The organism is Streptomyces sp. NPDC088554 (assembly GCF_044752945.1).
GTDB lineage: Bacteria > Actinomycetota > Actinomycetes > Streptomycetales > Streptomycetaceae > Streptomyces.
Genome location: NZ_JBIVMF010000005.1, coordinates 167,408 through 219,087, shown reverse-complemented (window position 1 = coordinate 219,087; position 51,680 = coordinate 167,408). Strand labels below are relative to the sequence as shown.

The following is a 51,680-nucleotide window of genomic DNA, read 5'->3' as shown; positions in this document are numbered from 1 at the left end:
GGCGTCCGAGAGCTGGGCGGATCCGCCGTGAGCGTCGATCCGCAATACGGGATGAGTCCGCTGGAGTTCGACGGGCTGATCAGACGAGAAGAGTCACGCATCAGCGAGTGGGTGCACAGCCAGCCGGCCCGCTTCGGCCTGGACTCCGGCGCCCGGTGGCCCCTCGAAGGGCAGTGGCGCGCGGCCTCCGACAGGTTCCTCGCCGATTATCGCCGCTCCCGCACCGCCGGGTCGGGCCACTACGTACCCGCCGCGCTGCCCTCGCTGCCCTTCCCGGATCGGGAATTCACCCTGGTGCTGTCGGGCTTTCTGCTCTTTTCCTACGCCGAACGGTTCGACTTCGCCTTCCACCTGGAAGGCGTCCGGGAACTCCTCCGCGTATGCCGGGGCCAGGTCCGCATCCACCCGCTCAACGAATCCTCCGGCCGCCCTTATCCGTACCTGGAAAAACTTCTCGGCATCCTCGCCGATGAAGGTGTCGGCAGCCAGGTCGTCAACGTTTCTTCATCGATCGACGCAGGGGACAAGGAAACCCTGATACTGACCCCGTAAAGGGACTGGAGTTATTCACTTGGAAGCACGGCGGCGCCGGGGCGATAAGCCGTTCACGGTTTACTAGAACGCAAGCCGGGCAAGGGCCGCCCCGAGAGCGCGCCAAGCACTCGGGAGCACCGGCATCATGCCGCCGAACATCAAGTCACGCGAGGCAACCTCTAAGCCTTGATCGGTGCGGCCGCCCTGGCGGCCTGTTCGACCGTCGCGCAGTAAGCCGCACAGGCTTCCTCGTCGATCTGCTTCTCGTGTTCGGCGCGCACCCCGGTCCGGCCGTCGAGGCCCTCGCGCAGGATATCGGCGTGCCCGGCATGCCGGATGGACTCGCCGAGGACATGGACCATGACGGCGAACAGGTTCGTGTTGAGATAAGGCTCCGGCCACCACGGCACGTGGCCGGGGGCGTCGAGGGGAAGCTCGTTGATCGTCGCGTCCGAGTGTTCCCACGTGCGCCGGTAGAACCCGATGACCTGATCGCGGGTCTCGTCCTCGGTCGCCCACAGATCGCCGCCGTCGGAGTCCTGCCACCGGGGCAGCGGTTCCGGGGAAGGGCGGTCGAAGACCTCGCCGAAGTACCGGGCTTCGACGGTGGCCACGTGTTTGACCAGGCCGAGGAGGTTGGTCCCGGTCGCTGTCAAAGGGCGGCGGGCGTCGTATTCGGACAAACCGTCGAGTTTCCAGAGCAGCGCCTCGCGGTCCCGCCGCAGTCTCCCGTGCAGGGTGCCTTTCGCCAATTCATCGATCATGCGGCACGAGCCTGCCATGAGCTGCTCGTGGCCTCAAGATCCCGTACGTGGTCCGCAACGACTGGCAGAGCCGAGGTCTGGCCATGGCCGCCGCCCCGACCTGCCCCAAGAAGCTCGCGAAACCTGCCACGCGAGACAACCTCCGTCACCGCGTACTGCAACGGCATGCAGAAGTGCCCAAACTGGGTGAATGAGTGATGTGGTGAACGACGACGAGCCGAGATCGAAGACCTTCAGGTGGAAGTAGCCGACCTCCTCCTGCGGATAAGGGTCCCTGGCGGGCAGTAGATTGCCATCACGTTCACGGCAACGACACTCCGTGGTGCCCTCGTTTAGCCCCTCCCCCTCGTCCACCCGTCTGCCCCAGCGCTACGTGCGGAGGGCGTCGAGGAACGTACGCCAGGGGGCCGGGGCGAAGACAACGGCGGCGCGGGACCGGTCCTTCGTGTCGCGGACGGCTTGGCAGCCGGTGGGCGACTGGGTGTGCTCCACGCAGTTGTTGTTGCTACCGCTGTGAGTGCTCTTGCGCCAGAGCGCACCATCGAGGGCCTCAAAGGTCACGATCCACTGTCCTTGATGAGATCTCGGATGTATTTCTCGGACTCGGACGGTGACAGGGCTGCGGCGGTGAACTCTGCCCACACGCGCATATACACCTGAACGTCCGCCCGCTGCTCCATCAACGTACCACCCGTGGTGTGCTCCAACCATGTGATGTCAATGGACCGTTCACCCCGCAATGAGTGGATGGTGAACGGCGTGTACTGCTCAGCGAGGACCGCCGCGTCGATGGGCAGGATCTGAATGTTGGTGTTGGGGCGGTCCCCCCATCTCCAGTTCCGCTGTCAGACCCAGCAGGTAAGTTAGAACTTGATCACGGCTTACCCGGGCCACGGGGGTCTGCTGGGAAGCCGGGTCGGGAGGAGACCACCGTGACCACACGGTCCACTGCTGCGGAAATGGGATGCTCGTACCAGCTCACGGGACATAATCCTGAGGCTGCCGTAAAGAGGTTGAAAAAGTTGACTAGCCGGGAGCTACAGGTACTCCTGTTGCTCGAAACGGGGCTGGGCAACCGTGAACTAGCCCAGGAATTGGGCATCACCGGACGCACCGTGAAGGCGCACATCGCGAATATCGTGGCCAAGGCTGACCTACAGACACGGACACAGGCTGCGATCGTCGCTGCTCTCGCCCACGGAGTGTTGTGTTCAGATGAGACATGCATACGCCACCCGCGAAACCGTGTATAGAGGCAGGACAGCGTCGGCCACCTGACGGCCCGGCGCATCCGTTCCGTCTCAAGAGCTGATGGCCTGCCGAACAGGGCCGGCAGGCCATCAACCTTGTGCCCGACGCGTAGCCCTTGCGACCGTCTCGGGCCGACGCCCTCAAGGGGTTTTCTTCGGCGCTGTCTACTTAAACTTTCCGGAGTCCCCTGTCAGGTCGGCCAGCTTGCAAGCGGCCTGGCCTATCAGGCAATACTCGCTCTCGTACTTTCGGGTGTAGACGTTGGTGACCTTGCCGCCGTTGTAGAAGTAGATGTGGTGGTTCGGCATGAGGCGATGGTTGCCGGAACGTATCTCCCAGTTCCCGGACGAGGTGATGTGCATCTGGAGGGCGCCGTCAATCGCACCCTTGATAGAGCCAAGGCCCTTGCAGAAGGGGTTGGAAGCGTGCACGACCATACGGACATCGATGTAGTTCCCCCCTGACCCGAGCTTCTTGGCGCTCATGCCCTTGTCACTCGCCTTCTTGGTGTCGATGAGTTTGTGGTCCGACTTGCGGTACACGTGGCTGGCCTGGACACTCTTGCCCTCCTTCAAGGACTTGTTCTTCCAGGTGATGACCGCGTTCAGCGAAGTGCGGTAGCGGGAGTCCTTCCAGTCGAACTTCGAGTGGTTGTCCCCTCCGAACTGGTACTTCGACCCGTAGTCACAGCCAGCAGACGGTGCATTGATGTACTTCTGCGGGATAAAGCTCGTCCAGGTCAGGGTGGTGGTGGACGCCCGCGCTGCGGCGTCGGCCCTTGACACTGCGCTCTTGCGCATCGCAAAGAGCTCTGACTCACCCCTGGTGGACGCTGCCGGGACAGTGACCTGCATGCCCCAAGTGCGGGCTCCCTCATGGTTCTTCTTGAGCTGAGGAATGATCCGGTAGCTGTAGGTGATTCCGCGCATCACGCCGGTATCGTGAAAGCTGGTGACGCCCGGAGGCAGGTCCGCGATGGGCTTGTCGTTGCGGACGACCGCATACTGGGCGTCCGCAGCGTAGGGCTTCCACGAGATGTCGACGAAGCCAGGGGTGGCCGCGCTGATAATGCCCTTGTCTGCCATCGAACTATCCACGACTGCGGTCTGTCCAGTGGACGCCGTGCGGACACTGAACCCCTGGGCCTTCAGGCTCCTGCCCGCCGCACTGCCGGCATCGAGCCCGGTGACGTCCCGGTACGTGTCCGTGGCGAGACCAAACGACGCTTTCGGCTCGGCACTGCCCCCCGTAGGCGCGCTGAAAGCACTGGTGGTGGTCGCAGCGATCAACGCGGCAGGAAGTGCCACGATAGCCGCCGCACGCGATATGGGCCGGTAGATGTGCAAATTTGCCCCCGTTTAACCGATTGACCCTTTCCCCGCGATTGGCGCGGGCAGCACGGACTTTAACCTGACTTGACGGGTGCGCGACATTGTCCAAATGGTCAACATGCCCGGACTGCGACCACTCCCGCCCCCGCCAGGCAATCCCCCCCGAGAGGCGACAACGTCACCGCCTGACGCCGGAACCCGCACGCGAATCCATTGGGCGCATATGGTAAAAAATAGACATTTACCAATGCTGTGCTCCCTAAGGCAACCGACAGGCACCCGCTCCCGAACCGCGCAACCCAGTCCTCGTAGTATGGATTCAGGCAAAAGATCCTTCACCTCTCCCCTGGAGCGTGCATGTCCCCGGCGAAGCGCCTGCATCTCCCGCTGCTTCTCTCTGTCGCCATACCTCCGTGGCTGCTCGCCGCCCTGCTCACCTTGGGAGTGGACCTACTGGCCAGCGGCGCGGACACCGCGAAGCGAAACTTCGAATCGCTCTTTCTGACCCCTCAAGCGCTCGTACCTGCCCTTGTGCTGATCGGCTCTTTCGGCGTGATCGCGGCGTTCAGGCGCCGGGAGCGGCTGCGAGCCGACCAATGGGCAGGCGCCGGCCTGGCGTTCGCATTGCTGGCGCTCTTCCTCAACATGGCCGTCAGCGCCGCCTGGGGCGGAACCGGTGCCGCGCTGCTGTGGATCTGGTCGATCTTCTCCGGATACACCCTGTTCGTGTTCCTCTTCGGTGGATACGCATGGCGGAAGACCTTCAGCCAGGACCGACCAGCTGAGACCTCATGCACAGCGCCAACGACACTCGGCACATAACGCCACCAACCGAGTACGGGACAGAGTCGAAACGACACGCCCTCTGCGGAACCACCGACTTGACCTGAACGTCAAAGCCATGACTGAGAGAATTGGGCGAGCCATCGTCGCTGCTGCGCTGGCTACCGGGGTACTCACGAGCTGCGCCACAGTTGGTGGAGACGAAAGGGCTGTCCGGGCGGCACCAACCGGCCGGACGATTCCCTTCGACCTCTATACGCATTGCGGAATCGATGAGGCCCGTGTCGGCTCGACCTACTTCGAGGCGACAACCCCGCTCTCCGATGGTTCAGGAAACCCGCCCGAGGGATGGGACAACCCCACCCAGCGCGGCACGATGACCCTGAAGTCCGAGAGCGAAGCCGTCTTCACCGACGACGCCGGACATGAGGTCTCCTTCCGTGCCCGGCCGGGTGCGAACGCCCTCAAGCGTCTCTGCTCGTAGTGCTCCCACCGGATAGCGGCACGCCGACGCGCCTCCTCACGCCGTCCTGGCAAGGAGACCGAGTCCGTTTCACCCTCGTGATACGCACCACCCGACGGCAAGTAGGGCCGGGCCCCGGCCCTACTGTGCTTGCTCGTCCTGTCCAGACCCACGCCCACCACGGCGACGCATAACACTGTGTTCACCATGCCGGGTGAACTCACCAGGCGCGCGCGGCAGTTCCCCTAATCCGCGCGGAGGGCGTCGAGGAACGTACGCCAGGGGGCCGGGGCGAAGACAACGGCGGCGCGGGACCGGTCCTTCGTGTCGCGGACGGCTTGGCAGCCGGTGGGCGACTGGGTGTGCTCCACGCAGCCGTTGTCGCTACCGCTGTATGTGCTCTTGCGCCAGAGCGCGCCGTCGAACTCATCAGAGTTCATTCACCCACCTGCTCAGTTCGCGAGGAGGACGCCCGAGCGGACAGCGTCCACGAATGTCTGCCAGGACGCCGGCTCGAAGACTGCGGCGCCACGCTCGCGGTCCTTCGTGTCACGGACCGCCTGGCGGCCGGTACGCAACCGGCCGCGCTCGACGCAGGCGTTATCGCTGCCGCTGTAGGTGCTCTTGTGCCAGAGCGCGCCGTTGAGGGCGTCAAAGGTCACGATTCACTGTCCTTGAGACGGTCACGGATGTAATGCTGGGACTCCGTTGGCGAAAGAGCCACGGCGGTGAACTCGTGCCACACCTGTCGATACCGCTGAACATCAGCCCACTGTTCCAACAACGTACCACCGACCGTGTGCTCCAACCATGTGACCTCCAAGGCCGGTTCACCTCCCAGCGAGTGGATGATGAACGGCGTGTACTGCTCGGCCGGGATAGACGCGTTGATCGGCAGAACCTGGATGCTGACGTTGGACCGATCACCCATCTCCAGCAGGTGCTCAAGCTGCTCCCGGATCAGCGCCGGCGGGCCGCCGATGCGGTGAAGGACTGACGCTTCGACGATCACACGCAGCCTGAAGTCCAGCTGAGATTCCAGGAGTTCCTTCCGCTTCATCCGCATGTCAATCATCCGAGTGACCTTCTCCACTGGGTGGCGCGCCTCGAAGATCCGCCGCATGTACGCCTCGGTCTGAAGCAGCCCGGAAATCACAGCCGGGGTGTACTCCTGAATCAGCTGCGAGTCCGCCTCCAGCGTCAGGTAGTCCCGGAGCGTGTCGTGCAGCAACGGGCCCTGGCTGCTCCACCAGTCGACCTTGTGGATCTCCCGGGCCAACCGCCTGATGTTCGCGATGTACGCCTCGTCATCGATCCCGTAGAACTCCATCAGAACCGTCAAGTCCAGCGGCCTTATGCCCCGCTTGCCGTTCTCGATCTGCGAGATCTTCGGCTGACCACACTGCAACTTGTCGGCGATGTCCTGCACTTTGTACCCCCTCTCGACACGGAGTCGCTTCAGCTCGTTGCCGAGCCGCCTGCTGCGCATCGTGGGCATATCCCTCTGAGCCATGCCCACATGGTGGCGCGCCCGGCGCTGGGCGCAACCCCCAGTAGACATGATTCACCCCCAAGAGCTAAGGCCATTAGGAATACTTGCCTAAGCGATTCCCTTTCCTGCACCATCACTCCGTAACACGGCGCACCGACCCGGTGACTCGCCGTCGTCTACCGCGCTGCCCACTCGGCAGCAGCCCAGGAGGAGCCATGGCGAGCGTGGCCGGGATCGAACGGGAACTGAGACTCAACCTCACCGTGCAGCCTGCGGAGTTGAGCCGGGTCCGGCGTGACCTGGTGGAACGGCTGGACAGTTGGGGGTACGAGGCGGTGCGGGACGATGCCGTGCTCGTCGTCACAGAGCTGCTGAGCAACGTCCACCGGCACGCCGGCGGGCGGTGTGGGCTTCGGGTCACGCCTGCCGGGTCGCGGTTGCTCATCACCGTCAGTGACCTCGTGACGGCCGTGCCCGCGCGGCGGGAGGTGTCCGGTACGGCCGAGGAGGGGCGGGGGCTGCTGCTGGTCGACGCGTTGACCGAGCACTGGGAGACCGTGCTCACCGCGACCGGCAAGGACATCCGGTGCTCGATCCGTCTACCAGCACCAGCGTCGACGCCCGTACCCGTGCCAACGCCCGCACCCGCGCCCGTACCCGCACCACCCCCGAGGAGTTGACCCGTGGCCGTCGACGCGCGCGCCATCTTCAAGGAGCTGAACGGTTATCTCGTCGCGCACCCCGACGAGACCGCCGCGCTCATGCCGCTCTTCGACTCGATGCTCGACCACGCGCAGACAGGACTCTGTGCCCACGACGGCCGCTGTCCGGTGATCCGGGCCGGTGCCGTCCTCGTCAACGAGCGGGGGCTGGCGCTCGCCCTGCGGCGGGACGGCCACGGAGCGGCGGGCGGCGGCTGGGGGTTCGCCGAGGGGGATCCCGAGGCCGCCGACCTCTCCCTCCGGGACACCGCCGCCCGCGTACTCCAGGAGTCGTCCGGGGTCCACGATCTGTGGCCCGCCGCCGGTACGGAGAGCCCGGTGCTGGTCGACATCTCGTCCGCCGCGGCCGGGGGCGTATCGCGGCCGCGGTACGGGTTCCGGTATCTCTTCCGCGTACGTACGGGGGTGCTGCTGCGCACCCTGACCGAGCTGGGGCACGCACGCTGGATATCACTGGACGGCATCGGATCGCCGCTGCTCAGCGCGCGGTTGAAGGACCGGCTGGGGGGATCGGTGTGAGCCCGAACGTCCAGCAGTTGGGGTACGTCATCGCCGTGCTGGCCATCGGGGGCGCGCTCGCCCTCGCCGCCTGGCGCGGGTGAAACACTCCGGATACCGACTGCTACTCCACGAACAGGCCCCGTTCGCCCGCCCGCGTGTCGAACTCCTCCAGCCTCGCCTGCGCGTCCGGCAGCGCGTCGCACATCGCCTCCAGCAGCACCCGGCCCAGCAGCATCGGGCCGCAGGCCGTGTCGAAGGCGAGGCCCGTGCCGACCGCGGCCGGGATCAGGAGGTCGCTGTGCCCGGCGACCGGGGCGAACGCCGAGTCCGCGACCGTCACCACCGTCAGCCCGGCGGAGCGCGCGTAGGCCAGCGTGTCCACGACCTCCTTCGGGTGGCGGGGCAGCGCGAAGCAGAGGAGGGCGGTCGCGCCGGACCGTACCGCCGTGTCGATGCGGTCGGTGAGCATCGTGCCGCCCTCGTCGAGGAGGCGTACGTCCGGGTGGACCTTGGCCGCGAAGTACGCGAAGCCGCGCGCCTGGGAGGAGGCGGCGCGCAGGCCGAGGACGGGCAGCGGGCGGGAGGCGGCGAGGATACGGCCCGCGCGTTCGACAGGTTCCGGGTCGGCGAGCAGTTCGACGAGCTGGCGCAGGTTCTCCATCTCGCCCTGGACGGCCTGCTGGTACTCGTTGTACGCGGAGATCCTGCTCGGCTCCCCGACCGGCGCGACCTCGCGCAGATGGCGGCGGAGCGCCGGGTAGCCGTCGTAGCCGAGCGCGACCGCGAAGCGGGTGACGGAGGGCTGGCTGACCCCGGCCAGCTCGGCCAGTTCGACGCTGGACAGGAACGGCGCGTCGGAGGCGCGGCGGACCATGCTGTGCGCGATACGGCGTTGGGTGGGGGTCAGCCGGTGCCCCTCGAAGAGCTGCTGGAGCCGGGTAGCAGGGCTGTCACTCACGCGTTCCCCCGTGGCGGTGTGTCGTCGGACGTATCAGTATCGGTATCGGTATCGGTCGGTGCCGGTATCGGTATGGGTATCGGTCGGTGCCGGTATCGGCATCGGTGCTGGTGCCGGTGCCGGTATCAGTGTCGGTGGGCCGACGGATCGGTCTCGTCCGGGTCCATGATCAGTTCCGCGGCGGCCAGTTCGGTGAAACGGTCGAGCAGCGTCGCCGCCGCTGTCACATCATCGGTCAGTGGCCGGTCCGCGATCTCCTCTTCCAGTACGGACTCCGCCAGTTCGAAGGCCAGGCCCACCGGAAGGTCCGGTTCCGGACGGAGCCCGCGCTGACGCAACGCCCGTACGGCGGCGACGAGTTCGCAGCCGACGACCAGCCGGTACGCGCCGCCCACCCGCAGGGTCTGGCGGGCGGCCAGCGAGGCGAAGCTCGCCTGTTCCTCGACGCCCCGGGAGAGGACGGCATGGCCGAGGGAGGCCGGGGCGGCGTAGGCGCGCAGATCGCCGAGGGCCGCGGCGGACGCGTACTCCAGGATCATCACGCCGGAGCTGGCGGGCTCGCCGTCGGCGAGGAAGGGGCGGAGCCGGGTGAAGCCGGGTTCGTTCAGGGCGGAGAGGCGGGAGGTGGAGAGGCGGGCGGTCTGGACGAGGGAGAGCCTGAAGTGGTCGAGCGCCAGCGCGACCTGGGCGAGGTAGAAACCGCCGTGGTGGTAGGCGGCGGGGATCGGGTCCGCTTCCGTACCGGGGAAGATCAGCGGGTTCTCGGCGGCGGCGTTGATCTCGACGGTGAGCGCGTTCTCCAGCGCGTCGGCGGCGTCGCGCGCCGGGCCGTGTATCTGCGGGACGCAGCGGAAGCCGTACGGGTCCTGGATCCGGCCGAGCGGCGGGGCGGGCCGCTCCGCCGCGCCGAGGATGTGGCGCATGCGGGCGGCGACGGCGTACGAGCCGGGGTGCGGGCGGGCGGCGTGGACGGGCTGGGCGTACGCCTCGAACGAGCCGTCGACGGCCAGCAGGGAGAGCGCGGCGACGAGTTCGGTGGCGGCGAGGAGCCCGCGCAGTTCGTGGAGGGCGAGGGAGGACTGTCCGAGGGTGAGGGCGTTGCTGCTGATCAGGGCGAGCGCGTCGTTGTTGTCGAGGCGCTGCGGTTCGGGGGCGGGGCCGCCCTGCCAGGGGTGTTCGCCGACGAGGGCGAGGCCCATCTGGGCGAGGGCCGCGATGTCGCCCGTACCGACCGAGCCGAATTCGTGCACGACGGGGTGGGCGCCGGTCTCCAGGGCTTCGCAGAGCGCGGTGACGACGGAGGGGCGCAGGCCGGCGCCGCCCGCGAGGAGCTGGTTGGCCCGGACGGCGAGCATGGCGCGGACCTCGCGGGCGGGCAGCGGCCGGCCGATGGCGCCGGCGTGGCTGCGCAGCAGGCGCAGGCCGTGGTCGGCGGCGGCCTCGGTGGGGACGGCTTCGCCGCGGTTGGCGCCGACGCCGGTGGAGCGTCCGTAGACGCGGCCGGAGGCGGCCAGCTCGCGGGCGACGTACCAGGTCTGTTCGACACGCTTCATCGCGTCGGTTCCGGGTACGGGACGAGCCGCGCCGTCCGCGAGGCGTACGACGTCGGAGACGGGGAGGCTCTGGCCGTCGAGGACGACGAGAGAGGTGGTCGCGGGCGGGTTGATCCCGTACGACGAGTCCGCCATGTGGGACGACATCATGCGCAAACGCCTCCTTAACGGACAATGTCCGAATGCCGCACCATGCCCCGCGGCCATGCACGGGCTGTCGTAACCATCCGCGACCGGCGATCCACAACCAGCGATGTAACGAGTGATTTACGCCGGGGCATTGACAATCTATTCAGTCAAAGAGAACTCTGCATGACTATATGCAGCCAGGCAAGGGACGCGGGCAAGGGACTCTGATGATCAAATTCGACGCGGTGAACAAACGCTTCCCCAATGGCACGACCGCTGTTCACGACCTCACGCTGGAGATGCCGGAGGGCGGGATCACCGTCCTCGTCGGCTCCTCCGGCTGCGGGAAGACCACCACCCTCCGCATGATCAACCGGATGGTCGACCCGTCCTCGGGCACCATCCACGTCGGCGGGAAGGACGTCCTCGAACAGGACGCCGCCGAGCTGCGGCGGAGCATCGGTTACGTCATCCAGCAGTCCGGCCTCTTCCCCCACCGTACGGTCCTCGACAACATCGCGACCGTGCCGCTGCTGCTGGGCTGGGGCCGCAAGAAGTCCCGGGCGCGCGCCGCCGAGCTGCTGGAGACCGTGGGGCTGACGGCGGAGGCGGGCAAGCGGTATCCGCACCAGCTCTCCGGCGGTCAGCAACAGCGCGTCGGGGTGGCCAGGGCACTGGCCGCGGACCCGCCGGTGCTGCTGATGGACGAGCCGTTCGGCGCGGTCGACCCGGTGGTCCGTACCCAGCTCCAGGACGAGCTGATCCGGCTCCAGCGGGAGCTGGCCAAGACGATCGTCTTCGTCACGCACGACATCGACGAGGCGGTACGGCTCGGCGACCGCATCGCGGTCTTCCGGACCGGCGGCCACCTCGTGCAGTGCGCCCCGCCCGCCGAGCTGCTGGCCGCCCCGGCGGACGACTTCGTCGCCGACTTCCTGGGCGCGGAGCGCGAGCTGAAGCTGCTGTCGCTGACGAAGCTCGCGGAGGTCCCGCTCCAGCGCGCGACGACGGTACGGGAGGACGAGCAGCCGCCGAAGGGCACCGGGTCGGCGCCGCTGCTCGTGGTCTCCGCGAAGAACGAGCCGCTGGGCTGGCGCGCGCCGGACGCGGCCCCCGGCACCCCGCTCCTGCCCGTACGGCCGCTGCGCGACTCGGACACGCTGCTGGCGGCGCTGAACGAGTCGATCGCCTCCCCGTGGGGGCAGATAGCCCGGGTCGACGCGGACGGGGCCGTCACCGGGGTCGTCCCGCGCGAGGTGATCCATGAGTGGGCGAGCCGCAGCCACCAGGACGCGGCGACCGCCACCCGCGGGACGACGGGTGGGACCGTATGACCATCGACTGGTCGTGGATCTCCGACCACGCGGGCGAGCTGGCCAGCCTCACCGTCTCGCACCTCCAGGCCGCGCTCAGCGCCGTACTGTTCGGCCTGATCGTCTCCCTCCCGCTCGCCGTCCTCGCGCACCGGGTCCGCCCGCTGCGCGGGTTCCTGCTCGGGATCTCCAACATCCTGTTCACGATCCCGTCGATCGCGATCTTCGTCCTGCTGCTGCCCGTCTCCGGGCTGACCAGGACGACCACCGTGATCGGCCTGACGATCTACACCCTGGTCGTGCTGTTGCGGAACACCGTCGAGGGGCTCGACTCCGTCCCCGCGAAGGCGCGCGAGGCGGCCGTCGCGATGGGCACGCGCCCGCTGCGCACGCTCCTCACGGTCGAGCTGCCGCTCGCCCTGCCGGTGATCATGGCGGGCGTACGGATCGCGACGGTCATGTCGATCTCGCTGGTCAGCGTGGCCACGTACATCGGGGACGGCGGCCTCGGCCAGCTCTTCACCGATGGCTTCCAGCGCAACTTCCCCACCCCGGTGGTGGTCGGTGTCGTCCTGACCCTGCTGCTGGCGCTGGTGGCGGACGCGCTGCTGGTGACGGTGCAGTACGTACTGACGCCCTGGACCAGACGGCAGCGGACCACCGGCGGAAAGGCGTAGTCAGTCATGTTCGAACTCTTCAGGAACCTCGGCTCCTGGCTGGTCGCGAGCGAGCAGTGGAGCGGCTCCGACGGCATCGGCCACCGGCTCGCCGAACACCTCCAGTACTCCCTGCTCGCGACCCTGATCGCCGCCGCCATCGCGCTGCCGGTCGGGCTGCTCATCGGGCACACCGGGCGGGGCGCGTTCCTCGCCATCAACCTGGCGTCGTTCGGCCGGGCGCTGCCCACGGTCGGGCTGGTCGTGCTGGTCTTCCTGGCCAGCGGGCTGTCGATGACCCCGGTGTACGTGGCGCTGGTCGCGCTGGCCGTACCGTCCATCGTGACCAATACGTACGCCGGGATGACCGCCGTCGACCCGGAGGTGAAGGACGCGGCACGCGGCCAGGGCATGCGCGCGCACCAGGTCCTCCTCCAGGTCGAGATCCCGCTCGCGCTCCCCCTGATCATGACCGGGCTACGGCTGGCGCTGATCCAGGTGGTGGCGACGGCGACGATCGCCGCGTACGTCAGCTTCGGCGGCCTGGGCCGGTACGTGTTCGACGGCCTGGCCCAGCGCGACCTGGTCCAGGTGCTGGGCGGGGCGGTGCTGGTCGCCGCCGTCGCGATCGTCCTGGACCTGGCCCTGTCGGGACTCCAACGCGTCCTCTTCCGCCACCGCGCGGCCTGACCTCCACCCCCCTCACGGCCCAATTCCTCAGGGAGACCTCATGACCACATCCATGCCCCGCCGGCGGGCCGTGCTCGGCGGGCTGTTCGCCGCCGCTTCCGTCCCCGTACTCTCCGCGTGCAGCAGCGGCATCACCTCCCTGGACAGCCAGAGCAGCGGCGGCGGGGGCGGCGGCTCCAGCAAGGACGGCGTGACCATCGGCACCGCCAACTTCACCGAGAACCAGATCCTCGGCTACCTGTACGCGGCCGTGCTCGGGGCCGCGGGCGTCAAGACGAAGGTCCGCCCCAACCTGGGCACCCGCGAGATCCTCATCCCCGCGCTCAAGGGCGGCGACATCGACCTGCTCCCCGAGTACCAGGGCGCGCTGCTGCACTACCTCGACCCGAAGGCGACCGCCACGGAGGAGGGCGACATGCAGAACGCCCTCGCCATCGCGCTCCCGGCGGGCCTTGAGGTGCTCCCGTACGGCAGGGCGGAGGACTCCGACGCGTTCGTCGTCACGCGCGCGACCGCCGAGAAGTACGGGCTGCGCACGCTCGCCGACCTGAAGAAGCAGAACGGCAAGCTGATCCTCGGGGCGGCACCCGAGGTGAAGAAGCGCATGGTGGGGGTCGTGGGGCTGAAGGAGGTCTACGGGGTCGACTTCAAGGAGTTCAAATCCCTGGACTCGTCGGGCCCGCTGGTAAAGAACGCGCTGAAGAAGGGCGACGTCGACGTCGCCAACCTCTTCACCACGGACACCGACATCATCGCCGAGGGCTGGGTCGTCCTCGCCGACCCCGAGAACCTCATCCCCGGCCAGCACATCGTCCCCCTCATCGCCGACCGCAAGGCCGACTCCCCCGTACGCAAGGCCCTGGCCCGTCTGGGCAACGCGCTCACCACGGCGGATCTGACCGAGCTGAACCGCCAGGTCGACAAGGACAAGAAGGACCCGGAGGACGTCGCGAACGCCTGGGCGGCCTCCCACGGCCTGGCGAAGGCGAAGCGCTAGACGAATCGATCCGAAGGAGCGCCGTCCGCCCGAGGGGCGGCCCGGCAGCGCCCGTACGCGATCACGAAGTGCCCCCGTAGCAGAGCTACGGGGGCACTTCGGCACCACCGCGGGGGGCTTCCGGGGCCCCCGGACAGAGTCCGGAGGAGGTCGGCGGGGTATGCGTGCTGGACGCCGCCGGGCTGGGGGCGCCTCCCGGTCGGGGGCGGCAATTGATTCCTCCGGCATTGAATCGCCTGGTCAGAGCTGTTTGATTCGAGTGGCGATTCGGGTGGCGATTCAACTCCTGCCCCTGTGAGTGTGGTCCTCAGGCCGGTTCACCGCAGTGGTGTCGGCAACGAACACAGCAGGGACGTCATGCGAAACTCAATCCGCTCACGGCGCACGGTCGCTCTCGCGCTCGCGACCGCGGCTCTCGGTACCGCCCTCACCTTCGGCAGCACGGGCGCGGCCATGGCCGCAGGCATCCCGGGGTCGGGCCCCAACCAGCAGAGCAGCTCGGTGACCGGTAGCAGCGCCCACCCTGACGCCCTCCCAGGCGACATGGATGAGGGGCTGGACTTCTGGCAGACCCTGGGCTGGCCGAACTGGCACAACATCGGTACCCGGACGTGGTTCGTCGCCAGTTCGTTCGTGAACCAGAGCACCCACCAGCAGGTCCAGGAAAGCGTCTTCACCGGAGGCCAGTACCAGGACCGGGACGGCTCGCTGCGGGCTTTCATGAACAACGGTGGGGCCGGGCCCTCGTCCGTCGGCTACACGGGGACCTTCCAGGAGTACAACACGACCGTCTACACCACCCAGGCGAACAGCGACGCGCCGCGCCGCGACGCCCGCCGGGTCGTCCGGGCGCTCACCACGGGTGACGTGTGGTGGACGAACGACCACTACAGCACCTTCCACTACATGGGCCGTCCCTGATCGTCCAGCAGGCTGTCCGCGTACGACCTGACACGAGGCGGTCCTCGGAATCATCGAGGACCGCCTCGTCGCTCTGAGCCCGGCGGGTGTCCTGGTCGTGGACCACACCCCCGTCCACGACCAGGACACCCGCCGGACCGCATGAGACCTACCGGGTCCTGGAAGACACCCGCCCGCCGGCCGGGCCCCGAAGAACGATCTCCCGCTTTCGCCGACGCGGCCTCCGCCGAGCCGGGCCGGATCATCGACACCGCGCGCGCAGCCTTCGGGCAGGACCGTCGTCGAGGTGGAGGCCACTGGGTCAATGTTTCAAAAGTGGCCTGTGGTACGGGAGTTGAGATGTAGCGTCGCGGAGTATGAGCAACGACATCAGTATTGAGCGGGCCCCGGGCGCCGATGGCGGCATCAGTATCACCGTCACCGTCTCCCCCACGGTCCTCAGCGCGCTCCAGAAGGACGGCCACTGGACGGAGGCCCTCGACGCGAGCCAGGTCTCGGGCGCGGGACCCGCGCTGGAGAAGTTCGTCATCAATGTGATCTAGGCGGCGGGCCGGGGCCGGTCCGCCCGCCCCCGGCCGTGCCTCGTCCGCGCGGCGCCGGAGCAGGGCCCGTTCGCGGGCGTTGCGGGTCAGGCCCGCCGCGCGTTCGAACTCGGCGCGGGCCTCGGCGGTACGGCCCCGCCGGCCGGCAGATCGCCGCGCACGCTCGCCGGCAGGTGGTACGCCCGCGTGCGGGTTCGGCGGCGAGGGCGTCGGCGAGCGCGAGCCCGGCGGCGGGACCTCGGCCATGGACACGGCGGTAGACGATCTCCAGCACGGAGGCGCTCCGCGCGGCACGCTCCTTCCCGTACGGCACATCGAAGGGCGCGCCCACCTTCGCGAGGCTCCGCTCGGCGCGCACGATGCGCTGGGCGACGGTCACCTCCGCCGGACTCGGCACACGCCGGGGTTTTCCTTCGTTACGCCCGCCGCGAGGGTTCCTGTGTGTACGTCCTTCATGCCCCGCCGGCGGGGCAAGGCGTACGCCTTCTCCGGCCCGGTCCCCGGAGACGCGACCTCGCCACCGCGCACTACGCCACCAAGGCCGAGGTGGAGCTCGGCCGAGCGCTGCCGCTCCCGGCCCCCTACCCGGCCCTGGACACCGCCGTACTGCCGAAGAAGGACCGACTCACTCCCGGCCGAGCGCTTCCGCGTCCCCCGGCGCCCCCAGCGACTCGAAGCGCCAGCGGTGCGGGGCGCGGGCGGTCAGGCGGGTCGGCGGGTCGGGGAGTTCGGGGGCGGCGTCGGGGGCGGCGTCGTACGGGGCGTTCCACCAGGTGATGACCAGGACGCGGTCCTGGGGGGCCCGGAGCAGTTCGGCGCGGAGGGGGGCGGGGGACAGTTCCCGGGACCGGGACCGCGCCCACTCCAGCAGTTCCGCGCCCCGGCCGGGCGCGGCCTTGGCCTCCCACATCAGCGCGAGCCTCATGAGTACAGGTTGCCCTTCACCGGCTCGTGCACGTGGTCGTGAGGGTGCGCGTGGTCGTGTCCGTGCGCCTCGCCCGGTACGTGCGGCTCCGTCACCGGCAGCGACGAGTCCGCCGACAGGCCCCAGTCCGACGCCGGCCGGTTGCGCGCCACCATCTCCGCGCCCAGCGCCGCCACCATCGCGCCGTTGTCCGTGCACAGCCCCGGCCTCGGCACCCGCAGCCGGATGCCCGCGCGTTCGCAGCGCTCCGCCGCCAGCGCGCGCAGCCGGGAGTTGGCCGCGACCCCGCCGCCGATCATCAGGTGGTCCACGCCCTCGTCCTTGCAGGCGCGGACGGCCTTGCGGGTCAGTACGTCGACCACCGCCTCCTGGAAGGAGGCCGCCACGTCCCGTACCGGCACCTCCTCGCCCGCCGCCCGCTTCGCCTCGATCCAGCGGGCCACAGACGTCTTGAGCCCGGAGAAGGAGAAGTCGTACGGCGCGTCGCGCGGCCCGGTCAGACCGCGCGGGAACGCGATGGCGCGCGGGTCGCCCTCCCGCGCCAGCCGGTCGATCACCGGGCCGCCGGGGAAGCCGAGCTGGAGCACCCGGGCGATCTTGTCGAACGCCTCGCCCGCCGCGTCGTCGATCGTCGCGCCCATGGGCCGTACATCGGCCGTGATGTCCGGCGCGAGCAGCAGCGACGAGTGGCCGCCGCTGACCAGCAGCGCCATCGTCGGCTCGGGCAGCGGGCCGTGTTCGAGCTGGTCGACGCAGATGTGGGAGGCCAGGTGGTTCACGCCGTACAGCGGCTTGCCGAGGGCGTACGCGTACGTCTTCGCCGCCGAGACGCCCACCAGCAGCGCGCCGGCCAGCCCGGGGCCGGCCGTCACCGCGATCCCGTCGAGGTCACGGGCGCTGACCCCGGCCTCCTTCAGCGCGCGCTCGATCGTCGGAACCATCGCCTCCAGATGTGCCCGGGACGCGACCTCCGGGACCACCCCGCCGAAGCGCGCGTGCTCGTCGACGCTCGACGCGATGGCGTCGGCCAGCAGGGTCGTCCCCCGGACGATACCGACGCCGGTCTCGTCGCAGGAGGTCTCGATGCCGAGGACGAGGGGTTCGTCAGCCATGGTTCTCAGTTCCTTGGGGGCCGTGTGATCGGTGGGGTCCGCTTCCGGCGGTGTCGCCGCCGCCCTGTACGGACAGCCGCATCACCAGCGCGTCGATGTTGCCCGGCTGGTAGTAGCCGCGCCGGAAGCCGATGGGCTCGAAGCCGAACCGCTCGTACAGCTTCTGCGCCCGGGTGTTGTCGACCCGTACTTCGAGGAGCACCTCGTCGCACTCGAAGGCGGTGGCGTGCTGGAGCAGATCGGTGAGGAGCCGGGCGCCGAGGCCGGTGCCCCACTGGTCGCGGGCGGCGGCGATCGTCTGTACGTCGGCGAGGCCACCGGCCGCCGCGAGTCCGGCGTAGCCGACGATCCGGCGGTCCAGGTCCTGCGCGACCACATAGTGGCGGGTGGCCCTCGGGCCGCGCGCGTGGGCCAGCTCCGACCAGAACATGCCCGGGGACCAGGCGTCCTCGGGGAACAGTTCGCGTTCGAGCGCGAGCACCGGTTCGATGTCCCACCAGCGCATCTCGCGCAGCGCCACGGACGGGGAGGAGGGGGGCGCGGGCGTCACTGCGGGGTGACCACCTTGTAGTTCTTGGGCACCTGCGCGTCGGGCCGGCGCAGATACAGCGGCAGCGGCGGCAGGAAACCTCCGGGGGATCCCTCCGAAGTTCCCCCCGGGGATTCCCCCGAAGGCCCCTCGGGGGAACCCAGCAGCTCCGCCGCCAGCCCCGCCAGCGCCGCCGCCGACTGGTGCTCGGGCCCCCGCGCGTCCGGGAACGCGTCCGGGTAGAGGACCGCCCCCGCGCCGACGACGGGCAGCCCGGCCAGCCGCTCGGCCAGGTCGGCGGGCCGGTCGACGGCAGGTTCGGTCAGGCGGGTACGGGCATCCGCGTACCGCGCCCAGTAGACCTCCTTGCGGCGCGCGTCCGTGGCCACCGCGAACGGCCCGGCCAGCCCGGAGGCGTACGCGAGACCGTCCAGCGTGCAGAGCCCGCGCACCGGGACGCCGAGCGCGGAGCCGAAGGTCAGGGCGGTGACCAGGCCGACGCGCAGCCCTGTGTACGGCCCCGGCCCCACCCCCACGACCACATCCGTCACATCGGCCGGGACGAGCCCGGCCCCGGCGAGGATCCGGTCGACGGCGGGGAGCAGCAGCTCCCCGTGGCGGCGCGCGTCGACCTGACTCTCCGTGGCCAGAACGGAGGTGCCGTCGTGGAGGGCGACGGTGACGGCGGGCGTGGCGGTATCAACAGCGAGCAGAAGCACGCAATCAGCCTACGGCTCCCTGACCCGGGGCACGGCGCCCGGCCCTGCCCGGTACCGGCTGCTACGGTCCCCACGGGGGTTGCACACAAACACACAAAAGGGTGGAGCAAGGTGTCCAGGAACAGCACGGGAATCGCGCTCGGGCTCACCGCGGCAGCCGTCGTCATGGTCAGCGTCCTCGCGTACCAGGCGTCGGCGAACGTGCCCGACACCCTCGCCGCACCCAGTCAGCTGCCGACGAACTCCACCTCCGGCGCCCCCGCGCAGCGGCCCGGCGGCGCGACCGCCCTGCCCCCGGCCTCCGGCACCGGCGCGCGGGTCGTCTACTCGCTGGGCGACCGCCGGGTCTGGCTGGTGGACGAGAAGGGGAAGGCGACCAGGGGCTTCGGGGTCATGCCGAGCACGATCCACCCCGCGCCCGGTATGTACACCGTGACCTCCCGGTCCGGCGCCCTCACCGGCTCGGACGGGGTACGGATCGAACACGTCGTACGGTTCACGAACGTCGACGACGTGGCGATCGGCTTCAGCTCCGCCGTGGACGGCACGCTCTCCACCCCGGACCCGACGCTGAAGACGGGCGGGGTCAGGATGAAGCGCCCGGACGGCGACGCGCTGTGGTCGTTCGCCACGGTCGGCTCGAAGGTCGTCGTCGTCCGATGAGGTCGGACGTACGAGTGTGTACGTACGCCTGAGGCATACGCCTCAGGCCGCGTCGCGCCGTAGCGCCCGCTCCTCGGTCTCTCCCCGCGCTCCCGGCTCGGCGGCGGGCACCGAGGGCCGGCGCGGCGGCGTGGAGACGGCCGCCGCGGCGGCACAGGACGCCAGCAGGTCTTTCATCGGGACGGACGACGGCGACAGGATCCGCGCCATATAGGTGGTGGGCTGCGGACGCGGTGTGCACTCGGGGTCCGGCATGGATGCCTCCTGGGGCTCCGGGGGCAAGCGTGGTTAGGTATACCTAAGCAGCTCTCTACCACCATGTGACCACGCCCGGCACAGCCCGCGCAACATTTTGCCGACGTCTTGTCGGAATGTACGGGAACACCTGACCGTTGTCCGCGCACCCTCGCCCCACCCGTCAGCCGCCCAGCCGCCCCAGCCCGCCGAGATCCACCTCCGACCAGCGGTTCCCGTACCCCGTCAGGGTGACGGTGCGCCGGTCGTCGTACTCCTCGTCGGCGTGCGCGGAGGAACCCGCCACCCGGTCGATGACCACATGCAGCCGGGCGTCCGACAGCTCCTCGACCTTGCCGTCGCCCCACTCCACGACCACCACGGAGTCCGGCAGCGAGACGTCCAGGTCGAGGTCCTCCATCTCGTCCAGCCCCCCGCCGAGCCGGTACGCGTCCACATGGACCAGCGCCGGGCCCGCGCCCAGGGGCGGGTGGACCCGGGCGATCACGAAGGTGGGGGAGGTCACGGCGCCCCGGACGCCGAGGCCCTCGCCGAGGCCGCGGGTGAGGGTGGTCTTGCCCGCGCCGAGTTCGCCGGTGAGCATCACCAGATCGCCGGGGCGCAGCAGGGCGGCCAGCGCGCGGCCCAGCTCCCCCATCCGCTCGGGCGAGTCGGCCGTGATCACCACGGAGGGGACAACAGAGGAGGGGGCGGGGTCAGCTGCCTGGCTGTGCGGTGCTTCCATGCGGCCCAACGTTAGTCTCCGTCGGCACCGCGCCCACCCGCGCCAGCAGGTCCGCGAGCCGGTCCGTGACGGCCTCCGGGTGCTCCAGCATCACCAGATGCCCGGCGTCCGGTACGAGCACCAGCTCCGCGTCCGGCAGCAGGTCCCCGATGGCCTCGCTGTGCGAGCTGGGCGTGATCAGATCGCCCTCCCCCGCCAGTACGAGCACGGGGATGCCCAGGAAGACCGGGAGCGCGCCCGCCTTGTCGTGTTCGGTGAAGGCCGGGTAGAACTCCGCGACGACATCGATCGGGGTCGACTCGATGAGCCGTTCCGCGAACCGTACGACGGCCGGGTCCACGTCCTTCGAGGTGAAGGAGTAGCGCTTGATCAGCCCGGCGAAGACGTCGGCGGTGAGCCGCCGCCCGCGTTCGACCAGCTCGGTCTGCGAGCCGAGCGCCCTGAGCACCCCGGGGAGTACCCGGCGTACGGCGTTCACGCCCGCCGCCGGGAGCCCGTAGCTGACCTCGCCGAGCCTGCCGCTGGACGTACCGACGAAGGCGGCGCCGACGACCCGGTCCCGTATCAGCTCCGGGTACTGGTCGGCGAGGGCCATCATCGTCATCCCGCCCATGGAGTGGCCGACCAGCACCAGCGGCCCCTCGGGCGCCGCCGCGTCGATGACGGCCCTGAGGTCGCGGCCGAGCTGCTCGATGGTGACCGGCACCCCGTCGGGGCCCGACTGGGCGACGCCCCGGGCGGAGCGGCCGTGGCTGCGCTGGTCCCAGTGGACGGTACGGACGAGCCCGCGCAGCGCCGCCCGCTGGAAGTGCCAGGAGTCCTGGTTGAGGCAGTAGCCATGGCTGAAGACGACGGTGACGGGCGCGGGAGCCTTACGGCCGAACAGGCGCCTGCGCCGGGGGGCCGTCCCCGCGGCGGCGCCACCGGCCCCGGTTCCGCTCCCGGTTCCGGCCCCGGTTCCGCTCCCCGGGGCGATGTCGTCGATCTCGTAGTACAGCTCGGTGCCGTCGTCGGCGACGGCCTTGCCCGGGGTGCCGCGCAGCGCGCCGTACGGTCCCGACGAGTCCAGCGCGAGCCGCGCGCGCCTGCGCATGGACCGGCCCACGGTCAGCCGCTCGATCGCGACCCCGGCCGCCGCGCCCGCGGCGATCACACCTATCGCGGCCCCGGCGACCCCTGCCCGGCGCCAGTTGCCCGTGGCCATCGCCTCGGCCGCGTCCGCCGCCGCGCTGCTCTCGCTCACCGTGCGCTCCTCGTCGTTCCCGCGGACCGTGTGCCACGGACCGTTTCCCCGTTATCCGTTCACATGGACCCGGGGTACGCGTGACCCGATGCGCGTCACGATCTCGTACGCGATGGTCCCCGCGGCCCGCGCCCAGTCCTCGGCGGTCGGTTCGCCCCGGTCGCCGGGGCCGAAGAGGACAGCGGTCGTGCCCGGCGCCGGGGTGTCGCCGCCGAGGTCGACGACGAACTGGTCCATCGCGACCCGGCCGGCCACCCGCCGCCGTACCCCGTCGACCAGCACGGGACCGCGGTCCGAGGCGTGGCGCGGGATGCCGTCCGCGTAGCCGAGGGGGATGAGGCCGAGGGTGGTCTCCCCCGGGGTGACGTAGTGGTGGCCGTAGCTGACGCCATGGCCCTCGGGGACCTGTTTGACCAGCGCGACGGAGGCGGAGAGCGTCATCACGGGGCGCAGTCCGAAGTCCTCGGGGGTGCCCAGCCCGGGGCTGGGCGAGATGCCGTACAGGGCGATGCCGGTGCGTACGAGATCGAAGTGCGCCTCGGGGAGGGTCAGCGTGGCCGCCGAGTTGGCGATGTGGCGCACCTCAGGGCGGACGCCCGCCTTCTCGGCGTACGCGAGCATCCCGCGGAACACGTCCAGTTGCGCGGCGATCGACGGGTGGCCCGGCTCGTCGGCGCAGGCGAAGTGCGACCAGAGGCCGGTGACCTCGACCAGCCCGGCGGCCTGCGCGGTGAGCGCGGCGCCGACCAGCTCGGGCCAGTCGGCGGGCTGGCAGCCGTTGCGGCCGAGTCCGGTGTCGGCCTTGAGCTGGATACGGGCGGGGCGGCCCGCCTCCCGGGCGGCGGCCGTCACCTCGCGCAGCGCCCACAGCCCGCTGACGGACATGTCGAGGTCGGCCTCGATGCCCTCCCGCCAGGGGTCGCCGGGCGTCCACAGCCAGCACATCAGCCGGCCGCCGATCCCGGCGGCACGCAGGGCGAGCGCCTCGTGCGGAGTGGCGGTTCCCAGCCAGGTCGCGCCCGCTTCGAGGGCCGCCCTGGCGACGGGCAGCGCGCCGTGTCCGTACGCGTCGGACTTCACTACGGCCATCAGCGCCGTGCCGGGCCCCAGCCGGGAACGGAGCGCGCGCACATTGCCCCGCAGGGCGGCGAGATCGACTTCGGCGCGCGCCCGGAGGCCCGCCGAGGTCTGCATGGTTCCGGTCATCGTGTCTCAGTGTCGCAGAGCGGCCCTCCGGTTCGGCGGTCGACCGAGGAGCCCGCCGAAGAGCCCTACCCGGAGTCCTACGCGGAGCCCGTTGAAGAACCCGGCGAAGAACCCGTCGGGGATCCGCCGCCCGCCACCTCGTCCGGGTGGATCCGGTGGAAGCCCCGGTGGTCGTACCAGCGGGTGATCCCGAAGCCCAGGACGAGCGCCGCCGCCAGCCCCACCGCCATCATGCTCCAGGCCCGCTGGAGGCCCGCGTCGGCGTGCGCGTCGAAGTAGACGATGGCCCGCACCCCGTCGCTGATCTGCCGCATCGGCTCGAATTCGGCCAGCACCCGGTAGAAGCCGGGCACCGCCTCCAGCGGGACGGTCGCGCCCGCCGAGGGGATGGCGAGGGCGATGAACACGATCATCGCGACGATCTGCCCCAGCCCGCCGAAGACGGCGATGATCGCCTGCGTGCTCACGCCCACCACCGCGCTCGCGCAGACCGTGAACACCCACAGCTGGAACAGATGCGGCAGGTCCAGCCGGATGATCACGGCCGTGGCCAGCACGATCACCGACGAGGTGACCACCGCGAGGACCGCCGACATCACCATCTTGGCCACCAGCGTCTGGGTGCGGCTGATCAGCAGCGGCGCCCGCGACAGCCGCTTGGGCCCCAGCTCGGTCGGCGCGTAGCCGAGCCCCGAGTCGACGGCGCCGCTGATGATGTTCGCGCCGAGGAACCCGGCCATCACCACCAGCAGCGTCACGTAGAACGCGGTCAGCCCCAGCCCGGTGCGGGGCGCGAGGGCGTGTCCGGGCGTGGTCGTGTACGTGATCGGGTCGGCCAGCAGCATGCTCTGCGCCGTGGTCGGGGTGGTCCCCGCCCGGCGCGCCTGCGCCGCCAGATCCGCGCCGATCCGCAGCGAGGCGGTGCGCAGGGCCTGCTGTTCGATGCCGATCGCCAGGGACGAGGCGAGGCTGCCCGCGCCGGGGTTGGTCAGCAGGACCACATGGGGCTGCGCGGCCTTCGGGGAGCCGGCGGGGGTCGGCGCGACGATGCTCGTCAGCGCGTCGGTGAACCCCTCGGGCACCTCGATGGCGCCGTACAGCCTGCCCGAGTCGAACGCGTCCCTGGCCTGCGCCGGGGTCATGATCCGCCAGGAGACCCGTTCCTTCGGGTCGGGCGCGGTCGCGATCCCCTGGACGAAGCGCCGGCCCAGATCGCCCGTGTCCCGGTCGACCAGCGCGATCGGCAGCCGGTGCAGCGAGCCGCGCGGGTCGGCGATGCCGCCGCTGTACGCGAGCGCGAGGACGAGGACGACCAGCGTGAGCAGCACGGTGGGAAAGACCCATACGGCGCCGTTCCCGAGGACGTCCCGGGCCCGCACCCACCGCCCGGCACTCGCCGGACCGTCGCCGCCCGCTCCCCCGCCCTCACCCTCCGTGCCATCGGCCATGCGGCCAACCTAGATCCGCCGCGCGCTCCCCGCCCGCCGGGCGGTACGCGGGGTGGCTACGGCGCTCCCGTCACATTCCGCCACGCCTCCGGCAGCAGCTCCGCCACATCGTCCGCCGAGACCGGGGCCGAGCGCGCGCCCAGCCGGCCCGCGAGGCCGTGGAGGTACGCGGCCACCGACCCCGCGTCCCGCGCCGTCAGCCCCGCCGCCAGCAGGGAGCCCGCGAGGCCGGAGAGGACATCGCCGCTGCCCGCGGTGGCCAGCCAGGGCGTGCCGGTGGGGTTGACCCGTACCGGAACAGTCGGGTCCGGATCGGCCACCAGGGTGGTCGACCCCTTGAGCAGCACGGTCGCGCCGTACCGCGCGGCCAGTTCGCGTACGGAGGCCAGCCGGCGCGCCTCCACCTCCTCGCGGGGGACGCCCAGCAGCGCCGCCGCCTCGCCCGCGTGCGGGGTGAGCAGGGTCGGGGCCCGCCGTGCCCGGACGGCCTCCGGGGCCAGCAGCCGCAGGCCGTCCGCGTCCACCAGGACCGGGACGTCCGAGGCCAGCACGTCGGCCACGGTGGACAGCGCCCACGAACCGTCGCCGAGCCCGGGGCCGACGACCCATGCCTGGACCCGGCCCGCCCTGGACGGCGGGCCGTCGTGGACCAGGGTCTCGGGGTGCCGGGCGAGGACCGCCTCGGCGCCGGGGCCGACGTACCGTACGGCGCCCGCGCCGCCGCGCAGCGCGCCCGACACGGTGAGGACCGCCGCGCCCGGGTACCGCGCCGAGCCCGCGACCAGCCCGGCGACCCCGCGCCGGTACTTGTCGCTCTCGCCGGTCGGGCGCGGCAGCAGCGCCGCGACGTCCTCGTGCTGGAGCGCCTCCAGCGCGGGCACGGACGGCAGGTACGGGCCGAGGCCGATGTCCACCAGCCGCAGCGCGCCCGCGTGTTCCCGCGCCGGGTCGACCAGGAGGCCCGGTTTGTACGTACCGAAGGTGATCGTCGCGTCCGCGCGCAGCGCCTCGCCCGCCACCTCGCCACTGTCGGCGGCCACCCCGCTCGGCAGGTCGACGGCCACGATCAGCGCGTCGGAGCCGCGCGCGGCCCGCGCCACCGGGACCGCGTCGGGCCGCAGCCCGCCCGTGCCGCCGATGCCGGTGATGCCGTCCAGGACCAGATCGGCGGTGGCCAGCACCTCGAACGGGTCCTCGGCCACCCGCCCGCCCGCCGCGCGCAGGGCGGCGAGCCCGCCGGGGTGCGTACGCCCCGGCGCGAGGAGCACGGCGGCGACCCCGGCGCCCCTGCGGGCCAGCGAGGCGCCCGCGTACAGCGCGTCGCCCCCGTTGTCGCCGCTGCCGACGAGCAGGACCACCCGCGATCCGTACACCCGGCCGCGCGTCTCGCGCAGCAGCCCGGCGCACGCCGCGGCGAGCCCGGCGGCGGCCTGCCGCATGAGCGCGCCCTCGGGCAGCCGGGCCATCAGCTCGCGCTCGGCGCTCCTGACCGTCTCCACGCTGTAAGCGGTACGCATCGGTACACCCTCCTCCGTCAACCCTCCGCGATCACGACCGCGGACGCCACTCCCGCGTCATGGCTGAGCGAGATGTGCCAGCTCCGTACGCCCAGCTCCCGTGCGCGGGCCGCCACCGTGCCGGTCACCCGCAGCCGGGGCCGCCCGCCCTCCTCGACGTACACCTCGGCGTCCGTCCAGCGCAGCCCGGCGGGCGCGCCGAGCGCCTTCGCGAGGGCCTCCTTGGCGGCGAAGCGCGCCGCCAGGGAGGCCGCGCCGCGCCGTTCACCGCTCGGGAGCAGCAGCTCCGCTTCGAGGAAGAGCCGGTCGGCGAGGTGCGGGGTCCGCTCCAGGGACGCCGCGAACCGGTCGATCTCCGCGACGTCGATCCCCACCCCAATGATCATTGGACCAGCCTCTCATCCCACCGACACTCCGGCGGTCCGTCCCGGGCCGCCCGCCGTCGTTCCCACGATCCGTCCAGGCCCACCCCACCACGCCGGCTCACTCCACCGTCACGGACTTCGCCAGATTCCTCGGCTGATCCACCTCGTTGCCGCGCGCCGTCGCCAGCTCGCACGCGAACACCTGCAACGGCACCGTCGCCACCAGCGGCTGGAGGAGCGTCGGCGTCGCCGGGATCCGGATCAGGTGGTCCGCGTAGGGGACGACCTCCTCGTCGCCCTCCTCCGCGATCACGATCGTGCGCGCGCCCCTGGCCCGGATCTCCTGGATGTTCGAGACGATCTTGCCGTGCAGCACCGACCGCCCCCGCGGTGACGGGACGACGACGACCACCGGCAGGTCCTGCTCGATCAGCGCGATCGGCCCGTGCTTCAGCTCGCCCGCCGCGAACCCCTCGGCGTGCATGTACGCCAGCTCCTTGAGCTTGAGCGCGCCCTCCAGGGCCACCGGATAGCCGACGTGCCGACCCACGAAGAGCACGGTCGGCTTGTCCTTGAGGGAGCGCGCCAGCTCCCGTACCGGCTCCATCGTCTCCAGTACGCGCTCCACCTCGTCCCCGATCCGCGCCAGCTCCCTGACCACGGCCCTGATCTCGTCGCCCCACTGCGTACCGCGCCGCTGTCCCAGATAGAGCGCGACCAGGTAGCACGCCACCAGCTGGGTCAGGAACGCCTTGGTGGAGGCGACGGCGACCTCCGGGCCCGCGTGGGTGTAGAGGACCGCGTCCGACTCCCTCGGGATGGTCGAACCGTTGGTGTTGCAGATGGCGAGCACCTTCGCGCCCTGCTCCCTGGCGTGCCGCAGCGCCATCAGCGTGTCCATGGTCTCGCCGGACTGCGAGATGGCGATGACCAGGGTGCGCGGGTCGAGGATGGGGTCCCGGTAGCGGAACTCGCTGGCCTGCTCGACCTCGCAGGGCATCCGGGTCCAGTGCTCGATGGCGTACTTCGCGATCATCCCGGCGTGGAAGGCGGTCCCGCACGCCACGATGACGACCTTGGTCGCCTCGCACAGCACGGCCGCCGGCATCCGCACCTCGTCGAGGATCAGCGAGCCCTCCGCGTCGATCCGGCCGAGGAGCGTGTCGGCGACCGCCCGGGGCTGTTCGGCGATCTCCTTGAGCATGAAGGAGGCGTAGCCGCCCTTCTCGGCCGCCGAGGCGTCCCAGTCCACGTGGTACGAACGGACCTCGGCCGGGGCCCCGTCGAAGTCCGTCACCCGCACCCCGTCCCGGCGCGCCTCCACGACCTGGTCCTGGCCCAGTTCGATCGCCGAGCGGGTGTACGCGATGAACGCGGCGACATCCGAGGCGAGGAACGCCTCCCCCTCCCCGACGCCCACGACCAGCGGCGAGTTGCGGCGCGCGCCGACGACGACGTCCGGCGCGTCCGCGTGGACGGCGACCAGCGTGAAGGCCCCCTCCAGCCGCCGGCACACCTGGCGCATCGACTCGGCGAGATCCCCGCAGGACGAGAACGCCTCGGCCAGCAGATGCGACACGACCTCGGTGTCCGTCTCGGAGTCCAGAGCGTGGCCCCGCCCGGCGAGTTCGGCCCGGAGCGCGGCGAAGTTCTCGATGATCCCGTTGTGTACGACGGCCACGCGCCCCGCGTTGTCCAGGTGCGGGTGGGCGTTGACGTCGGTGGGGCCGCCGTGGGTGGCCCAGCGGGTGTGCCCGATGCCGGTGGGACCGCTCGGCAGCGGGCGTTCCACCAGCTCCTTCTCCAGGTTGACGAGCTTGCCCGCCTTCTTGGCGGAGGCGAGCCCGCCGTCCGCGAGGACGGCCACCCCGGCCGAGTCGTACCCCCGGTACTCCAGCCGCTTGAGACCCGCGACGACCACGTCGAGCGCCGACTGTCCGCCGACGTATCCCACGATTCCGCACATAGAAGTGCCTTTCGTCAATGGTTTTATGACGAATCGTCCCAGAAATAGGGGCGGGCGCCGGGGGCCACACCGCGTCATCGGCGTCCGACACGCCGGACGGAGGTGATGTAACACACCAGCCACCATCAGCTACCACCCCGGAGAATGGATCCCGTGATCACTTCACCGCCACGCAACTCCCCCCGCCGGGGCGAGCACGGGCCGACCCCCTACGTCGACCTCACCCGGGCCGAGTGGAGCGCGCTGCGCGACAAGACACCGCTGCCGCTGACCGCCGAGGAGCTCGAACAGCTGCGCGGGCTGGGCGATGTCATCGACCTCGACGAGGTACGGGACGTCTACCTGCCGCTCTCCCGGCTGCTCAACCTGTACGTCCAGGCCACGGCCGAGCTGCGCGGCGCCCTGAACACCTTCCTCGGCGACGCGGGCAACGGCCACGGCGCCCAGCTCGGCACGCCCTTCGTCATAGGCGTCGCGGGCAGTGTGGCGGTCGGCAAATCGACCGTGGCCCGTCTCCTCCAGGCGATGCTGGCGCGCTGGCCGGAGCACCCGAGGGTCGAACTCGTCACCACGGACGGCTTCCTGCTCCCCATGAAGGAGCTGCGCGACCGGGAGCTGACGGCCCGCAAGGGCTTCCCCGAGTCGTACGACCGGCGCGCCCTGACCCGGTTCGTCGCCGACATCAAGGCGGGCAAGGACGAGGTCACGGCGCCCGTCTACTCGCATCTGATCTACGACATCGTCCCGGGCGAGCGGCTCACCGTACGCCGCCCCGACATCCTGATCGTCGAGGGCCTGAACGTCCTCCAGCCCGCGCTGCCCGGCAAGGACGGCCGGACGAGGGTCGCCCTGGCCGACTACTTCGACTTCAGCGTGTACGTGGACGCCCGGCCCGAGGACATCGAGACCTGGTACCTCGACCGGTTCCGCACCCTGCGCGAGACCGCGTTCCAGGACCCGTCCTCGTACTTCACGAAGTACACCCGCGTCTCCGAGGACGAGGCGCTGGAGTACGCCCGTACCGTGTGGCGCACCGTCAACCTGCCCAACCTCATGGAGAACGTGGCACCCACCCGGGGCCGCGCCACCCTGGTCCTGCGCAAGGGCCCCGACCACAAGGCGCAACGCCTCTCCCTGCGCAAGCTCTGAACACCCGCGCCGCCCGGGGCCCGCGGCCCGGTCAGCGCTCCCAGGCGCGCGGCCGCTCCAGCGGCTCCCGCGCCGCGCGGCGCAGGGACAGTACGGCGACGGATCAAGTGGGCCCATTACGGCACCTTTTCCGTGCCTGTGCCACTCTGATCCCTGCGCACCCCCTGACCTGATCCCTGGAGCCACCGGCATGCTGCATCTGCGACTCCTCGTGCCGGCCGGGCGTACCGACGAGGTCGTACGCGTCGTCGGGACGACCGTCGGCGCCACCCATCTGGTGGTCGTCCCCGGCGCCGCGCGCGATCCGCTGGGCGATCTGGTCCTGTGCGACGTGGCCCGCGAGGCGGGCGACGAGCTGATCGCGGAGCTGCGCGCGCTCGGGATCGACGAGTCGGGGTCGATCTCCGTGGAGAACGTCGGCCTGTCGCTCTCCAAGCGGGCGGACGCGGCGGAGGAGGCGGCGCCGGGCGAGGGCGCGGACGCCGTGCTGTGGGAGCACCTCGCGGAGGTGACCCACGAGGAGTCCACGCTCTCGGTCACCTATCTGGCGTTCCTCACCCTGGCGACGATGATCGCGGCCTGCGGTGTGGTGCTGGACAACGCGATCCTGATCGTGGGCGCGATGGCGGTCGGCCCGGAGTTCGGCCCGCTGGCCGGGATCTGCGCCGGGCTGGTCGGGCGCGCGCCCGGACCTGCCTGGCGCTCGCTGGTCGCGCTGGTCACCGGGTTCGCGGTGGCGATGGCGCTGACGACGGTGTTCTCCCTGATGATGGACTCCTTCGGGCTCTTCTCCCGGGCGATGCTGGCGGCCGACCGCCCGAACACCTCGTTCATCTGGAACCCGGATCTGTTCTCGCTGGTCGTGGCGGCCCTCGCGGGCGCGGCGGGCATGCTCTCGCTGACCTCGGCGAAGGCGGGCGCGCTGGTCGGCGTCGCCATCTCCGTGACCACGGTCCCGGCGGCGGCCAACGCGGCGGTCGCGCTCGGGTACGGCGACATGGGCCAGGTCTGGGGCTCCAGCGGCCAGCTCCTGCTGAACCTGGCGGGCATCGTCGCCGCCGGCACGCTCACCCTGCTCGCGCAGCGGGCGTTCTGGGCGGGCACCCGCAGGTTCGGCCGGACCCGCCGCGCCGAGCGCCCGCCCGCCGGATAACCGCTTTTCCGGTCCGGCCGCGCCGTGCCAGGGTCGACCCCATGGACGTCCCCCGCGCCGGACTGCTGCGCCGCCAGTCCGATCTGACCTGGTCCCTGTTCACGTACCACCTGGACCGGCTGGTCCCCGAGGACTTCCTCTGGGAGCCCGCCCCACTCTGCTGGACGGTCCGCCAGGCCGACGACGGAAGCTGGGTGCCGGACTGGGACGAGGCCGAGCCCGATCCCGTACCGGTCCCCACGATCGCCTGGCTGAGCTGGCACATCGGCTGGTGGTGGTCGGTCGCCCTGGACCACGCGCGCTCCCGTACGCCCCGGGAGCGCGCCGACGTCGGCGCGCCGGGCGACGGGAAGGCGGCCGTCGCGTCGCTGGGGGCGCTGCGGGAGGAGTGGCGGGAGGTGCTGGCGGGGCTCACCGACGCCGAGCTGGACGCGGTCGCCCCGTTCCCCTGGCAGGGCGACCCCGCGTACAGCGTCGCCGACATGGCCGCCTGGGTGAACGCCGAGCTGATGAAGAACGCCGCCGAGATCGGCCAGCTCCGCCTGCTGCGGGCGGCGGGACGTAGCGCCTCTTCCGGTACGTAACGAGCGGTGGCCCGGACCCCCCGGACGGGGGATCCGGGCCACCGGCCCTACGCGTCAGGCCCTCAGCCCAGCGCCGCCTTCACCACGTCCGCCAGCCGGCCGGCCACCGCGCGGGCCTGGTCGATGTCGGCGGCCTCGACCATGACCCGTACCAGCGGCTCCGTGCCCGAGGGGCGCAGGAGTACGCGGCCGGTGGCGCCCAGGGCGCGTTCGGCCTCGGTGACGGCCGCGGCCAGGTCGGCGGAGGTCCCGACCCGGGACTTGTCGACGTCGGGGACGTTGACCAGCACCTGCGGCAGCCGGTGCATGACCGCCGCGAGGTCGGCCAGCGTACGGCCGGTCGCGGCGACCCGGGCCGCGAGCATCAGGCCGGTGAGCGTGCCGTCGCCGGTGGTGGCGTGGTCGAGGACGATGACATGGCCCGACTGCTCGCCGCCGAGGGCGTAGCCGTGCTCCTTCATCGACTCCAGCACATAGCGGTCGCCGACGGCGGTCTCCAGGAGGCGGATGCCCTCGCGCTCCATCGCCAGCTTGAAGCCGAGGTTGGACATGACCGTGCCGACGACGGCGTCGCCGCGCAGGGTGCCCGCCTCGCGCATGGCGAGGGCCAGCACCGCGAGGATCTGGTCGCCGTCGACCTCGTTGCCCGCGCCGTCCACGGCCAGGCAGCGGTCCGCGTCCCCGTCGTGGGCGATGCCGAGGTCGGCGCCGTGCTCGACGACGGCGGCCTTCAGCAGTCCCAGATGGGTGGAGCCGCAGCCGTCGTTGATGTTCAGCCCGTCCGGCTCGGCGCCGATCGTGATGATCTCGGCGCCGGCCCGGGTGAACGCCTCCGGCGAGACCCGGGCGGCGGCGCCGTGCGCCTCGTCCAGGACGACCTTGAGCCCGTCGAGCCGGTTCGGCAGGACGGCGATCAGATGGGCGACGTACTGGTCGAAGCCCTCGTCGTAGGTACGGACCCGGCCCACGCCCGCGCCGGTCGGCCGCTTCCACGGCTCGCCCGTACGGTGCACAGTGTTCTCGTAGTAGGCGGCCTCGATACGGTCCTCCAGCTCGTCGGCGAGCTTGTGCCCGCCGCGCGCGAAGAACTTGATGCCGTTGTCGGGCATGGCGTTGTGGCTCGCGGAGAGCATCACACCGAGGTCGGCGCCCAGCACACCGGTGAGATACGCCACCGCGGGGGTGGGCAGCACACCGACGCGCAGGACGTCCACGCCCGCGCTCGCGAGACCCGCCACGACAGCGGCTTCCAGGAACTCGCCGGAGGCGCGGGGATCGCGCCCGACGACCGCCGTGGGCCGGTGCCCCTCGAACGTCCCCACCTCGCCGAGCACATGTGCCGCGGCGACCGACAGACCGAGCGCCAGCTCAGCCGTCAGATCGGCGTTGGCGACACCGCGCACGCCGTCCGTACCGAAGAGTCGTCCCACAGCTCTCCCTCCGAGAACCGCCCGGAATCAGCACTGATCCGAGCGAAAATGCTCCAAAAACCAAACCGACCAAACACAGCTGACCCAAATACGGCCGACCGAAACACCATCAGCCGAAACCCAGCCGACCGAAAACCCCAGCCGACCGAAAACGCAGCCGACCGAAACCCCCGGCCGGACCGAAAACGCAGCCGCACACCACAGCCGTCAAAAGCGCACCAGACGAAATCCCGGGCATCACCCCAGCGTGAGAAACGTCTGATGCTTTTATACGCCCGCATAACCAAGAAAACGAACGCCCCGACAGCACGGAGTGCCGCCGGGGCGTTCGTTGTGCCGAAAAGGCCGTACGCGACAGCCGGGAAAGGCCGTGCGCGAGCCGTACCGGCCAGCGAGCGACTAGCGCTTGCTGTACTGCGGAGCCTTACGGGCCTTCTTCAGACCGGCCTTCTTGCGCTCGACCGCACGGTCGTCGCGGCTGAGGAAGCCGGCCTTCTTCAGGATGGCGCGGTTGTTGTCGACATCCGCCTCGTTGAGCGAGCGGGCCACACCGAGGCGCAGGGCGCCGGCCTGACCGGAGACGCCGCCACCCGAGATACGGGCGATCACGTCGTAGCGGTTGTCCAGCTCAAGCACCTTGAAGGGCTCGTTGACAGCCTGCTGGTGCACCTTGTTGGGGAAGTACTCCTCAAGGGTGCGACCGTTGATCTTCCACTTGCCGGTGCCCGGAACGATCCGGACGCGGGCGATGGCGTTCTTGCGACGGCCCAGGCCGGCCGCCGGCTGCGGGTCGCCGAAGCGGCCCGCGAGCGACTCGGAGGTGTACTCACCCTCGACGGGGACCTCCGACTCGAAGGTCGTCACCTCGGCGAAGGTCTCTTCGACCTCAGCGTCTTCGACGGGCGTTTCTACAGTGGTCTCGGCCACGATGCTCCTCAGATTTCTTTTCGTCTTAGGGGGTGGCCGGAACTACTGCGCGACCTGGGTGATCTCGAACGGGACCGGCTGCTGCGCAGCGTGCGGGTGCTGGTCGCCCGAGTAGACCTTCAGCTTCGAGAGCATCTGACGGCCCAGGGTGTTCTTGGGGATCATGCCCTTGATGGCCTTCTCGACGGCCTTCTCGGGGTTCTTGGCGAGCAGCTCGTCGTAACGGACCGAACGCAGACCACCCGGGTAACCGGAGTGGCGGTACGCCATCTTCTGGGTCTTCTTGTTGCCGGACAGGTGCACCTTGTCCGCGTTGACGATGATGACGAAGTCACCGGTGTCGACGTGGGGCGCGTAGATCGCCTTGTGCTTACCGCGCAGAAGGTTGGCGGCGGTGGTCGCCAGACGGCCCAGGACGATGTCCTGCGCGTCGATGATGTGCCACTGGCGCGTCACATCGCCGGGCTTGGGGCTGTACGTACGCACGGTCGTATGCCTTCGCTTCTTCAGTGATGGGGTCTCCCCCAGCCCGCGAGGACTGTGAGGAGGGAGTCCTGACAAGGCCACCCGGCCGATCACGACAGCCCTGGTCGTACGCCGGGGACGCAACCCGTGTACCTACCGCTGTCCATCGGCCCGGTGGACCGGCGTAAGGGCCCCTCGCGTGAGAACGACCAAGCCAATACGCATAACGAACCAGAAGAATACCGCCGCTGCCCCGTACGGGTCAAAACGAGGTCCGGGCCCCCCGCGAAGGGCTACCTGGCCCGGACCACCCGGCGCTCGTCCCACACCGGCTCCGGAGTCTCCCTTACCACACCGTCGGATCCGAAGACAAGATAGCGATCGAACGAGCGTGCGAACCAGCGGTCGTGCGTCACCGCCAGCACCGTCCCCTCGTACGCCTCCAGTCCCTCCTGGAGCGCCTCCGCGGACTCCAGGTCCAGGTTGTCCGTCGGCTCGTCCAGCAGCAGCGCCGTCGTGCCCCGCAGCTCCAGCAGGAGGATCTGGAAGCGCGCCTGCTGCCCGCCCGAGAGCTTCTCGAACGGCTGGTCGCCCTGGCGCTCCAGCTCGTACCGGCGCAGCACGCTCATCGCCCCGCCCCGGTCCTTCGCGTGCTCCGTCCACAGGATGTCGACCAGCGTGCGCGCCATCAGCTCCGGGTGGGCGTGGGTCTGCGCGAAGTGCCCCGGCACGACCCGCGCGCCGAGCTTCCAGGCCCCGGTGTGCCGTACCTCCTCGCCCGCCAGCAGCCGCAGGAAGTGGGACTTCCCCGAGCCGTTCGACCCGAGGACAGCGACCCGCTCGCCGTAGAAGATCTCCAGCGAGAACGGCTGCATCAGCCCGGTCAGCTCCAGCCTCTCGCAGGTCACCGCCCGCACACCGGTACGCCCGCCGCGCAACCGCATGGTGATCTCCTGCTCGCGCGGCGGCTCGGGCGGCGGCCCGGCCTCCTCGAACTTCCGCAGCCGGGTCTGCGCCGCCGAGTACCGCGACGCCATCTCGTGGCTGACCGAGGCCGCCTGCCGCAGATTGACCACCAGCCGCTTCAGCTGCGCGTGCTTCTCCTCCCAGCGCCGCTTCAGCTCCTCGAACCGCGCGAACCGCTCCCTGCGGGCCTCGTGGTACGTGTCGAACCCGGCGCCGTGCACCCACACGTCCGAGCCGGCGGGACCCGGCTCGACGCTCACGATCTTCTCGGCGGCCCGCGCCAGCAGCTCGCGGTCGTGGGAGATGAACAGGACCGTCTTACGGGTCTCCTTCAGCCGCTCCTCCAGCCACCGCTTGCCCGGCACGTCCAGATAGTTGTCCGGCTCGTCCAGCAGCAGCACCTCGTCCGGCCCGCGCAGCAGCGCCTCCAGCACCAGCCGCTTCTGCTCACCGCCGCTCAGCGTGCGCACCTCACGGAACTGCGCCTTCTCGTACGGGACACCCAACGCGGCCGTCGTGCACATGTCCCAGACCGTCTCGGCCTCGTACCCGCGCGCCTCCGCCCAGTCGCTCAGCGCCTGCGCGTAGGCCATCTGCGCGGCCTCGTCGTCGACCGTCATGATCGCGTGCTCGGCCTTGTCGACGGCGCCCGCCGCCTCCCTGATACGCGGCTGCGCGACCGAGACCAGCAGGTCACGGACCGTACGCTCGTCGCGCACCGACCCCACGAACTGCGACATCACCCCGAGCCCGCCACTGACCGACACCGTGCCGCCGTGCGACTGCAGCTCCCCCGCGATCAGCCGCAGCAGTGTGGTCTTGCCCGCGCCATTGGCTCCGACGAGCGCGACCACACTCCCCTCGGCGACCCGGAACGAGGCGTCGCCGAGCAGCACCCGTCCGTCGGGGAGGTAGTACTCCAGGTGCGCGGCCTCTAGATGTCCCATGCTCCGCATTGTCGTCGCAGGTGGGCGCCGCACTCAAACCCATTACGTTTTCCGGGCCCCGGAGGGTGCGTCGGTCATACCGTTCCTGAGGCACATCGCACGTGTGCGCGGGCTTAAACTCCCGACATGAGCTTTGGTCAAGGGGGGGCCTCCTGGGGTGACCCCGGTTCACCGGGACACACCCCGCATGGATCACAGGACCCATACGCATCGCAGGACCCGTACCCACCACCGTCATCGCTGCCGGATCCGTACGGAATACAACAGCCGTACGGGGCCCGGTCGGTGTACACAGGACGGCAGGATCCGTACGGCCCGTCCGACCGCTTCGGCGCGTTCGGCTCCGAGGACCGGTACGGCCCCGAGGGCGACAACGGGACGCAGACGCCCGATTGGGGCGCGCTCGCCGACGCCTCCGCCGCGCGGGCCCGTCGCAAACGCTGGCTGATGTTCGGCGGCGGCGCGCTCGCCTCCGGCGCGGTCGCCGCGATGGTGGCGACCGGTGTCGCCTCCGTCGGCAACGGTGACGCGCTCGCCTCGGGCCAGAAGCCGAGCGAACAGCCCGTCACCGTCGCCGATCTGCCGCCCCGGAGCCCCGCGCCCGAACCGACCTTCTCCGAGGTCGCACCGCCACCGCCGGCCAACCCGAAGGACTACGTCTCCAGCGCCGACAAGGACAGAGCGCCCCTGAGCGCAGAAACACTCTTCCCGGACACTTCCCTCTCCGTGGACGGCCGTTCCTACCGCAAGGGCGCCACCACGGCCACCACCAACTGCGCGGCGGCGGCCCAGGGGGCGCTCGGCTCCATCCTGGCCTCCAACAGCTGCGACCAGGTCATCCGCGCGACCTTCAGCAAGAACGGCATCGCCGTCACCATCGGCATCGCCGTCTTCGGAGAGGAGGCGCAGGCGCTGAAGGCCAAGAAAGAGGCGAACAGCGGCGGTATCGCCTCGCTCTCCGGCAATGGCGTCCCGACCTTCTGCCGGGCGCCCTCGATCTGCCGCAAGACCACCAACTCGTACGGCAGATACGTCTACTTCACGGTCGGCGGCTTCACCAACGGCCAGAACGTGGTCACTTCGGACAAGAAGGTCTTCGCCGTCGGTGACGACGTCGCGGAGTTCGCCTTCCGCCGTATCCTCGCGCGCGGCCAGGCCCAGGCATCGGCGGCGGCCACCGTACCGGTGGAGCAGTAGGACGGACCCCGGGCCCGGCTTCGGGCGCAGGCTCTCAACAGCAGCCCGCGCCCGAAGTCCCGCCCAGAGTGCGCTTGTTGCGCGCCTGCCGGCTCCGCGCGGCGAGCAACTCGTCGGCCGGGTAGCCGACTTCCTCCAGGGTCAGCCCGTGCGGCCGTACGACATGGACCGCCGAGTCCCGCACCCCGGTCGCCAGCACCTTCGCGGGCCACTCCACCGGACGGTGCCCGTCCCCCACGAACAGCAACGCTCCCACCAGGGAACGCACCATGTTGTGGCAGAAGGCGTCCGCCCGTACGGTCGCGGTGATCACACCGCTCGCGTCCCGCTCCCACTCCAGCCGCTGGAGCGTACGGATGGTCGTGGCGCCCTCGCGCCGCTTGCAGTACGCCGCGAAGTCGTGCTCGCCCAGCAGCCCGGCCGACGCCGCGTTCATCGCCGCCACGTCCAACGTCCAGTCGTGCCACAGCACATGACCGCGCAGCAGCGGATCGGCGCCGCCCGGATGGTCGGTCACCCGGTACGCGTAACGCCGCCACACCGCCGAGAAACGCGCGTTGAACCCCGCGGGCGCCTCGGCCACACTCCACACGCGTACATCGTGCGGCAGCCGTCCCGCGAGCCGCCGCAGCAGCTTCTCACCGTGCTCGGCCCACACCTCGTCGGGCAGGTCCACGTGCGCGACCTGCCCGCGCGCGTGCACCCCGGCGTCCGTACGCCCGGCGACGGTCAGCTCGTACGTACGCGAGGACCGCGTCACCGTACGCAGCGCGTCCTCGATCTCACCCTGGACGGTGCGCCGGGTCTTCTGCCTGGCCCAGCCGGAGAAGTCCCGGCCGTCGTAGCTCAGGTCCAGCCGCACCCGTACGTGTCCGGGCGCCGCGCCCTCGACATCCTCACTCATCCGCTGTCAGTCCCCTCGGAGCAGTCACTCAAAGCGAAACGGGCCCGCCCCCAGAAGGGAGCGGACCCGCCCGTCAGCCATGTCCGGACTCAGGCGTCCTTGGACTCGGCCTCGTCCTTGACCTCGGCAGGCTCGGCGTCCTCGACGACGGTCTCGGCCGGAGCCTCGTCCTTCTTGAGGGCGTCTTCCTTGACCGCGCGCTTGGTCGCGGCCTCGGCCTCACCGGTGGCCTCCTGGGCCACGGTCAGCGCCTCGACCAGCTCGATGACCGCCATCGGGGCGTTGTCGCCACGACGGTTGCCGATCTTGGTGATACGGGTGTAACCACCGGGGCGGTTCTCGTACCGGGGGGCGATCTCGGTGAAGAGCGTGTGCACGACGCCCTTGTCCGTGATCGACTGAAGAACCTGGCGACGGTTGTGGATGTCGCCCTTCTTCGCCTTGGTGATGAAGCGCTCCGCGACCGGACGCAGACGACGCGCCTTGGCCTCGGTGGTGGTGATACGGCCGTGCTCGAAGAGCGACTTCGCGAGGTTCGCGAGGAGAAGCTTCTCGTGCGCGGCGCTGCCGCCCAGACGGGCACCCTTGGCGGGCTGAGGCATGGTCCTACTCCTTCATATCTGCACCGGCCGTGTCAGGTACCGGTGTCAGTTCCCACGGGGCGGTCGCCCCGCGAAAGATCAGTACTGCTCGGTCTCCACGAAGCCCGCGTCCGCGTCGTCGTCCGCGCCGAAGGCGTCGGCGGCGGCGGTCGGGTCGAATCCGGGCGGGCTGTCCTTGAGCGCCAGGCCCATGCCGGCCAGCTTCGCCTTGACCTCGTCGATCGACTTCGCACCGAAGTTGCGGATGTCGAGCAGATCGGCCTCGGACCGCGCGACCAGCTCACCCACGGAGTGGATGCCCTCGCGCTTGAGGCAGTTGTACGACCGAACGGTGAGCTCCAGCTCCTCGATCGGCAGGGCGAGATCGGCGGCGAGCGCGGCGTCCGTGGGCGACGGGCCCATGTCGATGCCCTCGGCGTCGATGTTCAGCTCGCGCGCGAGACCGAACAGCTCGACCAGCGTCTTACCGGCGGACGCCATGGCGTCGCGCGGCCGCATGGCCTGCTTGGTCTCGACGTCGACGATCAGCTTGTCGAAGTCGGTGCGCTGCTCGACACGGGTCGCCTCGACCTTGTACGTGACCTTGAGCACCGGCGAGTAGATGGAGTCGACCGGGATACGGCCGATCTCCTGGCCGACCTGCTTGTTCTGAACGGCGGAGACGTAGCCGCGACCGCGCTCGACGGTCAGCTCCATCTCCAGCTTGCCCTTGCCGTTCAGCGTCGCCAGCACGAGGTCCGGGTTGTGGACCTCGACACCGGCCGGAGGCGCGATGTCGGCGGCGGTGACCAGGCCAGGACCCTGCTTGCGCAGGTACATCACGACCGGCTCGTCGTGCTCCGAGGAGACGACCAGCTGCTTGATGTTGAGGATGAGGTCGGTGACGTCTTCCTTGACCCCCGGCACGGTGGTGAACTCGTGCAGGACGCCGTCGATGCGGATGCTGGTGACAGCGGCACCGGGGATCGAGGAGAGCAGCGTACGGCGGAGGGAGTTGCCGAGGGTGTAGCCGAAGCCCGGCTCCAGCGGCTCGATGACGAACCGCGAGCGGTACTCGTCAACGACCTCTTCGGTCAGCGAGGGGCGCTGAGCGATAAGCATGTCGAAATCCTTCAGTCGTGGGCACCCACTATTTGATGCCCTCTGTGCAAGGGTACGGGCGGCACAGCCCCGAAGAGCCGTACCGCCCGGAACCTCAGCCTTGCGGCGCGACGCCGTACGTCACACACACCGTGCGTCAGACGTGGACGTACGTCGGACACACACGCCGTACGTCAGACGCGGCGGCGCTTCGGCGGGCGGCAGCCGTACTGAGACATGTGGGGAATAACCCCCACACCCCCAGCCGGAAACCCCCGTGGCCGATGCCGTGCGTCAGACGCGGCGGCGCTTCGGCGGGCGGCAGCCGTTGTGCGGGGTGGGGGTGACGTCCTGGATCGAACCCACCTCCAGGCCGGTGGCCTGGAGCGAGCGGATCGCGGTCTCACGGCCGGAGCCGGGACCCTTGACGAAGACGTCGACCTTGCGCATGCCGTGCTCCTGCGCGCGGCGGGCGGCCGACTCGGCGGCCATCTGCGCGGCGAAGGGGGTGGACTTGCGCGAGCCCTTGAAGCCGACGTGGCCGGCGGAGGCCCAGGAGATCACGTTGCCCGAGGGGTCCGTGATCGAGACGATGGTGTTGTTGAACGTGCTCTTGATGTGGGCGTGCCCATGAGCGACGTTCTTCTTTTCCTTGCGGCGCACCTTCTTGGCAGCGCCCTGACGACCCTTGGGGGGCATCTGTTTCTCCTACAGGGAGGTGGTCGGTCCTACAGCGAAGACCGCTGATGAGCGTCCGGCTGAGGACTACTTCTTGCCCGGCTTCTTCTTGCCGGCGATGGCGCGACGCGGGCCCTTGCGGGTACGAGCGTTCGTGCTGGTGCGCTGACCGTGCACCGGCAGGCCACGACGGTGACGCAGACCCTGGTAGCAGCCGATCTCGACCTTGCGGCGGATGTCGGCGGCGATCTCGCGACGGAGGTCACCCTCGGTCTTGAGGTTGGCGTCCACGTACTCGCGGATCTTGACGAGGTCTTCCTCGGCAAGGTCGCGGACACGGATGTTGGGGTCAACGCCGGTGGCGGCGAGGGTCTCCTTGGACCGGGTGCGCCCGATACCGAAGACGTAGGTGAGGGCGACCTCGACGCGCTTTTCGCGCGGGAGGTCAACGCCTGCGAGGCGTGCCATTCATGGCTCCTGATTGAGTCGGAGGTCTTCCGCAGTGTCTTTCCCGGACGAATTCCTCCGGGTCTCCGGCCTCCGCCGGAGGTGTCGACCGCCCTGTCATGAGACGGGGGCCGGACACTGCGTAATTACGATGTTGCTCGCGTCGCGCGAAGTACTGCGAGAGGCAGGCGGTCGTACGTCAGCCCTGGCGCTGCTTGTGGCGCAGGTTGTCGCAGATGACCATGACCCGACCGTGACGGCGGATCACCTTGCACTTGTCGCAGATCTTCTTGACGCTCGGCTTGACCTTCATGGGATTGAGGTTCTCCGGGTCAGTGCGGACACCCGTCTGAGGGGCGCCAGCAAGATCTACTTGTATCGGTAGACGATCCGGCCACGCGTCAGGTCGTACGGAGACAGCTCCACCACGACCCGGTCATCGGGAAGGATTCGGATGTAGTGCATCCGCATCTTGCCGCTGATGTGCGCGAGGACCTTGTGACCGTTCTGCAGCTCCACCTTGAACATGGCGTTCGGGAGGGACTCGATCACGGTGCCCTCAATTTCGATGGCACCTTGCTTCTTGGCCACGCTTCGCCCTTCGAATCGGCTACCTTGATCGATTCTGGCAGCCGCATGAGGACACACGGATACACCAGAGCCGACGCGTCAGTCTACGGGAGCACCCTCGAAAAGACGAATCCGTTGAGTCTGCCCCCCAGGGATGATTTTTAAGCGAGAGGGTCGGGCGCCGCGGTGACGCCCAGCTCCGCGAGCTTCGCCTTCCCGCCGTCCGGGGAGGTCAGCACCAGCGGACCGGCCTCCGTGAGCGCCACGGAGTGCTCCCAGTGCGAGGACCAGGTGCCGTCGGTGGTGATGACGGTCCACTCGTCCTCCAGCACCTCCGTGTGCGGGGTGCCGAGGGACACCATCGGCTCGATGGCCAGACAGAAGCCCGGGACCAGCTTGGGTCCCTTGCCGCGCTTGCGCGTGACGTAGTTCAGCAGGTGGGGCTCCATGTGCATCTCGGTACCGATGCCGTGGCCGCCGTACTCCTCGATGATCCCGTACTTGCCGCCGCCGGGGCGGGGCTGGCGCCGGATGTACGTCTCGATGGCGCGGGACACGTCCACCAGCCGGTTGCCGGCGCGCATCGCGGCGATCCCGGCCCACATCGACTCCTCGGTCACCCGCGACAGCTCGACCAGCTCCGGAGCGTGACCGGTGCCGACGAACGCGGTGAAGGCCGCGTCACCGTGCCAGCCGTCGATGATCGCGCCGGCGTCGATGGAGATGATGTCGCCGTCCTTGAGGACGGTCCTGTCGTCGGGGATGCCGTGGACGACGACCTCGTTGACCGAAGTGCAGATCGTCGCGGGGAACCCGCCGTATCCGAGGAAGTTCGGCTTGGCGTTGTGCTCGGCCAGCACCTTGCGCGCGACCTGGTCCAGATCGCGGGTGGTGGCGCCGGGCACCGCGGCCTCGCTCGTGGCCGCGTGGACGGCGGCGACGACCAGCCCCGCCTCACGCATCTTCGCGATCTGCTCGGGGGTCTTGATCTGCACCATGCCTAAGCCTTCCCGTACTTCTACTTAATGAACACCATGTTCAACAGTAAGGCCGCGGCGCCCCGAAGGACACCACGGCCTCACCAATACTTGTCCTGCTCGGACCCTCGGGTCCGGGAACTCAGACCTCGGCCCGGCCCCGCCCGAGCGCCTCCATCGCGCGCTCGGTCACCTCGGTGACCTTGCCGAGCGCGGAGATCGTCACGACCAGGCTCTGTGCCCGGTAGTGGTCGATGATCGGCTCGGTCTGCGTGTGGTAGACCTCGAGACGGGTGCGTACCGTCTCCTCGGAGTCGTCGTCCCGCTGGTACAGCTCACCGCCGCAGATGTCACAGACACCCTCGGCCACCGGCTGGCTGTACGTCACATGGAAGACGTGCGCGCTGTCGTTACGGCAGATGCGCCGGCCGGCGATCCGCTTCACGACCTCCGCCTCGGGGACCTCCAGGTCCAGCACCGCGTCCAGCTTCACGCCGTCCGCGGTGAGCGCCTCGTCCAGCGCCTTCGCCTGCGACACATTGCGCGGGAAGCCATCGAGGAGAAACCCGTTCTCCGCGTCGGGCTGGGCCATCCGATCCTGCGCCATCGCGATGGTCACCTCGTCGGGAACGAGGTTTCCGGCGTCCATGAACGCCTTCGCCTGTTTGCCGAGAGCCGTGCCCTTGCTGATGTTGGCGCGGAAGAGGTCACCCGTGGAGATGTGCGGAATCGAGAGATTCTTGGCAAGGTACGCGGCCTGCGTTCCCTTGCCCGCACCAGGAGGCCCGACGAGGACGATTCGCATCAGCGGAGGAACCCTTCGTAATTGCGCTGCTGAAGCTGGCTCTCGATCTGCTTGACGGTCTCCAGACCCACACCCACGATGATCAGGATGCTCGTCCCGCCGAACGGGAAGTTCTGGTTCGCACCGCCGAAGCCTGCCAACGCCATCGTCGGAACGAGAGCAATCAGACCCAGGTACAGCGAGCCCGGCCAAGTGATCCTGTTGAGCACGTAGCTCAGGTACTCGGCTGTAGGTCGACCTGCCCGGATACCCGGGATGAAGCCACCATACTTCTTCATGTTGTCAGCAACTTCTTCGGGGTTGAACGAGATCGCCACGTAGAAGAAGGCGAAGAACACGATCAGCACGAAGTATGTGGCGATGTAGTACGGATGGTCACCCCTGACGAAGTGCGCCTCGATCCAGGTCTTCCACCCCGAGGTCCCACTGGAGAACTGCGCGACCAGCGCCGGGATGTAGAGGAGCGAGGAGGCGAAGATGACGGGGATCACACCCGCCTGATTCACCTTCAGCGGGATGTAGGTCGACGTGCCGCCGTAGGACCTGCGGCCGATCATGCGCTTCGCGTACTGGACCGGGATCCTGCGCTGCGCCTGCTCGACGAAGACGACCAGGGCCACCATCACGAAGCCGATCAGGATGACCGTACCGAACTCGATCCAGCCATCGGCGAGCGTGCCGCTCTCCTTGATGGCCCACAGCGCGCCGGGGAAGCCGGCGGCGATCGAGATGAACATGAGGATGGACATGCCGTTGCCGATGCCGCGGTCGGTGACGAGCTCACCGAGCCACATGACGGCCGCGGTACCGGCGGTCATCGTGATGATCATGACGACGGTGACGAAGATCGACTTGTCGGGCACGATCTGGGAAGCGGTCGGGCAGCCGCTGAAGAGCGCACCGCTGCGCGCGGTGGCGACAAGTCCGGTGCCCTGGAGAACAGCGAGGGCGATCGTCAGATAGCGGGTGTACTGCGTGATCTTCGCCTGGCCGGACTGCCCCTCCTTCTTGAGGGCCTCCAGCCTGGGGATGACCACGGTCAGCAGCTGCAGGATGATGCTCGCGGTGATGTACGGCATGATGCCGAGCGCGAAGATAGTGATCTGCAGCAGCGCCCCGCCGCTGAACATGTTCACCAAGCCGAACAGGCTGTTATTGCCCTTCTGGGCCGCGTCGACACAGATCTGGACATTCTCGTAACTGACACCGGGGACGGGCACATGCGCCCCGAGCCGGTACAGCACGATGATGGCCAGCGTGAAGAGCAGCTTCTTGCGCAGGTCGGGCGTCTTGAACGCCCGGGCGAACGCGGTGAGCACGGTGCCTCCTGCGACCCCCGCGCTACTGCGTCAGAGGTGACGGTATTGAGGATCGACGGATACGGAACGAACGGATCCGGGAGACGTACCCCGGGACCCGGGGGCAAGCCCCCGGCTTCAATACAGCAACAACGCACGCCACCTTACCGGCGACTGTGCCCCCCTTGGAACGACCAACCGGGGATGCCCCTTTTGAGAGGCATCCCCGGTCGGATGTTCAGGCCATCGAGTTGTCTCAGACGAGCTCGGTGACGGTGCCGCCGGCGGCGGCAATCTTCTCCTTGGCGGAGCCGGAGACGGCGTCGACCGAAACCTGCAGCGCTACGGAGATCTCGCCCTGGCCCAGGACCTTGACGAGGCTGTTCTTGCGTACCGCACCCTTGGTGACCAGATCGGCCACCGTGACCTCGCCGCCCTCGGGGTAGAGAGCGGAGAGCTTGTCCAGGTTCACGACCTGGTACTCGGTGCGGAACGGGTTCTTGAAGCCCTTGAGCTTCGGCAGACGCATGTGGAGGGGCATCTGCCCACCCTCGAAGCGTGCCGGAACCTGGTAACGGGCCTTGGTTCCCTTGGTACCACGACCTGCGGTCTTACCCTTGGACGCCTCACCACGACCCACACGGGTCTTGGCGGTCTTGGCGCCCGGGGCAGGACGGAGGTCATGGGCCTTCAGCGGACTGTTCTCGCCCATGTCAGTCGACCTCCTCAACCGTCACGAGGTGGCGGACGGTGTGCACCATGCCGCGGAACTCGGGGCGGTCCTCCTTGACAACCGTGTCGCTGACCCGCTTGAGGCCGAGCGAACGCAGGGTGTCGCGGTGGTTCTGCTTGCTACCGATGTACGACTTCGTCTGCGTGATCTTGAGACGGGCCATTACGCACCCGCTCCCGCACGCGCACGCAGCAGAGCCGCGGGGGCGACGTCCTCGAGGGGCAGACCACGGCGAGCCGCGATCTCCTCGGGACGCTGCAGGCCCTTGAGGGCCGCCACGGTCGCGTGAACGATGTTGATCGCGTTGTCCGAGCCGAGCGACTTCGACAGGATGTCGTGCACGCCCGCGCACTCCAGCACCGCACGCACCGGACCACCGGCGATAACGCCGGTACCGGGGGAAGCGGGCTTGAGCAGGACAACGCCCGCGGCCTTCTCGCCCTGGATCGGGTGAGGGATCGTGCCCTGGATACGGGGGACCTTGAAGAAGTTCTTCTTGGCCTCCTCAACACCCTTGGCGATGGCGGCCGGAACCTCCTTCGCCTTCCCGTAACCGACACCCACGGTGCCGTCACCGTCGCCTACCACGACAAGCGCGGTGAAGCTGAAGCGACGACCACCCTTCACAACCTTGGCGACACGGTTGATCGCGACAACGCGCTCAACGTAAGCGGTCTTCTCGGCGGCAGGGCCACCGTCGCGACCCTTCCGGTCCCGCCGCTCGCCGCCACCGGCACCGCTTCCGCGGCGCTGGGGTCCAGCCATTGGATTTACCTCTCTCTGTTACGTCCGTTAGTCCCGGAACCGGGGCTTAGAACTTCAGCCCGGCTTCGCGGGCGGCGTCAGCCAGAGCGGCAATGCGCCCGGCGTACCTGTTGCCACCACGGTCGAACACGACGGCTTCGACACCGGCGGCCTTGGCGCGCTCGGCGACCAGTGCGCCGACCCGCTGGGCCTGGGCGCTCTTGTCGCCCTCGCCACCGCGGATCGAGGTGTCCAGCGTCGACGCCGACGCGAGCGTGTGGCCCGCGATGTCGTCGATGACCTGCGCGACGATGTTGCGGTTGGAGCGCGTCACGACCAGGCGAGGACGCTCCGGCGTACCGGAGACGTGCTTGCGGACGCGGATGTGACGACGCTTGATGGCGGCGCGCTTGTACGCGTCACCCTTGGCGATCTTTACACCGTATGCCATGGCTTACTTACCCGCCTTTCCGACCTTGCGGCGGATGACCTCGCCCGCGTACTTGACGCCCTTGGCCTTGTACGGGTCGGGCTTCCGCAGCTTGCGGATCTTAGCGGCGACCTCGCCGACCTTCTGCTTGTCGATGCCCTCGACCGTGAACTTCGTGGGCGTCTCGACCTTGAAGGTGATGCCTTCGGGGGCCTCGATGAGAATCGGGTGGCTGTAGCCCAGGGCGAACTCCAGGTTGGAGCCCTTCGCCTGAACTCGGTAACCGACACCGCTGATTTCGAGCGCCTTGATGTATCCCGCGGTCACGCCGGTGATCATGTTCGCCACCAGCGTGCGGGACAGGCCGTGGAGGGCCTTGTTCTGACGCTCGTCGTTGGGGCGCAGCACCGAGAGGGTGCCGTCCTCGCCCTTGGTGACCTCGATCGGCGCGGCAACGGTGTGCGAGAGGGAACCCTTGGGGCCCTTCACCGCGACCGTGCGGCCTTCGATGGTGACGTCCACACCGGCGGGAACCTGGATGGGGAGCTTGCCGATTCGCGACATGAGCTTTTCCTCCGTTCCCGACTACCAGACGTAGGCGAGGACTTCCCCACCTACGCCCTTCTTGCTGGCCTGCTGGCCGGTCAGGAGACCGTGGGACGTGGAGATGATCGCCACGCCCAGGCCGCCGAGAACCTTCGGCAGGTTGGTGGACTTCGCGTACACGCGCAGACCCGGCTTGGAGATGCGCTTGATGCCGGCGATCGAACGCTCGCGGTTCGGGCCGAACTTCAGCTCCAGGACGAGGTTCTTGCCGACCTCGGCGTCCTCGACCTTCCAGCCGGTGATGAAGCCCTCCTGCTGGAGGATCTCCGCGATGTGCGACTTGATCTTGCTGTGCGGCATCACGACGTCGTCGTGGTATGCCGAGTTCGCGTTGCGCAGACGCGTGAGCATGTCTGCGATGGGATCAGTCATGGTCATGAATTGGCCTTCGGCCTCTCTCGCCGGGGTTTCCTGTATGCGCCATCCCTCTCCCCGGTCAGAGCCGGGACGGGTGCGGTGCGGGGACCTACGGCGTAGTAAGTCAGTCATGGACGGCGGGCGCCCAACCCCACAAGCCTACGCTATGTGGAGGAGGGCTCCCGCCAACCCGAATTGCTTACCGAGAGCTTCGAGCAGTCCGCCCACCCGTCGCCCGACCGCCACCCCTCAAGGGTGGCCTTCGGCCGACGGATTGGATTGAGGACTACCAGGAGCTCTTGGTCACGCCCGGCAGCTCGCCGCGGTGGGCCATCTCACGAAGGCACACGCGGCACAGGCCGAACTTGCGGTAGACAGAGTGCGGACGGCCGCAGCGCTGGCAGCGGGTGTAGCCGCGCACGCCGAACTTCGGCTTGCGAGCGGCCTTAGCGATCAGAGCCTTCTTCGCCACGGTCAGTTCTCCTTGAACGGGAAGCCGAGGTGACGAAGGAGGGCACGACCCTCGTCGTCGTTGACCGCCGTGGTGACCACGGTGATGTCCATGCCCCGGACCCGGTCGATCTTGTCCTGGTCGATCTCGTGGAACATGACCTGCTCCGTGAGACCGAAGGTGTAGTTGCCACGGCCGTCGAACTGCTTCGGCGACAGACCACGGAAGTCACGGATACGCGGCAGCGCGAGCGACAGCGTACGGTCCAGGAACTCCCACATGCGGTCACCGCGGAGGGTGACGTGGCAGCCGATCGGCTGTCCCTCGCGCAGCTTGAACTGCGCGATCGACTTGCGGGCCTTGGTGACGGACGGCTTCTGGCCGGTGATCGTGGTGAGGTCCTTGATGGCACCCTCGATCAGCTTGGAGTCGCGGGCGGCGTCGCCCACACCCATGTTGACCACGATCTTGACGAGACCGGGGATCTGCATGACGTTCTCGTACGAGAACTCCTCACGCATCTTGCCGGCGATTTCCTCGCGGTAGCGCAGCTTCAGACGCGGCGCGGTAGTGGTGGCAGTCATCAGATGTCCTCACCGGTCCGCTTGGCAACGCGGATCTTGTTGCCCTCGTCGTCAAAGCGGTAGCCGACGCGAGTGACAACCTTCTTGCCGTCCTTTTCCACAACCAGCTGAACATTGCTGACGTGGACGGGGGCCTCGGTGGTCACAATGCCGCCGGTCTGCGAACCGCGAGCCGTCTGACCGGCCTTGGTGTGCTTCTTGACCCGGTTGACACCCTCGACGAGAACACGGTCCTGCGTGGGGTAGGCCACGATGACCTTGCCCTGCTTGCCCTTGTCCTTACCGGTGATGACCTGAACCAGGTCGCCCTTCTTGATCTTCATGCTTACAGCACCTCCGGCGCGAGCGAGATGATCTTCATGAACTTCTTCTCGCGCAGCTCACGGCCGACCGGGCCGAAGATACGGGTGCCGCGAGGGTCGCCGTCGTTCTTCAGAATGACGGCGGCGTTCTCGTCGAAGCGGATGTACGAGCCGTCGGGACGGCGGCGCTCCTTGACGGTGCGAACGATGACCGCCTTGACGACGTCACCCTTCTTCACGTTGCCACCGGGGATCGCGTCCTTGACGGTGGCGACGATGACATCGCCGATGCCCGCGTAGCGGCGACCCGAGCCACCGAGAACACGGATGGTGAGAATTTCCTTCGCACCCGTGTTGTCGGCGACGCGCAGTCGCGACTCCTGCTGGATCACGTCTATCTCCTGATCGTCTGCCGGTTCCCCGGGGCCCGCTCAAGCGAGCGGGCCCCGGAGCCTGGCGGAACTGTTCCGAGGGGAAACCCCCTCAGAGGTATTACGGAATTACTTGGCCTTCTCGAGGATCTCGACGATGCGCCACCGCTTCGAGGCGGACAGCGGCCGGGTCTCCATCAGGAGGACGCGGTCGCCGATGCCGGCGGTGTTCTGCTCGTCGTGCGCCTTGAGCTTGTTCGTACGGCGGATGACCTTGCCGTACAGCGCGTGCTTCACACGGTCCTCGACAGCGACGACGACGGTCTTGTCCATCTTGTCGCTGACGACCAGACCCTCACGGGTCTTGCGGAAGCCGCGGTCGGCCGTGGTCTCGGTCACGTTGTTCTCAGTCATCAGGCGCTCTCCACCGTCTCGATGCCCAGCTCGCGCTCACGCATCAGGGTGTAGATCCGCGCGATGTCCTTGCGCACGAGCTTCAGCCGCCCGTGGTTTTCGAGCTGACCGGTCGCCGCCTGGAAGCGGAGATTGAACAGCTCTTCCTTGGCCTCGCGAAGCTTGGCGACAAGCTCCTCGTTGCCCAGCTCGCGCAGTTCGGACGCCTTGGTAATGGCCGCCATCACGACTCACCTGCCTCGCGCCGAACGATCCGGCACTTCATCGGAAGCTTGTGAGCAGCGCGGGTAAGCGCCTCACGCGCAATCTTCTCGTTCGGGTAGGACAGCTCGAACATCACCCGACCGGGCTTGACGTTCGCGATCCACCACTCGGGGGAACCCTTACCGGAACCCATGCGGGTCTCGGCGGGCTTCTTGGTGAGCGGACGGTCCGGGTAAATGTTGATCCAGACCTTGCCGCCACGCTTGATGTGACGGGTCATCGCGATACGAGCGGCCTCGATCTGACGGTTCGTCACGTACGCGGGGGTCAGCGCCTGGATACCGTATTCGCCGAACGCAACCTGCGTGCCACCCTTGGACATACCGCTGCGCTTCGGGTGGTGCTGCTTGCGGTGCTTGACCCTACGGGGGATCAGCATTTCGGTCAGGCCTCCGTTCCGCCGGTAGAAGAGGTCGTCGCCTCAGCGGCCGGCGCAGCGGTGGTGGCGTCGGCCTTGGGGGCCTCCGCTCCCGTGCCCTGCGGCTTGCGGCCACGGCCGCCACGCTCGCCACCGCGGCCACCGCGGCCGGCGGGGCGGTCGTTGCCGCCACCACGGGCCGGACGGTTGCCGGCGCGGGCCGCGGCGTTCTCGGCGCGCACCTCGGCGATGTTCTTGACGTCGCCCTTGTAGATCCAGACCTTCACACCGATACGGCCGAAGGTCGTCTTGGCCTCGAAGAAGCCGTAGTCCACGTTCGCGCGGAGCGTGTGCAGGGGCACGCGGCCCTCGCGGTAGAACTCCGAGCGGGACATCTCGGCGCCGCCGAGACGGCCACCGCACTGGATCTTGATGCCCTTGGCGCCGGCCTTCATCGTCGACTGCATGCTCTTACGCATGGCGCGACGGAAGGAGACGCGGGAGGACAGCTGCTCGGCGACGGCCTGGGCCACCAGCTGAGCGTCCACCTCGGGGTTCTTGACCTCGAGGATGTTCAGCTGGACCTGCTTGCCGGTCAGCTTCTCCAGCTCGCCGCGGATACGGTCCGCCTCGGCGCCGCGGCGACCGATGACGATGCCCGGACGCGCGGTGTGGATGTCCACGCGGACTCGGTCGCGGGTGCGCTCGATCTCGACCTTCGAGATGCCGGCCCGCTCCATGCCCTTCGTCATCATGCGACGAATGGCAACGTCTTCCTTGACGTAGTCCTTGTACAGCTTGTCGGCATACCAACGGGACTTGAAGTCCGTGGTGATACCGAGCCGGAACCCATGCGGGTTAACCTTCTGGCCCATTACCGGGTTCCTTCCTTGCTGCTGACGACCACGGTGATGTGGCTGGTCCGCTTACGGATCCGGTAGGCCCGGCCCTGTGCGCGCGGACGGAACCGCTTCAGGGTCGGACCTTCGTCCACGTACGCCTCGCTGATGACCAGCGAAGAGGCGTCGGTGTGGTCGTAGTTGTGAGCGGCATTGGCAATGGCGCTGTCGAGCACCTTGCCTACCGTCACGCTCGCGGCCTGCGGGGCGAAGCGCAGGACCGCCTGAGCCTCCGTGGCATCCATGCCACGGATGAGGTCCACCACTCGGCGGGCCTTCATGGGCGTGACGCGGATGTACCGCGCCTGGGCCCTGGCTTCCATGGTTGTCCCTTCGGTGTAAGTCATAGTCAGTCACCCCGCGTTAGCGGCGCTTCGACTTCCGGTCGTCCTTGACGTGGCCGCGGAAGGTGCGAGTCGGCGAGAACTCGCCGAGCTTGTGGCCGACCATCGACTCGGTGACGAACACCGGGACGTGGATCTTGCCGTTGTGCACCGCGATCGTGTGGCCGAGCATGGCCGGGATGATCATCGAGCGACGGGACCAGGTCTTGATGACGTTCTTGGTGCCTGCCTCGTTCTGTACGTCCACCTTCTTGATGAGGTGTCCGTCGACGAAGGGCCCCTTCTTGAGACTGCGCGGCATCTAAACCCGCTCCTAGCGCTTCTTGTTCGTCTTGCGGCGGCGGACGATGTACTTGCTGCTTGCCTTCTTCG

The 51,680-nt window shown here is 69.2% G+C and carries 68 protein-coding genes and 1 pseudogene (1 of these 69 cut by a window edge); 17 read left to right on the top strand and 52 right to left on the bottom strand.

Annotated elements, in window-relative coordinates; translation table 11 throughout:
* Positions 1-27 precede the first annotated feature (27 nt).
* The gene (locus ACIP8W_RS08490; RefSeq protein ID WP_402149168.1) at positions 28-552 is read left to right on the top strand and encodes a hypothetical protein; all 525 of its coding nucleotides are present in this window, start codon (positions 28-30) and stop codon (positions 550-552) included.
* A 161-nt stretch (positions 553-713) separates the two neighbouring features.
* On the opposite strand, the gene ACIP8W_RS08485 is transcribed toward ACIP8W_RS08490, so the two are convergent.
* From ACIP8W_RS08485 to ACIP8W_RS08475, 3 genes and pseudogenes are all read right to left on the bottom strand, one after another.
* Entirely contained in the window at positions 714-1,298 is a 585-nt protein-coding gene (locus ACIP8W_RS08485; protein WP_402149166.1) for a DinB family protein, read from the bottom strand.
* A 369-nt stretch (positions 1,299-1,667) separates the two neighbouring features.
* A complete protein-coding gene (locus tag ACIP8W_RS08480) occupies positions 1,668-1,859 on the bottom strand; it encodes a DUF397 domain-containing protein (protein ID WP_402149165.1) in 192 nt (63 codons plus the stop codon).
* Positions 1,856-2,113 (bottom strand): annotated as a pseudogene (locus tag ACIP8W_RS08475) (Scr1 family TA system antitoxin-like transcriptional regulator); the annotation flags it as partial. The gene ACIP8W_RS08480 and the pseudogene ACIP8W_RS08475, both read right to left, overlap by 4 nt.
* Positions 2,114-2,257: 144 nt before the next feature.
* On the opposite strand from ACIP8W_RS08475, the gene ACIP8W_RS08470 reads away from it, so the two are divergent.
* Positions 2,258-2,551 (top strand): response regulator transcription factor, encoded by a 294-nt coding sequence (locus tag ACIP8W_RS08470; protein ID WP_402202462.1) that lies wholly within the window; start codon positions 2,258-2,260, stop codon positions 2,549-2,551.
* A gap of 162 nt (positions 2,552-2,713) precedes the next feature.
* On the opposite strand, the gene ACIP8W_RS08465 is transcribed toward ACIP8W_RS08470, so the two are convergent.
* On the bottom strand, positions 2,714-3,856 hold the full coding sequence (locus ACIP8W_RS08465; RefSeq protein WP_402149163.1) for a hypothetical protein: 1,143 nt from the start codon (positions 3,854-3,856) through the stop codon (positions 2,714-2,716).
* A gap of 381 nt (positions 3,857-4,237) precedes the next feature.
* Between ACIP8W_RS08465 and ACIP8W_RS08460 the strand changes: the two genes are divergently transcribed.
* Both ACIP8W_RS08460 and ACIP8W_RS08455 read left to right on the top strand, forming a co-directional pair.
* Positions 4,238-4,702, top strand: a complete 465-nt coding sequence (locus ACIP8W_RS08460; RefSeq protein ID WP_402149161.1) for a hypothetical protein — start codon at positions 4,238-4,240, stop codon at positions 4,700-4,702.
* A gap of 79 nt (positions 4,703-4,781) precedes the next feature.
* Positions 4,782-5,147 carry a hypothetical protein gene (locus ACIP8W_RS08455; RefSeq protein WP_402149159.1) on the top strand — a complete coding sequence of 122 codons (366 nt, stop codon included), beginning with the start codon at positions 4,782-4,784 and terminating at the stop codon, positions 5,145-5,147.
* Positions 5,148-5,371: 224 nt separating this feature from the next.
* On the opposite strand, the gene ACIP8W_RS08450 is transcribed toward ACIP8W_RS08455, so the two are convergent.
* Genes ACIP8W_RS08450 through ACIP8W_RS08440 form a run of 3 tightly spaced genes read right to left on the bottom strand, consistent with a single transcriptional unit; the run spans position 5,372 to position 6,639 of the window.
* A complete protein-coding gene (locus ACIP8W_RS08450; RefSeq protein ID WP_402149157.1) occupies positions 5,372-5,566 on the bottom strand; it encodes a DUF397 domain-containing protein in 195 nt (64 codons plus the stop codon).
* Between the two features lie 12 nt (positions 5,567-5,578).
* Entirely contained in the window at positions 5,579-5,788 is a 210-nt protein-coding gene (locus tag ACIP8W_RS08445; RefSeq protein ID WP_402202397.1) for a DUF397 domain-containing protein, read from the bottom strand.
* Positions 5,785-6,639: a helix-turn-helix domain-containing protein gene (locus ACIP8W_RS08440; RefSeq protein WP_402202395.1), complete on the bottom strand. Its 855-nt coding sequence runs from the start codon at positions 6,637-6,639 to the stop codon at positions 5,785-5,787. Before ACIP8W_RS08440 ends, ACIP8W_RS08445 begins: the two co-directional genes overlap by 4 nt.
* A 194-nt stretch (positions 6,640-6,833) precedes the next feature.
* Between ACIP8W_RS08440 and ACIP8W_RS08435 the strand changes: the two genes are divergently transcribed.
* Both ACIP8W_RS08435 and ACIP8W_RS08430 read left to right on the top strand, forming a co-directional pair.
* Complete coding sequence (locus ACIP8W_RS08435) at positions 6,834-7,298, top strand: ATP-binding protein (RefSeq protein ID WP_402202393.1); 465 nt, start codon at positions 6,834-6,836, stop codon at positions 7,296-7,298.
* A gap of 3 nt (positions 7,299-7,301) precedes the next feature.
* Positions 7,302-7,859 carry an NUDIX domain-containing protein gene (locus ACIP8W_RS08430; protein ID WP_401951542.1) on the top strand — a complete coding sequence of 186 codons (558 nt, stop codon included), beginning with the start codon at positions 7,302-7,304 and terminating at the stop codon, positions 7,857-7,859.
* Positions 7,860-7,962: 103 nt separating this feature from the next.
* On the opposite strand, the gene ACIP8W_RS08425 is transcribed toward ACIP8W_RS08430, so the two are convergent.
* Both ACIP8W_RS08425 and ACIP8W_RS08420 read right to left on the bottom strand, forming a co-directional pair.
* Positions 7,963-8,799 (bottom strand): MurR/RpiR family transcriptional regulator, encoded by an 837-nt coding sequence (locus ACIP8W_RS08425; RefSeq protein WP_401951545.1) that lies wholly within the window; start codon positions 8,797-8,799, stop codon positions 7,963-7,965.
* 125 nt (positions 8,800-8,924) lie between these two features.
* The gene (locus tag ACIP8W_RS08420; RefSeq protein WP_401952129.1) at positions 8,925-10,499 is read right to left on the bottom strand and encodes an aromatic amino acid ammonia-lyase; all 1,575 of its coding nucleotides are present in this window, start codon (positions 10,497-10,499) and stop codon (positions 8,925-8,927) included.
* 209 nt (positions 10,500-10,708) lie between these two features.
* Here ACIP8W_RS08420 and ACIP8W_RS08415 point away from each other — a divergent pair, with 209 nt between their 5' ends.
* The 6 genes from ACIP8W_RS08415 (at position 10,709) to ACIP8W_RS08390 (ending at position 15,600) form a co-directional block, all read left to right on the top strand.
* Positions 10,709-11,815: an ABC transporter ATP-binding protein gene (locus ACIP8W_RS08415; protein ID WP_401951547.1), complete on the top strand. Its 1,107-nt coding sequence runs from the start codon at positions 10,709-10,711 to the stop codon at positions 11,813-11,815.
* Positions 11,812-12,471, top strand: a complete 660-nt coding sequence (locus ACIP8W_RS08410; protein ID WP_401951550.1) for an ABC transporter permease — start codon at positions 11,812-11,814, stop codon at positions 12,469-12,471. The genes ACIP8W_RS08415 and ACIP8W_RS08410 overlap by 4 nt, the downstream gene beginning before the upstream one ends.
* Positions 12,472-12,477: 6 nt before the next feature.
* Entirely contained in the window at positions 12,478-13,140 is a 663-nt protein-coding gene (locus tag ACIP8W_RS08405) for an ABC transporter permease (protein WP_401951552.1), read from the top strand.
* Between the two features lie 40 nt (positions 13,141-13,180).
* Entirely contained in the window at positions 13,181-14,137 is a 957-nt protein-coding gene (locus ACIP8W_RS08400) for an ABC transporter substrate-binding protein (RefSeq protein WP_401951555.1), read from the top strand.
* Between the two features lie 357 nt (positions 14,138-14,494).
* The gene (locus ACIP8W_RS08395; RefSeq protein ID WP_401951558.1) at positions 14,495-15,058 is read left to right on the top strand and encodes a ribonuclease domain-containing protein; all 564 of its coding nucleotides are present in this window, start codon (positions 14,495-14,497) and stop codon (positions 15,056-15,058) included.
* 356 nt (positions 15,059-15,414) lie between these two features.
* On the top strand, positions 15,415-15,600 hold the full coding sequence (locus ACIP8W_RS08390; protein ID WP_401951560.1) for a hypothetical protein: 186 nt from the start codon (positions 15,415-15,417) through the stop codon (positions 15,598-15,600).
* Between the two features lie 625 nt (positions 15,601-16,225).
* Here the strand turns inward: ACIP8W_RS08390 and ACIP8W_RS08385 are convergent.
* From ACIP8W_RS08385 to tsaB, 4 genes are read right to left on the bottom strand one after another with little or no spacing between them, the layout of a single operon-like run.
* Positions 16,226-16,525 (bottom strand): hypothetical protein, encoded by a 300-nt coding sequence (locus ACIP8W_RS08385; RefSeq protein ID WP_401951563.1) that lies wholly within the window; start codon positions 16,523-16,525, stop codon positions 16,226-16,228.
* On the bottom strand, positions 16,522-17,637 hold the full coding sequence (tsaD, locus tag ACIP8W_RS08380; protein WP_401951566.1) for a tRNA (adenosine(37)-N6)-threonylcarbamoyltransferase complex transferase subunit TsaD: 1,116 nt from the start codon (positions 17,635-17,637) through the stop codon (positions 16,522-16,524). The genes ACIP8W_RS08385 and tsaD overlap by 4 nt, the downstream gene beginning before the upstream one ends.
* Positions 17,630-18,142, bottom strand: coding sequence for a ribosomal protein S18-alanine N-acetyltransferase (rimI, locus tag ACIP8W_RS08375; RefSeq protein WP_402202460.1), 513 nt, complete (start codon positions 18,140-18,142; stop codon positions 17,630-17,632). Before rimI ends, tsaD begins: the two co-directional genes overlap by 8 nt.
* Before the next feature lie 41 nt (positions 18,143-18,183).
* Complete coding sequence (gene tsaB / locus ACIP8W_RS08370; protein WP_401951569.1) at positions 18,184-18,885, bottom strand: tRNA (adenosine(37)-N6)-threonylcarbamoyltransferase complex dimerization subunit type 1 TsaB; 702 nt, start codon at positions 18,883-18,885, stop codon at positions 18,184-18,186.
* A 111-nt stretch (positions 18,886-18,996) separates the two neighbouring features.
* Between tsaB and ACIP8W_RS08365 the strand changes: the two genes are divergently transcribed.
* Positions 18,997-19,548 (top strand): hypothetical protein, encoded by a 552-nt coding sequence (locus ACIP8W_RS08365; RefSeq protein ID WP_402202388.1) that lies wholly within the window; start codon positions 18,997-18,999, stop codon positions 19,546-19,548.
* Between the two features lie 42 nt (positions 19,549-19,590).
* Here the strand turns inward: ACIP8W_RS08365 and ACIP8W_RS08360 are convergent, their stop codons facing one another.
* The 8 genes from ACIP8W_RS08360 to glmS all read right to left on the bottom strand — a co-directional run bounded on the left by ACIP8W_RS08360 (position 19,591) and on the right by glmS (position 28,272).
* On the bottom strand, positions 19,591-19,803 hold the full coding sequence (locus ACIP8W_RS08360) for a hypothetical protein (protein ID WP_402202386.1): 213 nt from the start codon (positions 19,801-19,803) through the stop codon (positions 19,591-19,593).
* 163 nt (positions 19,804-19,966) lie between these two features.
* On the bottom strand, positions 19,967-20,527 hold the full coding sequence (gene tsaE / locus ACIP8W_RS08355) for a tRNA (adenosine(37)-N6)-threonylcarbamoyltransferase complex ATPase subunit type 1 TsaE (protein ID WP_401951578.1): 561 nt from the start codon (positions 20,525-20,527) through the stop codon (positions 19,967-19,969).
* Positions 20,499-21,770 carry an alpha/beta fold hydrolase gene (locus ACIP8W_RS08350; protein ID WP_401951580.1) on the bottom strand — a complete coding sequence of 424 codons (1,272 nt, stop codon included), beginning with the start codon at positions 21,768-21,770 and terminating at the stop codon, positions 20,499-20,501. The genes tsaE and ACIP8W_RS08350 overlap by 29 nt, the downstream gene beginning before the upstream one ends.
* Positions 21,771-21,821: 51 nt before the next feature.
* Positions 21,822-22,964 carry an alanine racemase gene (gene alr / locus ACIP8W_RS08345; protein ID WP_402202458.1) on the bottom strand — a complete coding sequence of 381 codons (1,143 nt, stop codon included), beginning with the start codon at positions 22,962-22,964 and terminating at the stop codon, positions 21,822-21,824.
* Positions 22,965-23,053: 89 nt separating this feature from the next.
* A complete protein-coding gene (locus tag ACIP8W_RS08340; protein ID WP_401951583.1) occupies positions 23,054-24,424 on the bottom strand; it encodes a DUF3533 domain-containing protein in 1,371 nt (456 codons plus the stop codon).
* Between the two features lie 56 nt (positions 24,425-24,480).
* Positions 24,481-25,941, bottom strand: coding sequence for an NAD(P)H-hydrate dehydratase (locus tag ACIP8W_RS08335; protein ID WP_401951586.1), 1,461 nt, complete (start codon positions 25,939-25,941; stop codon positions 24,481-24,483).
* A gap of 17 nt (positions 25,942-25,958) precedes the next feature.
* Entirely contained in the window at positions 25,959-26,327 is a 369-nt protein-coding gene (locus tag ACIP8W_RS08330; protein WP_401951589.1) for a holo-ACP synthase, read from the bottom strand.
* A 97-nt stretch (positions 26,328-26,424) separates the two neighbouring features.
* Positions 26,425-28,272, bottom strand: coding sequence for a glutamine--fructose-6-phosphate transaminase (isomerizing) (glmS, locus tag ACIP8W_RS08325; protein ID WP_402202383.1), 1,848 nt, complete (start codon positions 28,270-28,272; stop codon positions 26,425-26,427).
* A 144-nt stretch (positions 28,273-28,416) separates the two neighbouring features.
* On the opposite strand from glmS, the gene coaA reads away from it, so the two are divergent.
* From coaA to ACIP8W_RS08310, 3 genes are all read left to right on the top strand, one after another.
* Positions 28,417-29,421, top strand: coding sequence for a type I pantothenate kinase (coaA, locus tag ACIP8W_RS08320; RefSeq protein ID WP_401951594.1), 1,005 nt, complete (start codon positions 28,417-28,419; stop codon positions 29,419-29,421).
* Between the two features lie 190 nt (positions 29,422-29,611).
* Complete coding sequence (locus tag ACIP8W_RS08315; RefSeq protein WP_401951597.1) at positions 29,612-30,574, top strand: DUF389 domain-containing protein; 963 nt, start codon at positions 29,612-29,614, stop codon at positions 30,572-30,574.
* A 41-nt stretch (positions 30,575-30,615) separates the two neighbouring features.
* Entirely contained in the window at positions 30,616-31,158 is a 543-nt protein-coding gene (locus ACIP8W_RS08310) for a DinB family protein (protein WP_401951600.1), read from the top strand.
* A gap of 62 nt (positions 31,159-31,220) precedes the next feature.
* Here the strand turns inward: ACIP8W_RS08310 and glmM are convergent, their stop codons facing one another.
* The 4 genes from glmM to ACIP8W_RS08290 all read right to left on the bottom strand — a co-directional run bounded on the left by glmM (position 31,221) and on the right by ACIP8W_RS08290 (position 35,902).
* Positions 31,221-32,588, bottom strand: coding sequence for a phosphoglucosamine mutase (gene glmM / locus ACIP8W_RS08305; protein ID WP_401951602.1), 1,368 nt, complete (start codon positions 32,586-32,588; stop codon positions 31,221-31,223).
* 399 nt (positions 32,589-32,987) lie between these two features.
* On the bottom strand, positions 32,988-33,515 hold the full coding sequence (gene rpsI, locus ACIP8W_RS08300; protein ID WP_401951605.1) for a 30S ribosomal protein S9: 528 nt from the start codon (positions 33,513-33,515) through the stop codon (positions 32,988-32,990).
* Between the two features lie 42 nt (positions 33,516-33,557).
* Entirely contained in the window at positions 33,558-34,001 is a 444-nt protein-coding gene (gene rplM, locus ACIP8W_RS08295) for a 50S ribosomal protein L13 (RefSeq protein ID WP_114659644.1), read from the bottom strand.
* A gap of 272 nt (positions 34,002-34,273) precedes the next feature.
* Entirely contained in the window at positions 34,274-35,902 is a 1,629-nt protein-coding gene (locus tag ACIP8W_RS08290) for an ABC-F family ATP-binding cassette domain-containing protein (protein WP_402202380.1), read from the bottom strand.
* Between the two features lie 276 nt (positions 35,903-36,178).
* Between ACIP8W_RS08290 and ACIP8W_RS08285 the strand changes: the two genes are divergently transcribed.
* On the top strand, positions 36,179-37,090 hold the full coding sequence (locus tag ACIP8W_RS08285) for a hypothetical protein (protein ID WP_401951610.1): 912 nt from the start codon (positions 36,179-36,181) through the stop codon (positions 37,088-37,090).
* A 34-nt stretch (positions 37,091-37,124) separates the two neighbouring features.
* On the opposite strand, the gene truA is transcribed toward ACIP8W_RS08285, so the two are convergent.
* The 27 genes from truA to rplB form a co-directional block, all read right to left on the bottom strand.
* Positions 37,125-37,994 carry a tRNA pseudouridine(38-40) synthase TruA gene (gene truA / locus ACIP8W_RS08280; RefSeq protein ID WP_401951613.1) on the bottom strand — a complete coding sequence of 290 codons (870 nt, stop codon included), beginning with the start codon at positions 37,992-37,994 and terminating at the stop codon, positions 37,125-37,127.
* 89 nt (positions 37,995-38,083) lie between these two features.
* Positions 38,084-38,596, bottom strand: a complete 513-nt coding sequence (gene rplQ, locus ACIP8W_RS08275; RefSeq protein WP_401951616.1) for a 50S ribosomal protein L17 — start codon at positions 38,594-38,596, stop codon at positions 38,084-38,086.
* Positions 38,597-38,674: 78 nt separating this feature from the next.
* Positions 38,675-39,697: a DNA-directed RNA polymerase subunit alpha gene (locus ACIP8W_RS08270; RefSeq protein WP_003956430.1), complete on the bottom strand. Its 1,023-nt coding sequence runs from the start codon at positions 39,695-39,697 to the stop codon at positions 38,675-38,677.
* A gap of 273 nt (positions 39,698-39,970) precedes the next feature.
* Positions 39,971-40,375: a 30S ribosomal protein S11 gene (gene rpsK / locus ACIP8W_RS08265; protein WP_003956432.1), complete on the bottom strand. Its 405-nt coding sequence runs from the start codon at positions 40,373-40,375 to the stop codon at positions 39,971-39,973.
* Between the two features lie 66 nt (positions 40,376-40,441).
* A complete protein-coding gene (gene rpsM, locus ACIP8W_RS08260) occupies positions 40,442-40,822 on the bottom strand; it encodes a 30S ribosomal protein S13 (protein ID WP_401951618.1) in 381 nt (126 codons plus the stop codon).
* A 178-nt stretch (positions 40,823-41,000) separates the two neighbouring features.
* The gene (gene rpmJ, locus ACIP8W_RS08255; RefSeq protein WP_003956441.1) at positions 41,001-41,114 is read right to left on the bottom strand and encodes a 50S ribosomal protein L36; all 114 of its coding nucleotides are present in this window, start codon (positions 41,112-41,114) and stop codon (positions 41,001-41,003) included.
* Between the two features lie 56 nt (positions 41,115-41,170).
* A complete protein-coding gene (gene infA / locus ACIP8W_RS08250; RefSeq protein ID WP_003956442.1) occupies positions 41,171-41,392 on the bottom strand; it encodes a translation initiation factor IF-1 in 222 nt (73 codons plus the stop codon).
* A 140-nt stretch (positions 41,393-41,532) separates the two neighbouring features.
* Entirely contained in the window at positions 41,533-42,369 is an 837-nt protein-coding gene (gene map / locus ACIP8W_RS08245; RefSeq protein WP_401951621.1) for a type I methionyl aminopeptidase, read from the bottom strand.
* A 121-nt stretch (positions 42,370-42,490) separates the two neighbouring features.
* Positions 42,491-43,153 (bottom strand): adenylate kinase, encoded by a 663-nt coding sequence (locus tag ACIP8W_RS08240; protein ID WP_401951624.1) that lies wholly within the window; start codon positions 43,151-43,153, stop codon positions 42,491-42,493.
* Positions 43,153-44,472: a preprotein translocase subunit SecY gene (secY, locus tag ACIP8W_RS08235; protein ID WP_401951627.1), complete on the bottom strand. Its 1,320-nt coding sequence runs from the start codon at positions 44,470-44,472 to the stop codon at positions 43,153-43,155. Before secY ends, ACIP8W_RS08240 begins: the two co-directional genes overlap by 1 nt.
* 235 nt (positions 44,473-44,707) lie before the next feature.
* Complete coding sequence (gene rplO / locus ACIP8W_RS08230) at positions 44,708-45,163, bottom strand: 50S ribosomal protein L15 (protein ID WP_401951630.1); 456 nt, start codon at positions 45,161-45,163, stop codon at positions 44,708-44,710.
* Position 45,164: 1 nt separating this feature from the next.
* Positions 45,165-45,347, bottom strand: a complete 183-nt coding sequence (gene rpmD, locus ACIP8W_RS08225) for a 50S ribosomal protein L30 (protein ID WP_066943591.1) — start codon at positions 45,345-45,347, stop codon at positions 45,165-45,167.
* Positions 45,347-45,949, bottom strand: coding sequence for a 30S ribosomal protein S5 (gene rpsE / locus ACIP8W_RS08220; RefSeq protein ID WP_254372698.1), 603 nt, complete (start codon positions 45,947-45,949; stop codon positions 45,347-45,349). Before rpsE ends, rpmD begins: the two co-directional genes overlap by 1 nt.
* A gap of 46 nt (positions 45,950-45,995) precedes the next feature.
* On the bottom strand, positions 45,996-46,379 hold the full coding sequence (gene rplR, locus ACIP8W_RS08215; protein WP_384925258.1) for a 50S ribosomal protein L18: 384 nt from the start codon (positions 46,377-46,379) through the stop codon (positions 45,996-45,998).
* 3 nt (positions 46,380-46,382) lie between these two features.
* Positions 46,383-46,922, bottom strand: coding sequence for a 50S ribosomal protein L6 (rplF, locus tag ACIP8W_RS08210; protein ID WP_401951638.1), 540 nt, complete (start codon positions 46,920-46,922; stop codon positions 46,383-46,385).
* Between the two features lie 21 nt (positions 46,923-46,943).
* Positions 46,944-47,342, bottom strand: a complete 399-nt coding sequence (gene rpsH / locus ACIP8W_RS08205; protein ID WP_030351444.1) for a 30S ribosomal protein S8 — start codon at positions 47,340-47,342, stop codon at positions 46,944-46,946.
* Positions 47,343-47,607: 265 nt separating this feature from the next.
* Positions 47,608-47,793: a type Z 30S ribosomal protein S14 gene (locus tag ACIP8W_RS08200; RefSeq protein WP_003948630.1), complete on the bottom strand. Its 186-nt coding sequence runs from the start codon at positions 47,791-47,793 to the stop codon at positions 47,608-47,610.
* Between the two features lie 2 nt (positions 47,794-47,795).
* Entirely contained in the window at positions 47,796-48,356 is a 561-nt protein-coding gene (gene rplE, locus ACIP8W_RS08195; protein ID WP_401951641.1) for a 50S ribosomal protein L5, read from the bottom strand.
* Positions 48,356-48,679, bottom strand: a complete 324-nt coding sequence (gene rplX / locus ACIP8W_RS08190) for a 50S ribosomal protein L24 (protein WP_114659657.1) — start codon at positions 48,677-48,679, stop codon at positions 48,356-48,358. Before rplX ends, rplE begins: the two co-directional genes overlap by 1 nt.
* A gap of 2 nt (positions 48,680-48,681) precedes the next feature.
* Positions 48,682-49,050 carry a 50S ribosomal protein L14 gene (gene rplN, locus ACIP8W_RS08185; protein ID WP_003974257.1) on the bottom strand — a complete coding sequence of 123 codons (369 nt, stop codon included), beginning with the start codon at positions 49,048-49,050 and terminating at the stop codon, positions 48,682-48,684.
* Between the two features lie 108 nt (positions 49,051-49,158).
* On the bottom strand, positions 49,159-49,443 hold the full coding sequence (gene rpsQ / locus ACIP8W_RS08180) for a 30S ribosomal protein S17 (protein ID WP_401951645.1): 285 nt from the start codon (positions 49,441-49,443) through the stop codon (positions 49,159-49,161).
* Positions 49,443-49,667 carry a 50S ribosomal protein L29 gene (gene rpmC / locus ACIP8W_RS08175; protein ID WP_401951647.1) on the bottom strand — a complete coding sequence of 75 codons (225 nt, stop codon included), beginning with the start codon at positions 49,665-49,667 and terminating at the stop codon, positions 49,443-49,445. The genes rpsQ and rpmC overlap by 1 nt, the downstream gene beginning before the upstream one ends.
* Positions 49,667-50,086: a 50S ribosomal protein L16 gene (rplP, locus tag ACIP8W_RS08170; protein ID WP_014047785.1), complete on the bottom strand. Its 420-nt coding sequence runs from the start codon at positions 50,084-50,086 to the stop codon at positions 49,667-49,669. The genes rpmC and rplP overlap by 1 nt, the downstream gene beginning before the upstream one ends.
* A gap of 5 nt (positions 50,087-50,091) precedes the next feature.
* Positions 50,092-50,940, bottom strand: coding sequence for a 30S ribosomal protein S3 (gene rpsC / locus ACIP8W_RS08165; protein WP_401951650.1), 849 nt, complete (start codon positions 50,938-50,940; stop codon positions 50,092-50,094).
* Positions 50,940-51,287 carry a 50S ribosomal protein L22 gene (gene rplV, locus ACIP8W_RS08160; RefSeq protein WP_114625505.1) on the bottom strand — a complete coding sequence of 116 codons (348 nt, stop codon included), beginning with the start codon at positions 51,285-51,287 and terminating at the stop codon, positions 50,940-50,942. The genes rpsC and rplV overlap by 1 nt, the downstream gene beginning before the upstream one ends.
* Before the next feature lie 40 nt (positions 51,288-51,327).
* Positions 51,328-51,609, bottom strand: coding sequence for a 30S ribosomal protein S19 (gene rpsS, locus ACIP8W_RS08155; RefSeq protein ID WP_023539342.1), 282 nt, complete (start codon positions 51,607-51,609; stop codon positions 51,328-51,330).
* 12 nt (positions 51,610-51,621) lie between these two features.
* Positions 51,622-51,680 carry the end of a 50S ribosomal protein L2 gene (gene rplB, locus ACIP8W_RS08150; RefSeq protein ID WP_114659660.1) on the bottom strand. The gene runs 778 nt beyond the window's last position, so only the last 59 of its 837 coding nucleotides appear in the window; the start codon falls outside the window, past its right edge — the gene reads right to left on this strand; it ends in the stop codon at positions 51,622-51,624.

What these genes read in the sequence shown, in the direction of transcription:
- ACIP8W_RS08485 (WP_402149166.1), bottom strand. Translation starts at nt 1,298, where the DNA reads ATGATCGATGAATTGGCGAAAGGCACCCTGCACGGGAGACTGCGGCGG.
- ACIP8W_RS08470 (WP_402202462.1), top strand. Translation starts at nt 2,258, where the DNA reads ATGGGATGCTCGTACCAGCTCACGGGACATAATCCTGAGGCTGCCGTA.
- ACIP8W_RS08460 (WP_402149161.1), top strand. Translation starts at nt 4,238, where the DNA reads ATGTCCCCGGCGAAGCGCCTGCATCTCCCGCTGCTTCTCTCTGTCGCC.
- ACIP8W_RS08455 (WP_402149159.1), top strand. Translation starts at nt 4,782, where the DNA reads ATGACTGAGAGAATTGGGCGAGCCATCGTCGCTGCTGCGCTGGCTACC.
- ACIP8W_RS08450 (WP_402149157.1), bottom strand. Translation starts at nt 5,566, where the DNA reads ATGAACTCTGATGAGTTCGACGGCGCGCTCTGGCGCAAGAGCACATAC.
- ACIP8W_RS08440 (WP_402202395.1), bottom strand. Translation starts at nt 6,639, where the DNA reads ATGGCTCAGAGGGATATGCCCACGATGCGCAGCAGGCGGCTCGGCAAC.
- ACIP8W_RS08435 (WP_402202393.1), top strand. Translation starts at nt 6,834, where the DNA reads ATGGCGAGCGTGGCCGGGATCGAACGGGAACTGAGACTCAACCTCACC.
- ACIP8W_RS08420 (WP_401952129.1), bottom strand. Translation starts at nt 10,499, where the DNA reads ATGTCGTCCCACATGGCGGACTCGTCGTACGGGATCAACCCGCCCGCG.
- ACIP8W_RS08415 (WP_401951547.1), top strand. Translation starts at nt 10,709, where the DNA reads ATGATCAAATTCGACGCGGTGAACAAACGCTTCCCCAATGGCACGACC.
- ACIP8W_RS08410 (WP_401951550.1), top strand. Translation starts at nt 11,812, where the DNA reads ATGACCATCGACTGGTCGTGGATCTCCGACCACGCGGGCGAGCTGGCC.
- ACIP8W_RS08405 (WP_401951552.1), top strand. Translation starts at nt 12,478, where the DNA reads ATGTTCGAACTCTTCAGGAACCTCGGCTCCTGGCTGGTCGCGAGCGAG.
- ACIP8W_RS08400 (WP_401951555.1), top strand. Translation starts at nt 13,181, where the DNA reads ATGACCACATCCATGCCCCGCCGGCGGGCCGTGCTCGGCGGGCTGTTC.
- ACIP8W_RS08395 (WP_401951558.1), top strand. Translation starts at nt 14,495, where the DNA reads ATGCGAAACTCAATCCGCTCACGGCGCACGGTCGCTCTCGCGCTCGCG.
- ACIP8W_RS08390 (WP_401951560.1), top strand. Translation starts at nt 15,415, where the DNA reads ATGAGCAACGACATCAGTATTGAGCGGGCCCCGGGCGCCGATGGCGGC.
- ACIP8W_RS08385 (WP_401951563.1), bottom strand. Translation starts at nt 16,525, where the DNA reads ATGAGGCTCGCGCTGATGTGGGAGGCCAAGGCCGCGCCCGGCCGGGGC.
- tsaD (WP_401951566.1), bottom strand. Translation starts at nt 17,637, where the DNA reads ATGGCTGACGAACCCCTCGTCCTCGGCATCGAGACCTCCTGCGACGAG.
- rimI (WP_402202460.1), bottom strand. Translation starts at nt 18,142, where the DNA reads ATGCGCTGGTGGGACATCGAACCGGTGCTCGCGCTCGAACGCGAACTG.
- ACIP8W_RS08360 (WP_402202386.1), bottom strand. Translation starts at nt 19,803, where the DNA reads ATGCCGGACCCCGAGTGCACACCGCGTCCGCAGCCCACCACCTATATG.
- tsaE (WP_401951578.1), bottom strand. Translation starts at nt 20,527, where the DNA reads ATGGAAGCACCGCACAGCCAGGCAGCTGACCCCGCCCCCTCCTCTGTT.
- alr (WP_402202458.1), bottom strand. Translation starts at nt 22,964, where the DNA reads ATGCAGACCTCGGCGGGCCTCCGGGCGCGCGCCGAAGTCGATCTCGCC.
- ACIP8W_RS08340 (WP_401951583.1), bottom strand. Translation starts at nt 24,424, where the DNA reads ATGGCCGATGGCACGGAGGGTGAGGGCGGGGGAGCGGGCGGCGACGGT.
- ACIP8W_RS08335 (WP_401951586.1), bottom strand. Translation starts at nt 25,941, where the DNA reads ATGCGTACCGCTTACAGCGTGGAGACGGTCAGGAGCGCCGAGCGCGAG.
- ACIP8W_RS08330 (WP_401951589.1), bottom strand. Translation starts at nt 26,327, where the DNA reads ATGATCATTGGGGTGGGGATCGACGTCGCGGAGATCGACCGGTTCGCG.
- glmS (WP_402202383.1), bottom strand. Translation starts at nt 28,272, where the DNA reads ATGTGCGGAATCGTGGGATACGTCGGCGGACAGTCGGCGCTCGACGTG.
- coaA (WP_401951594.1), top strand. Translation starts at nt 28,417, where the DNA reads ATGGATCCCGTGATCACTTCACCGCCACGCAACTCCCCCCGCCGGGGC.
- ACIP8W_RS08315 (WP_401951597.1), top strand. Translation starts at nt 29,612, where the DNA reads ATGCTGCATCTGCGACTCCTCGTGCCGGCCGGGCGTACCGACGAGGTC.
- ACIP8W_RS08310 (WP_401951600.1), top strand. Translation starts at nt 30,616, where the DNA reads ATGGACGTCCCCCGCGCCGGACTGCTGCGCCGCCAGTCCGATCTGACC.
- ACIP8W_RS08290 (WP_402202380.1), bottom strand. Translation starts at nt 35,902, where the DNA reads ATGCGGAGCATGGGACATCTAGAGGCCGCGCACCTGGAGTACTACCTC.
- truA (WP_401951613.1), bottom strand. Translation starts at nt 37,994, where the DNA reads ATGAGTGAGGATGTCGAGGGCGCGGCGCCCGGACACGTACGGGTGCGG.
- rplQ (WP_401951616.1), bottom strand. Translation starts at nt 38,596, where the DNA reads ATGCCTCAGCCCGCCAAGGGTGCCCGTCTGGGCGGCAGCGCCGCGCAC.
- ACIP8W_RS08270 (WP_003956430.1), bottom strand. Translation starts at nt 39,697, where the DNA reads ATGCTTATCGCTCAGCGCCCCTCGCTGACCGAAGAGGTCGTTGACGAG.
- rpsK (WP_003956432.1), bottom strand. Translation starts at nt 40,375, where the DNA reads ATGCCCCCCAAGGGTCGTCAGGGCGCTGCCAAGAAGGTGCGCCGCAAG.
- rpsM (WP_401951618.1), bottom strand. Translation starts at nt 40,822, where the DNA reads ATGGCACGCCTCGCAGGCGTTGACCTCCCGCGCGAAAAGCGCGTCGAG.
- rpmJ (WP_003956441.1), bottom strand. Translation starts at nt 41,114, where the DNA reads ATGAAGGTCAAGCCGAGCGTCAAGAAGATCTGCGACAAGTGCAAGGTG.
- map (WP_401951621.1), bottom strand. Translation starts at nt 42,369, where the DNA reads ATGGTGCAGATCAAGACCCCCGAGCAGATCGCGAAGATGCGTGAGGCG.
- ACIP8W_RS08240 (WP_401951624.1), bottom strand. Translation starts at nt 43,153, where the DNA reads ATGCGAATCGTCCTCGTCGGGCCTCCTGGTGCGGGCAAGGGAACGCAG.
- rplO (WP_401951630.1), bottom strand. Translation starts at nt 45,163, where the DNA reads ATGGGCGAGAACAGTCCGCTGAAGGCCCATGACCTCCGTCCTGCCCCG.
- rpmD (WP_066943591.1), bottom strand. Translation starts at nt 45,347, where the DNA reads ATGGCCCGTCTCAAGATCACGCAGACGAAGTCGTACATCGGTAGCAAG.
- rpsE (WP_254372698.1), bottom strand. Translation starts at nt 45,949, where the DNA reads ATGGCTGGACCCCAGCGCCGCGGAAGCGGTGCCGGTGGCGGCGAGCGG.
- rplR (WP_384925258.1), bottom strand. Translation starts at nt 46,379, where the DNA reads ATGGCATACGGTGTAAAGATCGCCAAGGGTGACGCGTACAAGCGCGCC.
- rplF (WP_401951638.1), bottom strand. Translation starts at nt 46,922, where the DNA reads ATGTCGCGAATCGGCAAGCTCCCCATCCAGGTTCCCGCCGGTGTGGAC.
- rpsH (WP_030351444.1), bottom strand. Translation starts at nt 47,342, where the DNA reads ATGACCATGACTGATCCCATCGCAGACATGCTCACGCGTCTGCGCAAC.
- rplE (WP_401951641.1), bottom strand. Translation starts at nt 48,356, where the DNA reads ATGACTGCCACCACTACCGCGCCGCGTCTGAAGCTGCGCTACCGCGAG.
- rplX (WP_114659657.1), bottom strand. Translation starts at nt 48,679, where the DNA reads ATGAAGATCAAGAAGGGCGACCTGGTTCAGGTCATCACCGGTAAGGAC.
- rpsQ (WP_401951645.1), bottom strand. Translation starts at nt 49,443, where the DNA reads ATGACTGAGAACAACGTGACCGAGACCACGGCCGACCGCGGCTTCCGC.
- rpmC (WP_401951647.1), bottom strand. Translation starts at nt 49,667, where the DNA reads ATGGCGGCCATTACCAAGGCGTCCGAACTGCGCGAGCTGGGCAACGAG.
- rplP (WP_014047785.1), bottom strand. Translation starts at nt 50,086, where the DNA reads ATGCTGATCCCCCGTAGGGTCAAGCACCGCAAGCAGCACCACCCGAAG.
- rpsC (WP_401951650.1), bottom strand. Translation starts at nt 50,940, where the DNA reads ATGGGCCAGAAGGTTAACCCGCATGGGTTCCGGCTCGGTATCACCACG.
- rplV (WP_114625505.1), bottom strand. Translation starts at nt 51,287, where the DNA reads ATGGAAGCCAGGGCCCAGGCGCGGTACATCCGCGTCACGCCCATGAAG.
- rpsS (WP_023539342.1), bottom strand. Translation starts at nt 51,609, where the DNA reads ATGCCGCGCAGTCTCAAGAAGGGGCCCTTCGTCGACGGACACCTCATC.